The sequence below is a fragment of the Novosphingobium huizhouense genome (assembly GCF_020179475.1).
In the GTDB taxonomy this organism is placed as follows: Bacteria; Pseudomonadota; Alphaproteobacteria; order Sphingomonadales; family Sphingomonadaceae; genus Novosphingobium; species Novosphingobium huizhouense.
Genome location: NZ_JAILXZ010000002.1, coordinates 56,251 through 113,050, shown reverse-complemented (window position 1 = coordinate 113,050; position 56,800 = coordinate 56,251). Strand labels below are relative to the sequence as shown.

At 68.8% G+C, this 56,800-nt stretch carries 49 protein-coding genes (2 of these 49 running past the window's edge); 20 read left to right on the top strand and 29 right to left on the bottom strand.

The window, feature by feature from the left end; all coding sequences use genetic code 11:
• The 3 genes from K3A85_RS08765 to K3A85_RS08755 all read left to right on the top strand — a co-directional run.
• Nucleotides 1-270 carry the 3' portion of a PilZ domain-containing protein gene (locus K3A85_RS08765; protein WP_225206137.1) on the top strand. The gene continues 138 nt to the left of window position 1, outside the view, so only the last 270 of its 408 coding nucleotides appear in the window; its start codon lies off the left edge, out of view; its stop codon occupies nucleotides 268-270.
• A gap of 64 nt (nucleotides 271-334) precedes the next feature.
• Nucleotides 335-1,924, top strand: coding sequence for an alpha-amylase family glycosyl hydrolase (locus tag K3A85_RS08760; RefSeq protein ID WP_225206136.1), 1,590 nt, complete (start codon nucleotides 335-337; stop codon nucleotides 1,922-1,924).
• Between the two features lie 4 nt (nucleotides 1,925-1,928).
• The gene (locus tag K3A85_RS08755; RefSeq protein ID WP_225206135.1) at nucleotides 1,929-2,975 is read left to right on the top strand and encodes a glycosyltransferase family 4 protein; all 1,047 of its coding nucleotides are present in this window, start codon (nucleotides 1,929-1,931) and stop codon (nucleotides 2,973-2,975) included.
• Here K3A85_RS08755 and fghA read toward each other — a convergent pair.
• The 4 genes from fghA to K3A85_RS08735 all read right to left on the bottom strand — a co-directional run bounded on the left by fghA (nucleotide 2,972) and on the right by K3A85_RS08735 (nucleotide 7,513).
• Entirely contained in the window at nucleotides 2,972-3,805 is an 834-nt protein-coding gene (fghA, locus tag K3A85_RS08750; RefSeq protein ID WP_225206134.1) for an S-formylglutathione hydrolase, read from the bottom strand. The genes K3A85_RS08755 and fghA overlap by 4 nt on opposite strands.
• Nucleotides 3,806-3,810: 5 nt before the next feature.
• Nucleotides 3,811-4,923: an S-(hydroxymethyl)glutathione dehydrogenase/class III alcohol dehydrogenase gene (locus K3A85_RS08745; RefSeq protein ID WP_225206133.1), complete on the bottom strand. Its 1,113-nt coding sequence runs from the start codon at nucleotides 4,921-4,923 to the stop codon at nucleotides 3,811-3,813.
• 90 nt (nucleotides 4,924-5,013) lie between these two features.
• Complete coding sequence (locus K3A85_RS08740) at nucleotides 5,014-6,048, bottom strand: hypothetical protein (RefSeq protein WP_225206132.1); 1,035 nt, start codon at nucleotides 6,046-6,048, stop codon at nucleotides 5,014-5,016.
• A gap of 91 nt (nucleotides 6,049-6,139) precedes the next feature.
• The gene (locus K3A85_RS08735) at nucleotides 6,140-7,513 is read right to left on the bottom strand and encodes a hypothetical protein (RefSeq protein WP_225206131.1); all 1,374 of its coding nucleotides are present in this window, start codon (nucleotides 7,511-7,513) and stop codon (nucleotides 6,140-6,142) included.
• Between the two features lie 9 nt (nucleotides 7,514-7,522).
• Here K3A85_RS08735 and K3A85_RS08730 point away from each other — a divergent pair, with 9 nt between their 5' ends.
• From K3A85_RS08730 to K3A85_RS08720, 3 genes are all read left to right on the top strand, one after another.
• Complete coding sequence (locus tag K3A85_RS08730) at nucleotides 7,523-7,945, top strand: hypothetical protein (protein WP_225206130.1); 423 nt, start codon at nucleotides 7,523-7,525, stop codon at nucleotides 7,943-7,945.
• A gap of 91 nt (nucleotides 7,946-8,036) precedes the next feature.
• Nucleotides 8,037-8,372 (top strand): UrcA family protein, encoded by a 336-nt coding sequence (locus tag K3A85_RS08725; protein ID WP_225206129.1) that lies wholly within the window; start codon nucleotides 8,037-8,039, stop codon nucleotides 8,370-8,372.
• Nucleotides 8,373-8,512: 140 nt separating this feature from the next.
• Nucleotides 8,513-10,147, top strand: a complete 1,635-nt coding sequence (locus tag K3A85_RS08720; RefSeq protein ID WP_225206128.1) for a tetratricopeptide repeat-containing protein — start codon at nucleotides 8,513-8,515, stop codon at nucleotides 10,145-10,147.
• Here the strand turns inward: K3A85_RS08720 and K3A85_RS08715 are convergent.
• Entirely contained in the window at nucleotides 10,141-10,821 is a 681-nt protein-coding gene (locus K3A85_RS08715) for a Crp/Fnr family transcriptional regulator (RefSeq protein WP_225206127.1), read from the bottom strand. The two genes, K3A85_RS08720 and K3A85_RS08715, sit on opposite strands and share 7 nt — an antisense overlap.
• A gap of 202 nt (nucleotides 10,822-11,023) precedes the next feature.
• On the opposite strand from K3A85_RS08715, the gene K3A85_RS08710 reads away from it, so the two are divergent.
• Nucleotides 11,024-12,331, top strand: a complete 1,308-nt coding sequence (locus tag K3A85_RS08710; protein ID WP_225206126.1) for an MFS transporter — start codon at nucleotides 11,024-11,026, stop codon at nucleotides 12,329-12,331.
• Nucleotides 12,332-12,347: 16 nt separating this feature from the next.
• Here the strand turns inward: K3A85_RS08710 and K3A85_RS08705 are convergent, their stop codons facing one another.
• Both K3A85_RS08705 and K3A85_RS08700 read right to left on the bottom strand, forming a co-directional pair.
• Nucleotides 12,348-14,546 carry a xanthine dehydrogenase family protein molybdopterin-binding subunit gene (locus tag K3A85_RS08705; protein ID WP_225206125.1) on the bottom strand — a complete coding sequence of 733 codons (2,199 nt, stop codon included), beginning with the start codon at nucleotides 14,544-14,546 and terminating at the stop codon, nucleotides 12,348-12,350.
• Complete coding sequence (locus K3A85_RS08700; protein ID WP_225206124.1) at nucleotides 14,543-15,016, bottom strand: (2Fe-2S)-binding protein; 474 nt, start codon at nucleotides 15,014-15,016, stop codon at nucleotides 14,543-14,545. Before K3A85_RS08700 ends, K3A85_RS08705 begins: the two co-directional genes overlap by 4 nt.
• Before the next feature lie 217 nt (nucleotides 15,017-15,233).
• Here K3A85_RS08700 and K3A85_RS08695 point away from each other — a divergent pair, with 217 nt between their 5' ends.
• Nucleotides 15,234-16,160: an XdhC family protein gene (locus K3A85_RS08695; protein ID WP_225206123.1), complete on the top strand. Its 927-nt coding sequence runs from the start codon at nucleotides 15,234-15,236 to the stop codon at nucleotides 16,158-16,160.
• Nucleotides 16,157-16,732, top strand: a complete 576-nt coding sequence (locus K3A85_RS08690) for a nucleotidyltransferase family protein (protein ID WP_225206122.1) — start codon at nucleotides 16,157-16,159, stop codon at nucleotides 16,730-16,732. Before K3A85_RS08695 ends, K3A85_RS08690 begins: the two co-directional genes overlap by 4 nt.
• Before the next feature lie 25 nt (nucleotides 16,733-16,757).
• Here the strand turns inward: K3A85_RS08690 and K3A85_RS08685 are convergent, their stop codons facing one another.
• Nucleotides 16,758-17,771 (bottom strand): DUF2332 domain-containing protein, encoded by a 1,014-nt coding sequence (locus K3A85_RS08685; RefSeq protein ID WP_225206121.1) that lies wholly within the window; start codon nucleotides 17,769-17,771, stop codon nucleotides 16,758-16,760.
• Between the two features lie 260 nt (nucleotides 17,772-18,031).
• Between K3A85_RS08685 and K3A85_RS08680 the strand changes: the two genes are divergently transcribed.
• Together K3A85_RS08680 and K3A85_RS08675 are read left to right on the top strand one after the other, a co-directional pair.
• Nucleotides 18,032-20,551 (top strand): TonB-dependent receptor domain-containing protein, encoded by a 2,520-nt coding sequence (locus K3A85_RS08680; RefSeq protein WP_225206120.1) that lies wholly within the window; start codon nucleotides 18,032-18,034, stop codon nucleotides 20,549-20,551.
• A 68-nt stretch (nucleotides 20,552-20,619) separates the two neighbouring features.
• The gene (locus tag K3A85_RS08675) at nucleotides 20,620-22,455 is read left to right on the top strand and encodes a HAMP domain-containing methyl-accepting chemotaxis protein (RefSeq protein WP_225206119.1); all 1,836 of its coding nucleotides are present in this window, start codon (nucleotides 20,620-20,622) and stop codon (nucleotides 22,453-22,455) included.
• A 20-nt stretch (nucleotides 22,456-22,475) separates the two neighbouring features.
• Here the strand turns inward: K3A85_RS08675 and K3A85_RS08670 are convergent, their stop codons facing one another.
• On the bottom strand, nucleotides 22,476-23,471 hold the full coding sequence (locus K3A85_RS08670; protein ID WP_225206118.1) for a LacI family DNA-binding transcriptional regulator: 996 nt from the start codon (nucleotides 23,469-23,471) through the stop codon (nucleotides 22,476-22,478).
• Between the two features lie 377 nt (nucleotides 23,472-23,848).
• On the opposite strand from K3A85_RS08670, the gene K3A85_RS08665 reads away from it, so the two are divergent.
• Nucleotides 23,849-26,062, top strand: a complete 2,214-nt coding sequence (locus K3A85_RS08665; protein WP_225206117.1) for a beta-glucosidase family protein — start codon at nucleotides 23,849-23,851, stop codon at nucleotides 26,060-26,062.
• The gene (locus K3A85_RS18010) at nucleotides 26,059-26,184 is read left to right on the top strand and encodes a hypothetical protein (RefSeq protein WP_263624781.1); all 126 of its coding nucleotides are present in this window, start codon (nucleotides 26,059-26,061) and stop codon (nucleotides 26,182-26,184) included. Before K3A85_RS08665 ends, K3A85_RS18010 begins: the two co-directional genes overlap by 4 nt.
• A gap of 257 nt (nucleotides 26,185-26,441) precedes the next feature.
• Here the strand turns inward: K3A85_RS18010 and K3A85_RS08660 are convergent, their stop codons facing one another.
• From K3A85_RS08660 to K3A85_RS08645, 4 genes are read right to left on the bottom strand one after another with little or no spacing between them, the layout of a single operon-like run.
• Nucleotides 26,442-28,592 carry an FAD-dependent oxidoreductase gene (locus tag K3A85_RS08660; protein WP_225206116.1) on the bottom strand — a complete coding sequence of 717 codons (2,151 nt, stop codon included), beginning with the start codon at nucleotides 28,590-28,592 and terminating at the stop codon, nucleotides 26,442-26,444.
• Entirely contained in the window at nucleotides 28,589-28,798 is a 210-nt protein-coding gene (locus K3A85_RS08655) for an anti-sigma factor family protein (RefSeq protein WP_225206115.1), read from the bottom strand. The genes K3A85_RS08660 and K3A85_RS08655 overlap by 4 nt, the downstream gene beginning before the upstream one ends.
• Nucleotides 28,795-29,421: a sigma-70 family RNA polymerase sigma factor gene (locus tag K3A85_RS08650; RefSeq protein ID WP_225206114.1), complete on the bottom strand. Its 627-nt coding sequence runs from the start codon at nucleotides 29,419-29,421 to the stop codon at nucleotides 28,795-28,797. The genes K3A85_RS08655 and K3A85_RS08650 overlap by 4 nt, the downstream gene beginning before the upstream one ends.
• A complete protein-coding gene (locus K3A85_RS08645) occupies nucleotides 29,409-30,557 on the bottom strand; it encodes an FAD-dependent oxidoreductase (protein WP_225206113.1) in 1,149 nt (382 codons plus the stop codon). Before K3A85_RS08645 ends, K3A85_RS08650 begins: the two co-directional genes overlap by 13 nt.
• 282 nt (nucleotides 30,558-30,839) lie before the next feature.
• On the opposite strand from K3A85_RS08645, the gene K3A85_RS08640 reads away from it, so the two are divergent.
• Nucleotides 30,840-31,589 (top strand): DUF1499 domain-containing protein, encoded by a 750-nt coding sequence (locus tag K3A85_RS08640; protein ID WP_225206112.1) that lies wholly within the window; start codon nucleotides 30,840-30,842, stop codon nucleotides 31,587-31,589.
• Here the strand turns inward: K3A85_RS08640 and K3A85_RS08635 are convergent.
• From K3A85_RS08635 to K3A85_RS08615, 5 genes are all read right to left on the bottom strand, one after another.
• Entirely contained in the window at nucleotides 31,577-32,188 is a 612-nt protein-coding gene (locus tag K3A85_RS08635; RefSeq protein ID WP_225206111.1) for a CDP-alcohol phosphatidyltransferase family protein, read from the bottom strand. The genes K3A85_RS08640 and K3A85_RS08635 overlap by 13 nt on opposite strands.
• A 13-nt stretch (nucleotides 32,189-32,201) precedes the next feature.
• Nucleotides 32,202-33,473, bottom strand: coding sequence for a NupC/NupG family nucleoside CNT transporter (locus K3A85_RS08630; RefSeq protein WP_225206110.1), 1,272 nt, complete (start codon nucleotides 33,471-33,473; stop codon nucleotides 32,202-32,204).
• 27 nt (nucleotides 33,474-33,500) lie between these two features.
• A complete protein-coding gene (locus K3A85_RS08625) occupies nucleotides 33,501-36,479 on the bottom strand; it encodes a TonB-dependent receptor domain-containing protein (protein ID WP_225206109.1) in 2,979 nt (992 codons plus the stop codon).
• 216 nt (nucleotides 36,480-36,695) lie between these two features.
• Complete coding sequence (locus tag K3A85_RS08620; protein ID WP_263624779.1) at nucleotides 36,696-37,307, bottom strand: group I truncated hemoglobin; 612 nt, start codon at nucleotides 37,305-37,307, stop codon at nucleotides 36,696-36,698.
• A gap of 11 nt (nucleotides 37,308-37,318) precedes the next feature.
• Nucleotides 37,319-38,233 carry a DUF3034 family protein gene (locus tag K3A85_RS08615; RefSeq protein WP_225206108.1) on the bottom strand — a complete coding sequence of 305 codons (915 nt, stop codon included), beginning with the start codon at nucleotides 38,231-38,233 and terminating at the stop codon, nucleotides 37,319-37,321.
• A gap of 122 nt (nucleotides 38,234-38,355) precedes the next feature.
• Between K3A85_RS08615 and K3A85_RS08610 the strand changes: the two genes are divergently transcribed.
• A complete protein-coding gene (locus K3A85_RS08610; RefSeq protein ID WP_225206107.1) occupies nucleotides 38,356-39,000 on the top strand; it encodes a carboxypeptidase regulatory-like domain-containing protein in 645 nt (214 codons plus the stop codon).
• Complete coding sequence (locus K3A85_RS08605; protein WP_225206106.1) at nucleotides 38,997-41,345, top strand: putative bifunctional diguanylate cyclase/phosphodiesterase; 2,349 nt, start codon at nucleotides 38,997-38,999, stop codon at nucleotides 41,343-41,345. The genes K3A85_RS08610 and K3A85_RS08605 overlap by 4 nt, the downstream gene beginning before the upstream one ends.
• Nucleotides 41,346-41,357: 12 nt before the next feature.
• On the opposite strand, the gene K3A85_RS08600 is transcribed toward K3A85_RS08605, so the two are convergent.
• From K3A85_RS08600 to K3A85_RS08555, 10 genes are all read right to left on the bottom strand, one after another.
• Nucleotides 41,358-42,755 carry an efflux transporter outer membrane subunit gene (locus K3A85_RS08600; RefSeq protein WP_225206105.1) on the bottom strand — a complete coding sequence of 466 codons (1,398 nt, stop codon included), beginning with the start codon at nucleotides 42,753-42,755 and terminating at the stop codon, nucleotides 41,358-41,360.
• The gene (locus K3A85_RS08595; RefSeq protein ID WP_225206104.1) at nucleotides 42,752-43,864 is read right to left on the bottom strand and encodes an HlyD family secretion protein; all 1,113 of its coding nucleotides are present in this window, start codon (nucleotides 43,862-43,864) and stop codon (nucleotides 42,752-42,754) included. Before K3A85_RS08595 ends, K3A85_RS08600 begins: the two co-directional genes overlap by 4 nt.
• On the bottom strand, nucleotides 43,865-45,556 hold the full coding sequence (locus K3A85_RS08590) for an MFS transporter (RefSeq protein ID WP_225206103.1): 1,692 nt from the start codon (nucleotides 45,554-45,556) through the stop codon (nucleotides 43,865-43,867).
• 195 nt (nucleotides 45,557-45,751) lie between these two features.
• On the bottom strand, nucleotides 45,752-46,711 hold the full coding sequence (locus K3A85_RS08585; protein ID WP_225206102.1) for a Gfo/Idh/MocA family oxidoreductase: 960 nt from the start codon (nucleotides 46,709-46,711) through the stop codon (nucleotides 45,752-45,754).
• Nucleotides 46,708-47,550: a class III extradiol dioxygenase subunit beta gene (locus K3A85_RS08580; protein ID WP_225206101.1), complete on the bottom strand. Its 843-nt coding sequence runs from the start codon at nucleotides 47,548-47,550 to the stop codon at nucleotides 46,708-46,710. Before K3A85_RS08580 ends, K3A85_RS08585 begins: the two co-directional genes overlap by 4 nt.
• Nucleotide 47,551: 1 nt before the next feature.
• Nucleotides 47,552-47,962, bottom strand: a complete 411-nt coding sequence (ligA, locus tag K3A85_RS08575) for a protocatechuate 4,5-dioxygenase subunit alpha (protein ID WP_225206100.1) — start codon at nucleotides 47,960-47,962, stop codon at nucleotides 47,552-47,554.
• A complete protein-coding gene (locus K3A85_RS08570; protein ID WP_225206099.1) occupies nucleotides 47,959-48,999 on the bottom strand; it encodes a Rieske 2Fe-2S domain-containing protein in 1,041 nt (346 codons plus the stop codon). The genes ligA and K3A85_RS08570 overlap by 4 nt, the downstream gene beginning before the upstream one ends.
• Nucleotides 48,996-50,021, bottom strand: a complete 1,026-nt coding sequence (locus K3A85_RS08565; protein ID WP_225206098.1) for an amidohydrolase family protein — start codon at nucleotides 50,019-50,021, stop codon at nucleotides 48,996-48,998. Before K3A85_RS08565 ends, K3A85_RS08570 begins: the two co-directional genes overlap by 4 nt.
• A complete protein-coding gene (locus tag K3A85_RS08560) occupies nucleotides 50,018-50,854 on the bottom strand; it encodes an NAD(P)-dependent oxidoreductase (protein WP_225206097.1) in 837 nt (278 codons plus the stop codon). The genes K3A85_RS08565 and K3A85_RS08560 overlap by 4 nt, the downstream gene beginning before the upstream one ends.
• A gap of 63 nt (nucleotides 50,855-50,917) precedes the next feature.
• The gene (locus K3A85_RS08555; RefSeq protein ID WP_225206096.1) at nucleotides 50,918-52,069 is read right to left on the bottom strand and encodes a LysR family transcriptional regulator; all 1,152 of its coding nucleotides are present in this window, start codon (nucleotides 52,067-52,069) and stop codon (nucleotides 50,918-50,920) included.
• A gap of 109 nt (nucleotides 52,070-52,178) precedes the next feature.
• On the opposite strand from K3A85_RS08555, the gene ligK reads away from it, so the two are divergent.
• From ligK to K3A85_RS08540, 3 genes are read left to right on the top strand one after another with little or no spacing between them, the layout of a single operon-like run.
• A complete protein-coding gene (gene ligK / locus K3A85_RS08550; RefSeq protein ID WP_225206095.1) occupies nucleotides 52,179-52,853 on the top strand; it encodes a 4-carboxy-4-hydroxy-2-oxoadipate aldolase/oxaloacetate decarboxylase in 675 nt (224 codons plus the stop codon).
• Nucleotides 52,846-53,910, top strand: a complete 1,065-nt coding sequence (locus tag K3A85_RS08545) for a 4-oxalomesaconate tautomerase (RefSeq protein WP_225206094.1) — start codon at nucleotides 52,846-52,848, stop codon at nucleotides 53,908-53,910. The genes ligK and K3A85_RS08545 overlap by 8 nt, the downstream gene beginning before the upstream one ends.
• Complete coding sequence (locus K3A85_RS08540) at nucleotides 53,903-54,820, top strand: amidohydrolase family protein (RefSeq protein ID WP_225206093.1); 918 nt, start codon at nucleotides 53,903-53,905, stop codon at nucleotides 54,818-54,820. The genes K3A85_RS08545 and K3A85_RS08540 overlap by 8 nt, the downstream gene beginning before the upstream one ends.
• Before the next feature lie 33 nt (nucleotides 54,821-54,853).
• Here K3A85_RS08540 and pobA read toward each other — a convergent pair whose 3' ends face one another.
• Entirely contained in the window at nucleotides 54,854-56,023 is a 1,170-nt protein-coding gene (gene pobA, locus K3A85_RS08535; RefSeq protein ID WP_225206728.1) for a 4-hydroxybenzoate 3-monooxygenase, read from the bottom strand.
• Nucleotides 56,024-56,085: 62 nt separating this feature from the next.
• Here pobA and K3A85_RS08530 point away from each other — a divergent pair, with 62 nt between their 5' ends.
• Nucleotides 56,086-56,800, top strand: partial view of a helix-turn-helix domain-containing protein gene (locus K3A85_RS08530; RefSeq protein WP_225206092.1) — the 5' portion only. Its footprint extends 167 nt past the window's final position; the window shows 715 of its 882 coding nt (coding positions 1-715); its start codon is at nucleotides 56,086-56,088; the stop codon falls past the right edge of the window.

Genomic DNA, 56,800 nt, shown 5'->3' with positions numbered 1-56,800 from the left:
CTCGGCATGACCTGCCGGACGATCGCACCGGAAAAGGGGGAATCGGTCACCGTCCGGCTTCCCGGCGACATCACGGTTCACGGAACGGTGCGCTGGGTGACCGGCCAGGCTTTCGGGGTGGCGCTCGACGACAAGCTCGAAGCAGACGCGATCGAAGCCGCGCTGCAGCGCAAGTCGTCCGAGCCGACCGCCGCGCCCGGATGGCAGATCGAGGATCGCCACCGCGTCTACACTCCTCGGGTCGATCCGACGAAGATGCGCCGCGTCTGAGGATGCGGCGGGGCTGACCCTCGCCGGGGGAACGGCGCGGCGGTGCTGCGCATTGTCTGCTGCGATGCCCTCCCCCGATCACCATCCCCAACCGCGCTGGTGGCAGCGCGGCGTCGTCTATCAGATCTATCCGCGCTCCTTCCTCGATGCCGACGGCGACGGGATCGGCGATCTCGCCGGGATCCGGCGCGGGCTTCGCCACGTCCAGGACCTTGGCGTCGACGCCATCTGGCTGTCGCCGATCTACCCCTCGCCGATGGCCGATTTCGGCTACGACATCGCCGATCATTGCGCGATCGACCCGATGTTCGGCACCCTCGCGGAGTTCGATGCGCTGGTCGGCGAGGTCCACGCGGCAGGGCTGCGGCTGATCCTCGACTTCGTTCCCAACCATACCTCGGATCGCCACCCGTGGTTCCTCGAGAGCCGGCGTTCGCGGACCAGCCCGAAGCGCGACTGGTACATCTGGCGCGATCCGGCCGCCGACGGCGGACCGCCGAACAACTGGACCAGCGACATGGGCGGCTCGGCCTGGGAGTGGGACGAGGCGACCGGGCAGTACTATCTCCATGCGTTCCTGCGCGAACAGCCCGACCTCAACTGGCGCAACCCCGCGGTCCGCGCGGCGATGCTGGGCGTCCTCGAGTTCTGGCTCGCCCGCGGCGTCGACGGCTTCCGCATCGACGTGCTGTGGCACTGCTTCAAGGCGGACGGCCTGCCCGACAATCCGCCGAACCCGGACTATCGCCCGGCGCTGGGCGAGAAGTTCAAGGTTCTCCAGCACCATTCCGCGAACCAGCCCGAGGTGCTCGACCTCGCGGCCGAGATGCGGCGGCTGGCTGAGGCGACCGGCGACACCTTGCTGGTGGGCGAGGTGTGCCTGCCCGTGCCCGAGCTGATGCGCTATTACGGCACCGACCAGGCGCCCGGCGTCCACCTGCCGTTCAATTTCCAGTTGCTCGACACGCCGTGGGAGCCGCGGGCGCTGGGCGAGATGATCGAAGCCTACGAAGCGGCGCTGCCGCCCGGGGCCTGGCCCAACTGGGTGATCGGCAGCCACGATGCGCCGCGCATCGCCGGGCGGCTGGGCGAGGCGCAGGCGCGCGTCGCGATGATGCTGCTGCTGACGCTGCGCGGCACGCCGACGCTTTACCAGGGCGACGAACTGGCGATCGGCAAGGTCGCCATCCCGCCCGACCGCATCCGCGATCCGCAGGACCTGCGCCAGCCCGGGCTCGGCCTCGGGCGCGATGGCGCGCGCACGCCGATGCCGTGGGACGGCTCGGCCAACGCCGGCTTCAGCAGCGTCGAGCCGTGGCTTCCGCTCAACGACGACTGGCGCGTGCGCAACGTGGCGCGGCAGGCGGCCGACCCGACATCGATGCTTGCGCTGACCCGCGCCCTGCTCGCGCTCCGCCGCGCGCGCCCCGCGCTGGCGCTCGGCGACTTCGCGCTGGCGTATGTCGATGCGCAGGTGCTCGCCTTCACCCGCACCCGCGGCGGCGAACGCCTGGGCGTCGCGCTCAACCTGTCGGGGCGCGACGCGCCCTGCCCGCTCGACGGGCGGCTGCTGCTTTCGACCTGCGGCCCCGACCGGCCCGCAGGCCGCCTTCGCGCCGACGAAGGCGTCATCCTCGCCCTCGACGAAAGCTGACCCGATGCGCATCGCCATGCTCGCCCCGATCGCCTGGCGCACCCCGCCGCGCCACTACGGGCCGTGGGAGCTGGTCACGAGCCAGCTGACCGAAGCGCTGGTCGCGCGCGGGATCGACGTCACCTTGTTCGCGACGCTCGACAGCGCGACCGGCGGCACGCTCGACGGGGTGGTCCCAGCGCCTTACGAGGAAGACCCCGCGATCGACGCGAAAGTGTGGGAATACCGGCACTTGTCGCACTGTTTCGCCAAGGCCGGGCAATTCGACCTGATCCACAACCAGCTCGATTTTCCGGCCCATGCCTTCGCGCCGCTGGTCGAGACGCCGATGGTCACGACGATCCACGGCTTCTCCTCCGAACGCATCCTGCCGATGTACAAGCCGTTCGAGGACCGGGTGAACTATGTCGCGATCAGCGCGGCGGATCGCCATCCCGCGTTGCGCTATGCCGCCACCATCCACCACGGCATCCCGGTCGAGACCTTCGCCTTCGACGCGCAAGGCGCGGACAGGCTGCTCTATTTCGGGCGCATCCATCCCGACAAGGGCGCCGCCCACGCGATTGCCGCGGCGCGCGCGGTCGGCCTGCCGCTCGAGATGTACGGCATCGTCCAGGACCGGGGTTACCACGAGCGCGAGGTCCTGCCCGCGCTCGATGACGCGATCCGCTTCCATGGCGCGGTGGGCGGCGCGGCGCGGGTCCGCGCGCTGGGACAGGCGCGCGCGCTGCTCCACCTGATCGACTTCGACGAGCCGTTCGGGCTGTCGGTGGTCGAGGCGATGGCCTGCGGCACCCCGGTGATCGCGACGCGGCGCGGCTCGATGCCCGAGCTGATCGAGCACGGCGTCAACGGCTTCCTCGTCGACCACCCCGACGAAGCGGCAGAAGCGATCGCGCGGATCGGCGAGATCGACCGCGCCGCCTGCCGCGCGGTCGCCGTCGAACGCTTCTCGGTCGCGCGCATGGCGGCCGAGTACGAGGCGCTCTACCGCCGCATCCTCGCGCGCGGGATCGACGAGCAGCAGACGCTGGCGCAAGGGGTGATCTAGGCCTTCAGCCTTTGCGCGTGCCAGGCGACGTGCTCGGCCATGAAGGTCGAGATGAAGTAGTAGGAATGATCGTAGCCCGGCTGCATGCGGATCGTCGCCTCCTGCCCGGCGCGCTCGCAGGCCTCGACCAGCAGATCGGTCTTGAGCTGCTCGGCGAGGAAGCCGTCGGCCTCGCCCTGGTCGACCAGCAGGGCGGGAACGCGCGCGCCGCCTTCGATCAGCGCGCAGGCGTCGTATTCGCGCCACGCCGCCTTGTCGGGGCCGAGGTAGCCGCCCAGCGCCTTCTCGCCCCAGGGGCAGGCGAGCGGGCTGACGATCGGCGCGAAGGCGCTGACCGAGCGGAAGCGGCCGGGATTGCGCAGGGCCACGGTCAGCGCGCCGTGCCCGCCCATCGAATGGCCGGTGATGCCCTGCCGGCCCATGTCGACCGGGAAATGCTCGGCCAGCAGCGCCGGCAGTTCGCGCTCGATGTAGCTGCGCATGCGGAAGTTCGCCGCCCACGGCGCCTGCGTCGCATCGACGTAGAATCCCGCGCCCTTGCCGAAGTCGTAAGCCTCGTCGTCGGGCACGTCCTCGCCGCGCGGGGAGGTGTCGGGCGCCACGAAGATCAGGCCGGCTTGCGCGCAGGCGGCGCGGAATTCGCCCTTTTCGGTGACGTTGGCGTGGGTGCAGGTCAGCCCCGAGAGATACCACAGCACCGGCAACCGCGCGCCCGGCGCATGATCGGGCACGAAGACCGAGAAGGTCATCGGCGTGCCGGTTTCGGCGGACGCGTGCGTGTAGACGCCCTGCGTGCCGCCGTGGCTGCGGTTGGCGCTGACCTGTTCCATTTCGCTCAGAACACCACGACGCTGCGGATCGACTTGCCGGCGTGCATCAGGTCGAAGGCGGTGTTGATCTCCTCGAGCCCCATCACGTGGGTGATCATCGGGTCGATCTCGATCTTGCCGGTCATGTACATGTCGACGATCTTGGGCACGTCGGTGCGGCCCTTGGCCCCGCCGAACGCGGTGCCGCGCCAGTTGCGGCCCGTGACGAGCTGGAACGGACGGGTGCTGATTTCCTTGCCCGCCTCGGCCACGCCGATGATGATGCTGGTGCCCCAGCCGCGGTGGCAGGCTTCGAGCGCGGTGCGCATCACTTCGGTGTTGCCGGTGGCGTCGAAGGTGTAGTCCGCGCCGCCGTCGGTCATCGCCACGATCTTCGCGACGACGTCCTCGCGGCTCATGCCCTTGCTGTCGAGGAAGTCGGTCATGCCGAACTTGCGGCCCCATTCCTCGCGATCGGGGTTGATGTCGACGCCGATGATCTTGTTCGCGCCGGCAAGGCGCGCGCCCTGGATCACGTTGAGGCCGATGCCGCCGAGGCCGAACACCACGACATTGTCACCCACCTGGACCTTGGCGGTGTTGATCACCGCGCCCACGCCGGTCGTCACCCCGCAGCCGATGTAGCAGCTGGTCTTAAACGGCGCGTCCTCGCGGATCTTCGCCACGGCGATCTCGGGCAGCACGGTGAAGTTCGAGAAGGTCGAGCAGCCCATGTAGTGGAAGATCGTCTGGCCCTTGTAGGAAAAGCGCGAGGTGCCGTCGGGCATCAGGCCCTTGCCCTGCGTCGCGCGGATCGCGGTGCACAGGTTGGTCTTGCCCGAAAGGCAGCTTTTGCACTGGCGGCATTCGGGGGTGTAGAGCGGGATCACGTGATCGCCCGGCTTCACCGAAGTGACGCCCGCGCCGACTTCGCGCACGACGCCTGCGCCTTCGTGGCCGAGCACCGAGGGGAAGATGCCTTCGCTGTCGAACCCGTCGAGCGTGTAGGCATCGGTGTGGCACACGCCGGTCGCCATGATCTCGACCAGCACTTCGCCGGCCTTCGGTCCTTCCAGATCGAGCTCGACGATCTCGAGGGGCTGCTTGGGGGCAAAGGCGACGGCGGCGCGTGTCTTCATCGGATCCTCGTTGCTGTTCCGTGTGCTCGGGTGTCGCCGGTTATCACCGATCCTGCGCCCGGGTAAGGCCGGAATTGCAGCCGGGCGGCGCTATCCATCGGGCAGACCCGCCAGCAGGCGGTCGAGCTCGGGCCAGAGCGACTGCGCGCGGGTGCGCGGCACGGCGTCCTCGCGGAAGTACCACCAGAAGTAGCCGCCGACGAAGCGGCTGCCGAGCTGCAGGCGCAAGGCATCGTGCATGCCGTAGTAGGTCCGCGCGACCCGCTGCTTCTCGGCAAGCGAGGGATCGTCGGGCAGGCCGTCGGAGCGGCGCTGCGCGCCGATCTCGCCGATGCCGAGCCGCGCTGACGGAAACAGCCGGCCGAGCCGCTGGAGCGTGCCGGCGAGCTCGGCCGCCGAAGGGCGCTGCGGCGGACTGCACGCCGTTTCGTAGACGCTCAGCAGGACGATCCGCGTTTCCGCCCTGACTTGCGCGGGCATGCCCCGGGCGAAGGGGAGCGTCCGCTCCCACGGATGCTCGATGCAGCCGGGACCCGACCAGTAGTTGAGCGTGATCGCGGTGCGCAGGTGATACTCCCCGGCGATGACGCGGTGGACCGCGAGCACCTTGTCGTTGATCGCCTGTGGGTCGGCGCCGAGCCATGCTCCGTTGAGTTCGTTGCCGATTTCCCAGATGTCGATCTGCCCGGCGAAGGCACCGGCGAACTTGCGCGCACGCGCGACCATCTGCGCGCGCGTCGTCCGCCGGAACGCGGTGGAATCGACCAGCTCGGCCATCAGGTAGGCGTGCGGCCGCAGCGCCCGGATCGCCTCGGCATAATCGGCCGGCTCGGTTCCGGGATCGAACACGATGCGGATCGTCGGCCGCCGGGCGAGATGCTCCACCGCATCGAGCACCTCGGGCAAGGCCGCGACCGAATCGAGCGTTATGCCGCGCAACGGCGCGGGAATCCTCCGCGTCGCAAGCGCCGACGGCTGCGCCACTTGTCCGGTTGCGGACGCTGCCGGCTCCGCCGCAACCGCGTAAATCGGCGCCCGCGCCCGCTCCGCCGCCATGCGCGGCGAAGCGACGCAAGCCACCGCGAGGCCGGCGGCGAGCGCCAGGACGGGAAGGAGCGCGCGCATCGCCCGGGCATAGGCGTTGCCCGGTCGCGGAGCGACGCCCCATCGCGCCGTTTTGGCGGTAGCGGCGCGCGTGGTCGCGCCCCGGCAGCCTTCAGCCCGGAAGAGTAAGCGGCTTGCCGCGATAGGTGTGGGTCCAGGCGTCGAGATCGTCGGTGAGCAGGGCGGTCGCGCGCCGCGCCCGGACCAGCAGCGTATCGAAAGCCACCGGCTCTGCCGCCACGACCTCTTCCAGCGCGCCCAGATCGTGCTCGATCGCGTGGCTCCGATCGGCGGCACCCGCAAAATCGCCCTGCATGCGGATACCCTGCAGCGCCGCGCCGATCGCCGGGAAGGCGGCGGTGGCGATCGTCACCCAGACCGCCGCGGCATGGAGCGCGTCCTCGTCCACCCGTGCAAGCCCCGCGCCATGCGCCAACTTCAGCGCGAGAAAGCCAATGCAGACCAGCGCGGTGCCGCCGAACAGCACGCTGCCCGCCGCGTGAAGCCGGTGATCGAGGCGATGCATCGTCTCCGCCTCGCGCGAGAAATAGCTGCGCTGGCTGCCGATCAGCTCGAGCAATTCGCTGCGCACGCCGGCGAGGAAGCCGGGGTCGACCGAGGCCTGCGGCAGTCCCAGCGCGCGCGCGGCGGCATTCGCGGCTGCCTGGACCGCAGGCGCGGTGCGCGCGCCATGCTGCCGCAACTGCAGGTCGCCCAGCCGCGACGACACGGCGAGGCAGCGCAGGCGCTCGGCAAGCTGGCGCTGCTCGATCCAGCGCCGATGCCACTGGCGCCGCGTGCCGATGCGGGTGATCGCCAGGATCGCCACGATCAGGGCGATTTCGCCGGCGAGCAGCGCCGGCTTCACTGACGAGGGCAGGACGAGCCCCGAGAGGGCGACGAGCACCGCCCCGGCGGCAAGCGCGAAGTTGGCGACATAGGCGCCGCGGTAGGACGCCGCAGCGGCGCTGGCGGCGGCATCGGCCCGGGCGAAGCGCTGCGCCAGAGCGGGCGGCATCGCCTCGCCCGGCCGCTCGCCGTGCCGTGCCTTTCGCGGCCGCGCGCCGGTCGCGGCCAGGAGCAGGCGGAACGGCAGCGCGAGAAGCCGCGCGGCCGCGCCGTCGGTGGGCGGCGCATCGGCGTCGATCGCATCGTCCGTCGGAGCGGGTGGCGCGAGGACATCGCCCAGGCGTTGCAACGGCCCCTGCGCCACGGTGCGCAGAGTCGCGCCGCCGCAGCCCTCGCCGCCCAGCGCATCGGCAAGGACGACGGGCGCCGCGCGGGCGGTGGTCGAAACGACGATCACCGGAATGCCCGCGCCGACCGCTTCGGCCACGATCTGCGCCGTGCCGCCCACGCCGGCGGCCGGGCCACCGTTCCAGACGCCGAGGACGAGGTCCGACTGCGCCAGCATGACCTGCCCGGCGCGCTCGTAGTCCTGCGCGGCCTGGGCAGGCGCGCTTCCCTGCCCGTCGAGCGCGAACACGCTGGCGGCTTGCGCGACGAGCGCGGTGAAGCGCGCCGTTTCGTCGGCGTCGACGAAATCCTCGGCGTAGCGATCGCGGGCGAACGGGAGGACGAGTTCGTGCCGCCAGCCCCGCGCCAGCGCAAGCTCGGCGGCGATCTGGTCGGCGCCGGCGGCGCCGCAGGAGACCAGCGTGATCGTCGTGCCGGGACGCAGCGCCTGCTCGATCGCGGCGAAGGCGAGCCCGATCCGCGCGCGCAGATCGGCGAGGTCGACATCGCCGAGCAGCCCGGGGCGATGGCCGGTGACGCCGACGCGGAAGTGGGAGGAACCGGTGATTGTCGCACCTCGTCTGAGCAGGACCAGCTAGGGTCTCCTAAGGCGAGCGAGCGCCGAGATAAAGCTTGTGCGCGCGCAGCAACAACCGAAATCGACGCCTTTCGCAAAGCGTGACGCCGGTCACGCGCACCGCGAATCGTCCGGGTCTAGACCGCTTTCTGTCGAGGGAAACAACCCCGGCCCGAAGAGACCCAGGAGACAGACGATGACCAAGACCACCATCCTTCCCGCCCTGTTCGCCGCGCTGGCCCTCGCTGCCCCGGCGACCGCCTTCGCCCAGGCGTACGAGACGACCGGTTCGCAGTCGATCGACGTCGGCAACCTGTCGACCGCCGATGCCCGCGCCAAGATCGAGATCGCCGCGCGCAAGGTGTGCCGCCCGAGCAGCCTCGGCATGGAGGACGTCCGCGCGGCGCGCGACTGCTACCGCCGCGCCAAGGCCAGCGCCGAAGCGCAGCTCGCCCAGCTCCAGCAGACCACCACCGCCAACGCGCCGGCGCTCGCCGTGGTCGAACCCCGCAACCTGCGCGGCGGAAACTGATTGCCGGCCTCATCCACCCGGCAACTGGACGGGAAAGCGCCAGCCCCGCTTTCCCGTCCAGCTTCGTTCCGGCACGGCCGGCCGTCGACAGCCCCGAGGCGGTTTGCACAATGATGCCCTTTCCGGCATATCGCGCGCTCATGAAGCTCGCGCAGCAAGCGCCGACCCTGGCGCACGTGGTCACCGCGATCAGAGCCGGCGCGCTCGGTCACGCCGCCGCCCTGCTGGAAGCGGGCGGGTTCGAGACCGACGGCAGCGACGCCGCCGCCCTCGCAGTCGCCGGCCGGCTGGCGCGCGACCGGGCGCTGCGCGCGTCGCCGCACGACCGGCCCCGCCTGCTCGCCGAGGCTGCCTCCGCGTTCGCCGCCGCGTTCCGGCTCGATCCGCGGCCCTACACCCGGATCAACGAAGCGACGCTGACCTGGCTGGCGGGCGACAGGGACGCGGCACGCGCGATCGCCCGGCAGCTGCTCGCATGGCTCGACAGCGACACCTGCCCTGCCGAGACGCCCGCCTGGCTTTGCGCGACCCGGGCGGAGGCGTTGCTGCTCGTCGGCGACGTCGCGGCGGCGAAGGGCGAACTCGCGCGCGCGGCGGCGCTGCCGTGCGTCGACCCCGAGGACCAGGCCGCGACCTTGCGCAACCTCGAGCTGATCCTTGCCGAAGCGGGCGAGGATGCCGGCTGGCTCGATGCATTCCGGCCGCGCGGCGCGCTCCACTTTGCCGGGCACCTCGCGATTGCGGAGGGCGAAGCGGCGCTGCTGACCGAGCGGATCGCGCTGCTGGTCGACGACCACCGCATCGGCGCGGGCTTCGGCGCGCTGGCCGCCGGCGCCGACCTGGTGGTGGCCGATGCCCTGCTCGACCGCGGCGCCGAGCTGCACGTCGTCCTGCCGACACCGGTCGAGGTCTTCGCCGCGCAATCGGTGGTCCCTTACGGCAAGCCATGGGTGCGACGGTTCCGGCGCGCGCTCGACGAAGCGGCGAGCGTCCGCTGCGTGACGACGCTTGGTGGCGGGTATCAGCCGCTGGCGAGCCGTCTTGCGGCCGACGTGGCGATGGGCGCGGCCAAGGCGCAGGCCCGCCGCCTGCGCACCAGCGCGTGCCAGATCGTGCTGGTCGACGACGGACCCGGCCCGTTCGGACAGGGGCAGAACACGCGCTACGTCGCCGAACGCTGGCAGGCGGGCTCGGCCCGGGACGGCGCGGCGCAGGTGCGGCTGGTGGTGCCGCGCTCGAGCCCGGTGACGGCCTCGGGGGCAAAACCGCCCGAAGGTCGCCCCGACCTCGTGCTGTTCGCCGTGCTGCACATCGCCTTCGAAGGTCTGGGCGGCCAGGACGAAGCCGAATTCGCGCAGTTCCTCGACACGGTCGTGCTGCCGTTGCGCGCCGCGTCGGCCGGCATCGAGCCACGCCCCGATATCGTCCTGCCGGCCGGAAATGCGCGGATCCTGGGCTTTGCGGACCCCGAGCGGGCGTGGCGCCACGCAGCCGCGCTGCTGTCGCAGGACGGGGCCGACCGGACCTTGCGGATCGTCGGCCACTACGGCCTGTCGCATCGGCTCCATGCGCCCGACGCGCTGGTCGGCAGCGCGGTCGCCCAGCTCGAGGCGCTGGCGCCGCTGGCCCTGCCCGGCGTGCTGGTCGCGAGCGAAGCGCTGACCGCCGCGATCTGCGTCGACGGCGTCAGCGCCGAGGCCATGCGGATCGAGGAAATCGGCGCGCTGGGCGCCGCGCCGATCTTCGCGCTCTCGCGCGATGCCGCCGCTCAGTAGAGCAGTTCCTCGAGCCGCCTGCGCGAGACGACGGTGAGGGCTTCGGCGTCGCGGCGGATCACGCCCCGCCGTTCGAGTTGCGCGATCGTGCGCGACACCGTCTCGCGGGTGCTGTCGACGACGAGGGCCAGCTGCGCGAGGACCGGCGGCGGCGTGATCGCCATGTCCGGCCGGTCCTGCGCAAGGCGCAGCAGTTCGGCGCAGACGCGCCCGCGCACCGACAGCGTGGTGCCTTCGGCGAGGCGGCGCTGCGCCTGCTCGAGCCTTGCTACGAGCAGCCGCGACACGGCGAGGCCGACCGCGGCGTAGCTGTGCATCAGCGCGAGAAAATCGCCGTTGGCGAAGGCGCCGATCTGCGACTGCCGCACCGCGACCACATCGTGGGGCGTGCTGGCCTGCCCGAACAGGCCGCGCTCGCCGAACAGGTCGCCGTCGACGTAGTCCTCGATCACGCTGCTGCGTCCCTCGAGCGCGACCGCCAGCATCCGCGCATGGCCGTCGATCACCAGGTGCACGTGGTCGGCCTTGCTTTCGCAGGCGACGATGGTGCTGCGCGCCCGGTGCGCCTGCAGTCGCGCGCGCGCCGTGATGACCGCGGCGAGATCATCGTCGCAATCGAAGGTCCGCCGCACGATGGCGCGCGCGATTTCGTCGCCGGCGCTGGACTGCTGCATGGCATCCCCTTACGCCACGAGCATAAACCGAACGGACGGCGGGCTCAAGCAAGCCCGGATCGCGGGCCGGGCCGACCGTTCGCAAACGATTGCCATTTTCCTCCCCTCGTGCCATGGGGCGGGAAACCGGGGTCGCGAGCCCCATAGGGAGAGATCGATGGGGCCTAACCGACCCACCTTGCCGACCTGGCGAATCCTCGAGATGAACCTGGGGTTCCTGGGCCTCCAGTTCAGCTTCGGGCTGCAGCAGGGCAACATGGGCCCGATCTACAGCTACCTCGGCGCCGACGAAGCCTCGTTGCCCATCCTGAGCCTTGCCGGGCCGGTGACGGGTCTTCTGATCCAGCCGCTGGTGGGCGCGCTTTCGGACCGGACGCAGAGCCGTTGGGGGCGTCGCACGCCCTATTTCGTCGCCGGCGCGATCTGCTGCGCGCTGGGGCTGCTGCTGATGCCGTTCTCTTCCTCGCTGCTGATGGCGGTATCGCTGCTGTGGCTGCTCGATGCCGGCAACAACATCACGATGGAGCCGTACCGGGCCTATGTCTCCGACCGCCTCGATCCGGCGCAGCGCCAGTTCGGCTTCCTTTCGCAGAGCGCCTTCACCGGGCTGGCGCAGATGCTCGCCTACCTCACCCCGTCGATCCTCGTCGCGCTCGGGATGAACCAGGACCGGGTCGATGCCCACGGCATCCCCTATACCGTGCACGTCGTGTTCGTGGCCGGCGCGGTCCTTTCGCTGACGACGATCCTGTGGTCGGTCCTGCGCGTGCCCGAACTTGCGCTGAGCGCGCAGGAGCAGCAACGCATCGCCGCCGCGCCGCGCGGCATCGGCGCGACGCTGGCCGAGATCGGATCGGCCATTCGCGAGATGCCGCTCGCCATGCGCAAGCTTGGCGTGATGAGCCTGTTCCAGTGGTTCGGCATGTACGGGTACTGGACCTATGTCACCTACTCGATCGGGCGGACCGTGTTCGCGACCGACGACCCCCGTTCCTCGGCCTTCCACAGCGCGGTCCTGACCAACGGCGAGATCGCGGCGCTCTACAATGCGGTGGCGTTCGTCGTCGCCTTCGCCATGGTGCCGCTGGTCCGCCGGCTGGGCCCGGGCCGGGTCCACGCGGCCTGCCTTGCGTTCGGCGGCCTCGGCATGATCGCGCTGACGCAGATCACCTTCAAGCCGCTGCTGTTTCTCCCGGCCGTCGGCATCGGCCTTGCCTGGGGCAGCATCATGGGGAACCCCTACGCCATCCTTGCCGGGTCGATTCCGCCGGAGCGGACGGGGGTCTACATGGGCATCTTCAACATGATGATCGTCATCCCGATGATGCTGTTCTCGATCGTCATGAGTTCGCTCGACCTCGGCTTCGCGACGCTCGGCTTCGGGCTTTACGACCGGGTGCTCGGCGGTGATCCGCGGCACATGCTGGTGCTGTGCGGAACGGCGCTGCTGGTCGCGGCGATCGCGGTCGCAAGGGTGCGCGAAGGCCGGGCAACGCCGAGCGCGGCCTGACCGGGCGAAGAACCGGTCAGCTCAACCGCAGCGGAAGCGAGCGCAGCCGCTGCCCCGTGGCCTGGCGCACCGCGTTGGCAATCGCCGGGATCACCGGAGGCAGCGCCGGCTCGCCGAGCCCGGTCGGCGGAAAGTCGCTCGGCACCCACGACAGGGCAACCTCGGCGGGCTTGCCGTCGATGCGCAGCAGCGGGAAGTCGCCGAAGTTGTCGGTGGTGACCCGGCCGTCGGCCTGGACCACCGGCTGCATCACCAGCGCCTGGGCCAGCCCTTCGAGCGCGGCGCCCTGTGACTGGTGCTCGGCATTGATCGGGTTGATGACGTGGGCGCCGATGTCGCCGGCGATCCAGATCTTGTCGACCCGGATCTGCCCCCCGGCAACGGTGACGTCCGCGACTTCGGCGAAATAGCCGCGATGGCTGAAGTAGAAACCGAAGCCGCGCCCCTTGCCGGGCGCCGACGCGCGCGCGCCGGTCCAGCCGGCGGACTTGGTCACCGCATCGATCACCGCGCGGGCGCGGCCGGTGTGGAACGCCGGATCGCCTTCGCGGCCGGCCGGCAGTTCGCGCGCGGTCCCCAGCAACTCGCGCATCAGGCCGGGCAGGTCCTTACCCGCGGCTTCGGCGACCTCGTCGAGGAAGCTCTGGAACACGAACGCCATCGCATTGGACGTGGGCGCGCGGAGCCAGCCGGTCGTGAGATTGGTTTCGAGGAACGATTGCCCCAGTTCGACGTGCTCGAGCACGGGAACCGGGAATTCCGCCGCCGACATCTGCGCCGCGCGCAGCGGCTTGCCCGCCGCGCCGAACGTGACGAAATGGTCCTTGAGCGCCAGCAGCCGGTTGTCGGCGCCGATCGCCGCGGTCAGGCGGTGCCATCCGGCCGGGCGGTAGTAATCGTTGCGCAGGTCGTCATTGCGGTCGAAGATCAGCTTGACCGGCCGGCCCGGCAGGCTTTTCGCCGCGCCGCCAGCCAGCACCATGTAATCGCTCATCAGCCGGCGACCGAAGCCTCCGCCGACCCGCGTGAGGTGGATGGTGATGGCCTCGGGCGCGATCCCGAGCACTTTCGCCACCTCGCCGCGCCCTTCTTCCGGGTCCTGCGCCGGCACCCAGAATTCCAGCCTGCCGTCGGCATGCCACAGCGCGGTGCAGTTCTGCGGCTCGAGGGTCGCGTGCGGCAGGAACGGATAGGCATAGTCGGCGCGCACCACCTTCGCCGCTCCGGCGATCGCCTTGTCCGCATCCCCCGTCTTGGCGAAGACCTGCTGCGCGGCGCCGGCAAGCAACGCCGTGGCCTTGCGGTCGTATCCTTCGGTGGAGAACGCCGCCTGCGCCGCGGTGTCCCAGGTCACGTCGAGCGTCTCGCGCGCCTGGCTGGCCGTCCACCACGAACCGGCGATCACCACCAGGGCATCGTTGCGGCGATCGGCAGCCTGACCGCTCGCGATCGGAAACACGCCGAGCACGCCCGGAACCGCCCGCGCCCGGGTATCGTCGAAGTGCGCCAGCGTGCCGCCGATCGCGGGGCACTTGACCAGCGCGGCATGGACCAGGCCGGGCAAGCGCACGTCGATGCCGAACAGCGGTTCGCCGCGCACGATCTTCGGCACGTCGACGCCCTTCTGCGATCGGCCGATGATGCGAAAGTCCCGCGGATCCTTGAGCTTGAGACCGGCCGGATCGGGAACCGCCCCGCGCGAGGCGGCATCGGCCAGTTCGGCATAGCTCGCCCGCCGGCCGCGACCGCCCGGTTCGACGACATGGCCTTGCGCGGTGCGTAGCGTTTCGGCGCCGACACCCCACTGCCGCGCCGCCGCCGCGACCAGCATGGCGCGCGCCGCGGCGCCGGCCTGGCGCATCGGCAGCCAGTTCAGCGGCGTCGACATGCTGCCGCCGGACCATTGATCGGGATAGCGCTTGGGATCGACCGCCGCCTGCTCGATGCGCACTTGGGCCCAGTCGACATCGAGTTCCTCGGCGATCAGCATCGGCAGCATCACCTTGATGCCCTGGCCCATCTCGGGGTTCTTCGAGCCGATCACCACGGTGTTGTCCGCCATGATGCGGATATAGGCGGTCAGCTCCCGGCCCGACGGCGCAACGCCGGCGTCGGATGCGGCGAGCGCGAGCCGGGCCTCGAGCGCGAAGGCGGCGCCCGCCGCCACGGAGACGGTGAGGAACGACCGCCGCGAGAGCGCTGCCGTCTCGCTCATGCCGGCTCTCCCAGCCCGGCGGCCTTGCGGATCGCGCGCTCGATGCGAATGTAGGTGGAGCAGCGGCAGATGTTGCCGACCATCCCGGCGACGATCTCGTCGGCGCTCGGCTTCGGCGTCTCGGTCAGCAGGGCGGTGGCCGACATGATCTGCCCGGCCTGGCAATAGCCGCATTGCGGGACGTCGAGGTCGACCCAGGCATCGACCACGCGCTTTCCGGCGGCAAGCGCGGCGACGCCTTCGATCGTGGTCACGGTCTTGCCCGCGACATCGCCGGCCGGGGTCTGGCACGAGCGCACCGCCACCCCGTCGAGGATCACGGTGCAGGCGCCGCACAGCCCGGCGCCGCATCCGAACTTGGTGCCCGGCATGTCGAGATCCTCGCGCAGGACCCACAGCAGCGGCTTTTCGGCGGGCGCGGTCACGCTGCGGGATTCGCCGTTGACGATGAAGGAAAGCGCGGAGGTCATGGCAGACTCGTGTTGCAGTGCGGCACCCGGGGCGCGATGATCGGGCAAGCGGCAGCGCGCGGTCAACACCGTTTTTGGCCGACCCCGGGCGGCGCAGGCGGCGCGGTGCTTGCGGATCCGGGCGATCTCGGCCAGTTTGCGCGGCGATGCCGACCGCCTTGCGCAGCGCCACCCTCCCCGTGCTGCACCCGCACCCCAGCGTTGCCGCGCCTTGCTGATGCAGATCGCGCCGCGCCCCTTTGACCTGCTGCACTTTGCGCACGAGGCCCTGCGCAATGGCCTGGCCGGCGCGTTCGTCACGCTGGTCGGGTACGAGGGCGCCGCATCACGCGGGGTCGGGTCGCAGATGGTCGTGCTTACCGACGGGCGCCACCTGGGCTCGCTTTCGGCCGGGTGCGTCGAGCGCGCGGTGATCGACGAGGCGCGCGCCGTCGCCCGGTCGGGGGAAACGCGGACGGTGCGCTATGGCGCGGGATCGCCCTATCTGGACCTGCGCCTGCCCTGCGGCGGCGGAATCGACCTGCAGTTCACCCCCCTGCCCGCGCCCGAGCGGATCGAGGCGGCCTTGGCGCAGCTCGAGGCGCGCACGACGGCGACGCTGCTGCTGGGCGAGCGGCCGTGCCGTTATCCCCCGCCGTTGCGGATCGTCGCGCTCGGCCATGGCGAGGACCTGGTCGCGCTCACCCGCACCGCGCGCGGGCTCGATCTCGCGATCGAGGCCTATGCGCCGGCCGACGACCTCCATCGCGACGACACGATCCATCCGCTGCTCCATCGCAACAGCCTTCCGCGCGTCGCGGGCGATCCGTGGACCGCGGTGGTGCTCGCGTTCCACGATCGCGACTGGGAGGAACACCTGCTGGCGCAGGCGCTGGAGATCGAGGCGTTCTACCACGGCGCGGTGGGCAGCCGGCGGACGCAACGCGCCCGCGTCGCAGCATTGCGCGAGGCGGGCGTCGACCGCGACCGCGTCGATCGCCTGCGCGGGCCGATCGGGCTGATCCCCGGGGCGCGGGATGCTGCGACCCTCGCCCTGTCGATCGTCGCCGAAGTGGTGCAGGAGTACCACCTGCGCGCCCGCCCGATCCTCGCGCATCCGTCCGGGACCGGGACTTCGAGCGCGAGCGAGAGCGCGGGCGCGTGATTGAAGCGGGCGATATCGCCCTCGTCCTTCTGGCCGCGGGCCGCGCCGAGCGCTTCGGCGGCGACAAGCTGGGCGCCATGCTCGCGGGCAGGACGGTGCTCGACCACGTTCTTGCAGCGCTCGCCCCGCTGGAGGTCGGCCATCGCTTCGCCGTGGTGCGACCGGGCCGGGCGAGGATCGCGGGCTATGAGATGATCGAAGCGGCCGACCCCGGCGCGCCGCAGTCGCGCTCGCTGGGGCTGGGCGTGGCGGCTGCGCAGGCGGCGGGCGCACGCGCGGTGCTGGTGGCGCTGGCCGACATGCCGCTGGTCCCGACCTCGCACCTGCGCGCGCTGATCGCGGCCTTCGCATCGGACCGGGCGGCCAGTTCCGGTGCGGGAACGACGATGCCGCCGGCGATCTTCGGCGCCCGGCATTTCGCCGCGCTCCGGGCGCTGACCGGCGACCGCGGCGCCGGCACCCTGCTTGCGGGGGCAGAAACCATCGCCCTGCCCGTCGGCGCCGAGATCGACATCGACCGCCCCGAGGACCTCGCCCTCGCCGAACGATACCTCGCCCGGCGCGCGCGCTAGCGCGGGCAGTGCAAGGCATGCCGCTTCAGCGCGTGCCGAGCCAGCGGATCCAGGCTCCGTAGGGATGGCAGTGCGCCAGCACCTGCCGCACGCCGTCGGGCCACACGGTCAGCGCGAGTTCGACGCGGGTTCGACTGGCGTCCCATTCGAACGAGATCCGCGCGAGCGGCGCATCGCTAGTGGCTTTCGCCCCGGTGCTGTCGAGCACGGCAGCGATCCGGGCCTTGTCGGCAGGGCCGAGGTATTGCTCGAACATCGTATGGACGATGCAGCGTGTGACCCCGACGTCCGCAGGCGCTTTCAGCTGATCGCAGAGCCAGGTCACCGCGTCGCCGCGCTGGAGGTCGACCCGGCGGTTGCGCGCAAGGCCGATGGCCTGGCGCAGGATCCACAGCCGGTCCCGCCGGTCCGGCCACACATAGGCGAACAGCCGCTCGCAATCGGCGGCGCTGCGAATGTCGAGCGGGTCCTGGTCGATCCCCTGCGCGCGCACGATCCGGGGTTGCGCCCCGACCGGCGCAGGGCCGTCCCAGGCCGGCTTCAACTCCAGCGGAGAGGCCGGGTCGCCGCCCTGCACCCCGCCCAGATCGAAGGCATAGGCATCGAGCACGAGGTTGAGCCCTGCACTCGCGCCGAGTTCGAACAGGGCGATGGGCCTGTCGAAGCGACCGGCAAGGACCCGCAGCGCCGCCATCGTCGCGGCACTGCGCGCGACTTCGTTGGTCTGGGTCGGGCTGCTCAGCCACCCGGCGAGCATCGCGTCGCAGCGGACCAGGGCTTTCGCCACCGCCGCCTCGCAATCGATGTCGAGCGAAGCGAACGCCGAGGAGAGCTCCGGGACCACCCCGGCGCGCGCGACGTGATGCAGCCCGGCGAGCAGGCGCAGCGGCAGCGCGGCGGCGCGGCGGTCGCCCGGCCATGTCGCGAAGATCGCTGCGCACTGCGTCGCGAGCCCGATGTGGGTGGCGACGGCTTCCATCACCATCGCGGAAAAGGGCGCATGATGGCTGCGCAGGAAACTCGCTTGCGCTTCGATCACGTCGGTGAACGGATCGCAGGGTGAAAACTGGGAAAAAGAAGGACTTGGTTCCATCACGCTTCGCATCGTTGGCGTTGTGGACGCCCTATAGACAGTGCGCCGTGAAGGCCGGTAAACGACCGCGATACGTACAAGACCTTATCAATTGTCGATGGACCGGCCTCGATAAGATGGACCTACGACCAAATACATACATTCCATAAAAAACAACGTTCAAGGAAGCGCGGTAGCTTGTCCCGAATTTTCAGTGAGGGCAACAAATGCGCGTATTGTACATTCTCCTTTCGGGTGCGGCTCTCGTCGGCCTGTCCGATGCAGCGGCAGCTTCGACGGCCGCCCCATCGCAGACCTCGAAGAGCGCCGACGCCCGGGAGCAGGCGCAGCCTGCCGGTGCGCCGACCAAGGCCTTCAGCACTGGCGTCGCCAAGGGCCGCGACCTTCTCGACACGGCGATTTCGGCCAGCACGCTCGACGAGACCGATCTTCCCAAGCTGGGCACGCCGGCCGTGGCAGGCATTCTTGCGAACCTTCCCGGTGTCCGGGCCGAAACCCAGGGCGTCGACGGTTTCTCCGCGCTGACGGTGCGCGGGCTGCCACTGTCGGCCGACGGCAGCCGATACGTCCAGATCCAGGAAGACGGCCTGCCCGTGCTCGAGTTCGGGGACATCCACCTCGCCGGGGCCGACACGTTCGTCCGCGCGGACATCGGTCTTTCGCAGGTCCAGTCGATCCGCGGCGGCTCGGCCTCGACCTTTGCGTCCAATTCCCCGGGCGGGGTGATCAACCTGATTTCGAAGACCGGCGAGACCGAAGGGGGCGCTCTGCTCCTCTCGTCCGGGCTCGGATACGACCTCCATCGGCTCGACTTCGATTACGGGGCTCCGCTCGGGGGTGACTGGCGCTTCCACGTAGGAGGCTTCTTCCATGAGGGCGAAGGCCCGCGCGAGGTCGGTTATCGCGGCACCCGGGGCGGTCAGGTCAAGGTCAACGTGACCCGCACCTTCTCGGGCGGCTACATCCGCTTCTACGGAAAGTACCTCGACGACCGGCAAGCGCTCTATACGCAGTTCCCGCTCCGGATTGCCGGCACCAATGAGTCGCCGCAGTTCAGCGACCTGCCCGGCCTCGACGCACGGCGCGATGCGCTCAACTCGAAGTACATTGCCGACCTTGCCGGCGTCGACGACAGGAACAACCCGACGCAGTTCGACTTGCACGAAGGCATCCACGGGGTGTCGAAGGCGGTCGGGCTGGAAGCCCAGTTCGAGATCGGCGACTGGACGATAACCGACAAGTTCCGGTTCGCGGCCAATAGCGGGGCGTACAACGAGAACACCACGCTTCTGACCCTCCCGGCCGCAACGATGGCGGCGACCTTCGGGGGCCCCGGCGCGGTGCTGAGCTACGCTGGCGGACCGAACAACGGCAAGATCGTGACCGATCCGGCTGGTCTCAACGGCAACGGGCTCCTTGCCACCTCGATCTACGTGCACGGCGATCTCAACAACCTGGACAATCTGACCAACGACCTGCGCGCCAGCCGCACCTTCACCCTGGGCGAAGGCAAGCTGACCACCACAGCGGGTGTCTACTATGCGTCGCAGAACGTGGACATGTACTGGTCGCTGGCGAGCGCGCTCGAAGGATATGCGGCGCATGGACAGGGCACGCGCTTCGACCTGACCGCCGCCAACGGCACGCGAGTCACCGATGCGGGAATCCTTGGCTACGGAATTATCGCGGGCGCCCCACTCGCCACGTATCATCGGCGCTATGACGTGAATTATCGCGTGCTGGCGCCTTACGCATCCGCGAACTATCAGATCGGGAAGCTTTCGGTCGGCGGAAGCATCCGCATCGATACCGGCAAGGTCTCCGGCAACACCTACAGCCCGCCCGCCGGCACCGGGACCGCGCCGATCGATCTCAACCGCGACGGCAGCCTGTCGCTGCCCGAAACGCGGGTCGCGATCCTGGCGACTTCGCAGCCGGGGCTTGTCGACTACGACTACAACTACCTGTCCTATTCGGCCGGGGTGAACTATCGCATCGCCGAACCCTTGTCCGTCTTCGCCCGCTACAGCCGCGGCGGACGCGCAGGCGCAGAACGCCTTCTGTTCACGCCGCAGCAGGATCCCGCAACGGGCAAGCTCGCCGACGGCGTTGCGGCTTACGGCGCGGTCAAGCAGGCGGAGGCCGGCCTGAAGATGCGCCAGAACGGCATCAGCCTGTTCCTGACCGGGTTCTGGGCCTCGACGGGCGAATCCGGGTTCCAGATCGGGGCGGACGCGACCGGCGCGCCCAAGGTCGTGTCGTTCAGCCGCTCGTACAGCGCCAAGGGCATCGAGCTCGAGGGCGAAGTGCGACGCGGGCCGTTCAGCCTTGCCGTTGGCGCGACGTACGCCAAGTCGAAGATCGACAAGGACTCGACCAACCCTGCGATCGAGGGCAACCGGCCGCGCCACCAGCCCTCGCTGTTCTTCTCGGCCCGCCCGCAGTTCGAGCAGGGCATCGTGACGGTCGGCGCGACGATCAACGGCACCACCAGCAGCTTCGCCCAGGACACCAACATCCTCAAGCAGCCGGGTTATGTCGTGGTCAGCCCGTTCCTGTTCGTGCGCCCGATGCCGCGCATCGAACTGGGCATCAACGCCTTCAACGTCTTCGACAAGTTGGCGTTCGTGAACATCTCCGCAGCAGCGATCCCGGCGAGCGGCGTGGTCAGCGCGCAGACGCTCAACGGGCGCACGGTGACCGCGATGCTGCGGTTCTCGTTCTGAAGAAATCCGGCGTCAGGCCGTCTTGATCCATGCGTCGTGACTGAAGGGACCGAAAGTTGCTCGACCGAATGAACATTCCCCGGCGCCTGGGCGTTGCCTTCGTCACGGTGATCGTGTCCGCAATCGCGATGATGCTGGTTTTCGGGGTCAGCCTGGCGATCATCTCGCGCATCGCCGTCCGCAACACGGAAAGCCAGTCGATCCTTGCCGACTCGCTGACCCTGGAGACGGCGCTGCTTCGGCAGAACAGCCAGATGCGCGGCTACCTCGTGACCGGGGACGAGAGCTACCTCAAGTCCTACTACGAAGGGCGCGACGACTACGACAAGACCTCGCGCGAGCTCGAGAACCGGCTGGTCGATCCGGAGCGCCAGGCGCTGGTCCGCAAGTCGCGCGAGGAAACCCAGAAGTGGCGCCGCGAGTGGGGCGACAAGTCGATCGAGACCGTCAAGTCGGGCCAGCTCGACGCAGCGGTCGCGGCGATCCGCGCCGGCGGCAAGGCCGTGCTGGTGACCGACGCGGTGCTGCCGTTGCGCGACCTGCGCAAGGCGCAGCAGGCCGAAGTCGACTCCGACACCGCGATGCAGGCGAAGGCCGTGTTCTATGCCTGGATCGCGCTGGTCCTGGGCGGCGCCACGATGATCGGGCTTTCGGTACTGCTCTCGCGCAAGCTCGCGCAATCGCTGGCGACCCCGATCGGCGAACTGACCGTGACGATGACCGCGCTGGCCGATGGCGACAACTCGGTCTTCGTTTCGGGGACGGAGCGCACCGACGAACTGGGCGACATGGCGCGCGCGGTGGAACACTTCCGCAATGCCGCGCTCGATCGCCAGCGCGCGGTGGCCGATCGCGAAGCGGCGATGTCCAAGATCGGCGACAATCTCCACGCGGTGGCGATGGCCGACCTCTCGGTCCGCGTGGTCGACGTGCCGCCGGCGTTCCAGGCTGTCGCGCAGGATTTCAACGACGCCATGTCGCGCCTGTGCGAGGCGATGGGCCAGGTCCAGGACAGCATCGTCAACATCGACCTGACCTCGAACGAGATCCGCCAGGCGACCACGGATCTTGCCAACCGCAGCGAGATGCAGGCGGCCAGCCTCCAGGCTTCGTCGAGCGAAATGGACATGCTGACCCGGCAGATCGAGGACTATGCGAAGATCGCCGCCGACGTCAGCCACTCGATGGTCGAGGCCCGCGGCCAGGCCGAAAACGGCGGCGCGGTCGTGAGCAAGGCGATCGATGCGATGGACCGGGTGAACCGCGCCAGCGCCGAAATCTCGGAGATCACCGCGATGATCGACGGGATCGCGTTCCAGACCAACCTCCTCGCGCTCAACGCCGGGGTCGAGGCCGCGCGGGCGGGCGAGGCCGGCAAGGGCTTCGCGGTCGTCGCCTCGGAGGTCCGCGCGCTTGCGCTGCGCGCCACCGAAGCGGCCAGCGCGATCAAGCAGCGGGTCGAGGCGGTCACCGAACACGTGCGCAAGGGTGTGGACCTGGTCAACGAGACCGGATCGGCGCTCGAGACCATCATCGGCCGCGTCGGCACGGTGACGGCCTCGATCTCGACGATCGCCGACACCGCGGGCGAACAGTCCGTCGCGCTGCGCAAGATCAGCGAATCGATCAGCGCCATGGACCAGATGACCCAGCAGAACGCAGCGATGGTCGAACAGACCAATGCGGCGACGAAGAACCTGACGCAGGAGGCTTCGCACCTTTCGGCGACCTTTGCCGGGTTCAAGATCGGCAAGGAGCGGACCTCGTCGCTGCCGGGCATGCGGGGCGGCGCGGTCGTCGCGCCCTTCCCCGCACCCGCACCCGCCCTGCCCCCGGCGACGCGCCCTGTCGCGGCTCTTCCCGCCAGCAACCTTGCCGTGGCGGAAGACTGGTCGGACTTCTAGCGCGTGGGACCGCGGCGGGTTCAGCCTGCCGCGGCGGCCACCGAGTCCCGCTCGACCAGCCTGAACTCGAGCGAGACGAGGCGCGGCTCCTGCTCCTGCCGGTCGAGCAGCATGGTTGCGGCGGCGTAGCCCATTTCCTCGATCGGCTGGTATATCGTGGTGAGGTAGGGCCAGACCGACTTGGCGATCCAGCTGTCGTCGAACCCGCAGACCGACACCTCGTGCGGGACCGCGATCCGCGCGCTCGAACAGGCGACCATGACCCCGGCCGCGGAGTCGTCGTTGGTGGCAAAGATGGCCGTCGGGCGGGGATCGGCCGCGAGCAGTTCCGCGCCGGCGGACATCCCGCCTTCGAAGCTGAAACCGCCATTGCGCTCGGGCACCGGGAAGCGGTTCCCGAGCTCGCCCAACGCGTCGAGGAAGCCGGTCCTGCGCCGTTCGGCAGCGCCGTGCTCGCGCGGGCCGGTCACGATGCCGAAACGGCGGTGCCCCAGGTCCCACAAGTACCGCGCCAGACTGGCTGCCGCTGCCGCATCGTCGATCGCGACGCCCGGCGAGCGCGCCGGGTCGAGGTTGGGCGCGATGCACACGTAGCGGATCGAACGGGCATCGAAGAAGTCGAGGATCTGGGCATTGTCGGTCAGCGGCGGGGTCAGGATGAACCCGTCGGACCGACCGTTGCGAACGACCGCATCGAGGCGCTGCTCGAGATCCTCGGCGCTGCAGTTCGAGTTGATGTTATCGATCCGCAGGTGATAGCCGTGCTCGGTGCAGGCGCGGTAGACCCCGGCCTGCACCTTCATCGTGTAGTTCGGGCTAGGATTGTCGAACAGCAGGCCGATGATGAAGGTTCGCGACCCCGCCAGCGAACGCGCCGCGACATCGGGCACGTAGGCGAGCGCAGCGATCGCATCCTCCACCTTGGCCCGCAACTTGGCCGAGACGTGCGGTTCGCGGTTGACGACGCGGCTGACGCTCTTGAGCGAAACGCCCGCGTACCGTGCGACATCCTGCATGGTCGCGTGACTCGAATTCGCCTGCCGTGATCGCATGGTTTGCGCGGACATCCTCTTCATGCGCCGACTTATGGACGCTTCCCTGCATATCGTCATCCCCCCTGCGAAAAGGAACAGGGATTGACAGCGCAGTCTTGACAGCGCTGCCATACTGGGTCAACACCATGCTCGAGCGGAGGATACAGACCGCCGTCGGAGAGGAACGCTGACTGCCGGTATCGGCGCCGGCGTGTTCATCGAAGCGCCGCGCACTTACGGCGTCCGCGCCGGCGTCAAGTTCTGATCCTCTCCACCCTGAACTGGGTTGCGGTCTTCGGACCGCAACCCAATTTTTTCAGGCACCCGGTTCTTCATTCCTTTTCTAAGCAGGAGCTTGCATGTCCACATCGCGCATCCTCTTGGCCGGCGCGGCCATGGTCGCCACGACGCAGCATTTCGCCCTGGCGCAAGAGGCGCCCAAGGCGGATCTGGCGGCAGCCGAGGCCCGCGCAGCCGCCACGGCCAAGCAGATGACCCCGGACGAGAAGCTTCTGCTCACGCACGGCCCGATGGCCCTGCCCTTCTTCCCCGGCACCGTGATCCCCCCCGAAGCGGTGCCGGGCGCGGGCTACATCCCCGGAATTCCGCGGCTTGGCATTCCGGCCCTCACCGAGACCGACGCGTCGCTCGGCGTCGCCTGGGTCGGCGGCTTGCGCAAGGACGGAGCGACCGCGCTGCCATCGGGCCTTGCCCAGGCCGCGACGTGGAATCCCGACCTGCTCTATCGGGGCGGCGCGATGATCGGCGCGGAGGCGCGCGCCAAGGGGTTCAACGTGCTGCTGGCGGGCGGCGTCAACCTGATGCGCGATCCCCGCAACGGCCGCACGTTCGAGTATCTTGCGGAAGATCCGCTGCTCTCGGGCGAACTCGTCGGGGCGGCCATCCGCGGCATCCAGTCGAACCACATCATCAGCACGATCAAGCACTTCGCCCTGAACGGGCAGGAAACCGGGCGCAAGTACGTCGACGTCAAGATCTCGGAAGCTGCCGCACGCGAAAGCGATCTGCTCGCGTTCCAGATCGGCATCGAGCGAGGCCAGCCCGGCTCGGTCATGTGCGCCTACAACCGAGTCCATGGCGAGCAGGCCTGCGCCAGCGACTGGTTGCTCAACAAGGTTCTCAAGCAGTCGTGGGGCTGGAAGGGCTTCGTGATGTCCGACTGGGGCGCGGTCCCCGGGGTCGACGCCGCGATCAAGGGGCTCGACCAGCAATCGGGCGAACAGCTCGACAAGCAGGTGTTCTTCGGAGACCAGCTCAAGGCGAAGGCGTCAGGCGATCCCGCCTGGGCGGCGCGGCTCGACGACATGAACAAGCGCATCCTGACAGCCATCTACGCCGCAGGACTGGACAAGAACCCGGCGAAGCCCGGCGGCGCGATCGACTTCGCCGCGAACGCAAGGATCGCGCAGGAAACCGCGACGCAGGGCATCGTCCTGCTGAAGAATTCGGGCGCCCTGCCCCTCGCCAAGACGATCAAGTCGATCGCCGTCATCGGCGGTTATGCCGACACGGGCGTGGTGGCCGGGTCCGGTTCCAGCCTGGTGCACGACGCCAAGGGCCCTGCCGCCACCCGCTCGCTGGGCGACGACGGCCCGTTCGCGGCGCTGATGCAGCAGAGCTATCATGGCTCTGCCCCGCTGAAGGCGATCAAGGCCGCTGCACCGCAGGCGGCGATCACGTTCCGCGACGGGCGCTACATCGCCGACGCGGTGGAAAAGGCGAAGCAGGCCGAAGTCGCCATCGTGTTTGCCACCGAATGGCGGACGGAGGGCCTCGACCAGCCCGACCTGTCGCTTCCCGACGGCCAGGATGCGCTGATTGCCGCCGTGGCCGCGGCCAATCCCAGGACGATCGTCGTGCTCGAGACCGGCGGGCCGATCGCCATGCCGTGGCTGGGCAGCGTCGCGGGCGTGGTCGAAGCGTGGTATCCCGGCGCGCGAGGCGGCGATGCGATCGCCTCGGTCCTGTTCGGCGACGCCAATCCCGGCGGGCGCCTGCCGGTCACCTTCCCTGCCAGCGTCGCCCAGCTTCCGCGGCCAAAGCTCGACGGGAGCGACTGGGTCGAACCCAACTTCGCCGGTGATGCGGAGCCGGGCAAGGACAAGCTCGCGACCGACTACGACATCGAAGGTTCCGACGTCGGCTACCGGTGGTTCGCGCGAAAGGGAGCCACGCCGCTGTTCCCGTTCGGCTACGGGCTGAGCTACACCACGTTCGCGCGGAGCGGCCTCAAGGTCTCCGGCCTTTCGGCGAGCTTCACGCTCACCAACACGGGCAAGATCGCCGGGGACGATGTCGGGCAGGTCTACCTGGTGTCGCGCGGGGCCGAGGCAAAGCGCCGGCTGGTGGGCTTCCAGAGGGTCTCGATCGCGCCGGGCGCGTCGCGGACGGTGACCGTCAAGATCGATCCGCGCCTTCTTGCCGACTGGGAGGACGGCGGCTGGGACATGCCCGGCGGGGAATACGGCTTTGCCCTCGGCGCCAACGCGATGGAGCTTGGCCCGGTCGTCAAGGTACGGTTTGCCGCCCGCAGCTGGAAGGACGGACAATGACCGGCGAAGGCGTCAACCGTCGCGAAGCCCTCGGCCTTGTCGCGACCGGCGCGCTGGCGACGGCAGCGCCACCGGGCACGCGTGCGCCGCAATGGTACGCGTCGCGCGCGGAGATGCCGTAGCAGCGCATGACCTGACCGTGCCCGAACTGCAGCCGGCGACCGGAAACCTGTTCCCGATCAGTGCGCAGATCCGGGTGGACACCCCGCGCCAGACCATCGCTGGGTTCGGCGGCGCATTCGGCGAGAAAGGGTGGGAAGCGCTGTCCGCGCTGCCGGCGGCGAAGCGCGATGCGGCCATCGCGCTTCTGTTCGGCGATGACGGGTGCGCCTTCACGCAATGCCGTACGCCGATCGCGGTCGACGGGGACCTGCTCCGCTCAGCCGCGCCGCCAGGCGTGGTAGCGCTCGACGAAGCGGAGCAGTCCCTGCGGCGCATGGGCCCGGCGCCATTCGCCGGCAGCGAACTTGTTGGCTTCGATCATCGTCGGATAGGCGTGGATCGTGCTCATGATCTTCTTGAGACCGAGCTCGTGCTTCATCGCGAGGACGTATTCGCCGATCAGTTCGCCCGCGTGTTCGCCGACGATGGTGACGCCGAGAATGCGGTCCTTGCCCGGCACGCTCAACACCTTGACGAAGCCGGTCGTGGCGCCCTCCATGATCGCGCGTTCGAAGTGGTCGAGGTGATAGGTGGTGACTTCGTAAGGAATGCCCTGCGCCTTGGCCTCCCGCTCGTTGAGCCCCACCCGCGCGACTTCGGGATCGATGTAGGTCGTGCGCGGGATCACGCGGTAGTCGGCCTTGAACTTGCGGAATTGGCCAAACAGCGCGTTGACGGCGGCGTACCATGCCTGGTGCGAGGCGGTGTGCGTGAACTGGAAAGGCCCTGCTACGTCACCGGCCGCGAAGATGTTCGGAAACTCGGTGGCGAGATACTCGTCGGTAACGACCGTGCGTTCGGTCGCGATGCCGAGCTCCTCGAGACCATAGCCGGTCAGGCGAGCCTTGCGGCCGACCGCGACGATCAGCGCGTCGAACGCGATTGCACGCTCTCCCTGCGGTCCTTCGACGACGATCCGCCGCCCTTGCGCTGCACCATCGATGCGCAGCGCCTTGTGCCCGGTCAGGACCTCGATCCCGCTGCCTTCGAGCGCCGCCTTCGCGAGGTCCGAAACTTCGTCGTCTTCGCTCGCCAGCACCCGGTCGGTCATCTCGACCTGCGTGACCTTGCCGCCGAGCCGCGCCAGCGCCTGCGCCAGCTCGCAGCCGATCGCGCCACCACCCAGCACCACGATGCGCTCGGGCACGCGGTCCAGGTTCGCGAACGCGTCCCAGAGCGTATCGCTGGTAAGGTAGCCCGACTGCTCGATGCCGGGGAGCGGCGGCACCACCGGCTCGCCGCCCGCGGCGATGACGATCGAGCGGGTGGTGAGAATTTGCGTCGTGCCGTCGTTCCGCGCGATCTCCACCCGCCAGGGGTCCACGATCCGCGCATAGCCCTGGACCACGTCGACGCCGAGACCGGTGTAGCGCTCGACGCTGTCGTGCGGCTCGATTGCGGTGATCACGTCGCGGACCCGCGCCATCACCGCACGGAAATCGACCTCGGGCTCGCCGCCCGCGATGCCGAAGGCGCCGGCGTGACGGATCTGGTCGGCCACCCGCGCGCTCTTGATCAGCGCCTTGCTCGGCACGCAGCCATAGTTGAGGCAATCGCCGCCCATCTTGTGCGCCTCGACCAGCGTGACCTTGGCTTTGACGGTCGCGCCGATGATCGAGGTAACGAGGCCGGCCGCGCCGGCGCCGATCACCACCATGTTGCGGTCGTAGCGGCGCGGGCGGGTGAACCGCGCATAGATCCGCCGCCGCCTGATCGCCCCCATGATCGCCTTGCCCGCCCAGGGCAGCAATCCGAGCGCCGCGAACGACGCCAGCAGCGCAGGCGAGGCGACGTCCCGCAGGCTCGAAATCTCCGCCAACCGGGTTCCGGCGTTCACGTAGACGGCGGTGCCGAGCAGCATTCCCAGCTGGCTGACCCAGAAGAAGGTCCAGACCCGGATCGGAGTGAGGCCCATCGCCAGGTTGATCATGAAGAACGGGAAGATCGGCACCAGCCGCAGCGAAAACAGGTAGAACGCACCGTCTCGCTCGACCCCAGCGTTGAGCGCCTTCAACCGGTCCCCGAACCGCTTCTGCACGGCGTCGCGGAACAGGTAGCGCGACGACAGGAACGACAGCGTGGCGCCGATGGTCGATGCGAACGAGGAGAGCACGAGGCCCATGCCCAACCCGAAGATCGCGCCTGCCGCGAGCGTCAGGATCGCAGCGCCCGGAAACGATATCGCGGTCAACACTACGTAGAGCAGCACGAACAGCCCGGCGACCTGCACCGGCGATGCGTGGTAGGCCGCATCGATCGAACCTTGTTGCGCCTTGAGATTGGCGAGCGTGAGCATGTGCGCCACGTCGAAGTGGACGAACGCGGCGAGCGCCGCGGCCAGCGCGACGAGGATGGCCAAACGCTTCATTCTGCTGCTCCCCTGCTTTCGTTCGAAGGTTCGTCGCCCGAACGCGCGTAGTTGCGCGCCGCCTCGCCCAAGGCGTCGACGTGCTCGCCGAAGCGGGCGCAGGCGGGACAAACGACCGCGTGGATCCTGACCCGCAGCCGCTCCAGCCGCGTGAGCTCGCGCTCTCGTTGCTGCGAGAGCAGGAAGGTCGCGTCGTGGCAGTTCATGGGGTTTGCGCCTTTCGCGAGAACCAGCTCTTTTCCATGCAGTCGCGCAGCGCGAGCCGCGCGCGGTGCAGGATCACGTAGACATTCGCGGTCGTCAGCCCGAGCTCACTGCAGATGTCCTCCACCGCCAGTTCGACGACTTCGCGCATCAGGAAGACGCGGCCCTGCTGCGGCGGCAGGCAATTGAGGCAGGCGTCGAACACCTTGAGGAACTGGCGGCTGTGAATGGCCGCCTCGGGGTCTTCCCAGGCCGCGGGGCGCGCGGCGTTGCGCCAGACCCCGAAGCGGTTGAACAGGTCGGGCACCGGCTCGTCGTCGGCCAGCGGGGAAAGCTGGCTTTCGTTGACGGGTGCGCGCCGCCTTTGCCGCAGGATGTCGGCAACCTTGTTCTTGAGAATGGCGATGAGCCAGGTCTTGAGCGCGGCTTCGGCGCGGAACGCGCGCGCGTTGCGCAGCGCGCCAGCGATCGCTTCCTGCACCGCGTCCTCGGCTTCGTCGTCGTTGCCGAGCTGCATCCTGGCAAACCGCAGAAGGTCCGGACGCACCGCGCGCAGGAACTCGTCGCCGATGACGATGACCGTCGGCTGGCTCGCGGGCAGGGTGCGGGGGCTTACCTTGTCCATGCCGCCCCCGCCACGCCAAGGCCGAGCCGCGCATGGCGCTGGACGAACCTGCGGTCGATGCGCGACTTGAGACAGTTCGCCCAACGCCCCTCCATCACCGCCCGGCCCCACGACAGGATCGCCGAGCCATCGGCGGTCGCGATCAGGTAGAGGCTGTGGCGGCGCGGACGATAATGGCGCAGCGGAGCTTCGTCCCGTCGCGCCGCACGCCGGAGGTTCTCCGCGAGAACGGGTCCCGCCCGGACGGCATGGACACCCGATCGCGAAAGGTTGTGCGACAGGCGGTTGTCGACGCGGCCCGCGATGTCGCCCGCCGCGAATACGCAAGGCTGCGACACGCTGCGGAAGTCCGGCCCGACCGCGATGAAGCCGCCATCGTCGAGAGCGAGGCCCGATCCACGCAGCCAGCGCGGCGATCGGGGCCCTGTCGCCGCAATCACGCATGCCGCAGGGATCAGCCGTCCGTCTGCGAGAAGGACGCCGTCGGGCGTTCCGACGCCATAGCCGGTGACGATCTCGACCCGTGCGCGCTCGAGCCGCGTGCGCGCGAAATCTCCGGCGCGCGAAGCATGGCCCGGCAGCAAGCGGGGTTCGTCGGTCAACAGCACGACCGGCGCCGCGGTGCTTCCCGCCAGCGCCCGCTGCGCCGCCAGCGCCAGTTCGACGCCGGCCGCTCCGCCACCGACGACGACGATCCGCTGCCCGCGGCCGGCGCGCACGGCCGAGCGGACGGCAGGCCAGCGCGCGACGAAATCGTGCATCGGGCGGACCGGCAGCAGCCGTTCACCGAGCTCGGCCAGGCTCGACGTGTCGACGTCGCCGCCGGTCGCGACCGACAGCAGGTCGAAGGGCAGCGTCTCGCCGTCCTCGAGGACGACCGTGCGGTTTGCCGCATCCACTGCGCCCAGCGATGCGCGGATGAAACGGGCGCCGGCACGCGCCGCTAGCGGGGCGAGGTCGATGCGCATTCTCTCGAGCGGAACCGCGCCGGCGACCCAGCCCGGAATCATTCCCGAATAGAGCGCATGGCGTTCGCTGGAGACGAGGCAGGTTTCCATTCCCTGCGGAGGCCTCGCGATCCATTCGCGCAGCACGCCAAGGTGCGCGTGGCCACCCCCTGCAAGAAGCAGCTGCACGGGGCGCGTCGGCCTGTCCGGCGCCCGTTGCCACTGGCTGTATGTCGCTTGCCTGTGAGGCTGCATCGCCCTGGTGTCCCCCGATCCGTGCTAGCTTGGTCGCACCATCGGCGAAAACCTTACAGCGTTTTCGACATCGCGAACTTTTGTGGAGATCGGCTGCGTACGTGTAAGATTGCGCCGCGACGGCCGACCAAACGGACGCGAAGCCCGGGCCGATCGGTGGACCGGGGACAAGTCCGACGATGGAAGCACGATCGACGGCAAGCAGGAGGGGCATCAATGACCAGCAATACGACCGAAGCGAAATGGACCCGGCGGTTCAGCACCTGGGCGCGCGCGCTCGCCATCTCCGGTCTCGTCGTCGCCGGGGTCGGTCTGACCCTGGGGCGCTACGACATCATTCCCAAGATCGTCGGTTTCGGCGGCCTTGCGCTGGGCGCTTTGCTTGCGCTGCTGGCCTTCGTGCTCGGCCTGATCGGCCTCGTGCTCAACCTGCGGCGCCCGACGCCGACCCGCGGCCGCGCCATTCTCGCGCTGGTCCTGTCGGCGCCGTTCGTGGCGTTCATCGTGACGCGTCCGGCGATGTCGGGTTCGGTGCCGGCAATCCACGACATCACCACCGACCTTGCCAATCCGCCGCAGTTCACCAAGCTGCCGCTGCGGGCCGACAACCTGACCGGCGTCGGCACGGTCGACAACTGGCGCAAGCTCCACGCCGCCGCCTACGGCGATCTCAAGCCGGTTCGGATCGCCAAGGCGCCCGCGCAGGTGATCGCCGATGCGGCGCGGATCGCCAGGGAACAGGGCTGGGAGATCGCGCTCGAGGATTCGGCCGCGGGCAAGCTCGAGGCGACGGCGTCTGTTTCGTACATCCGCTTCCACGACGACATCGCGGTCCGCGCGGCGCCGGTCGATGGCGGGGCGGCCAGCCTTGTCGACGTGCGTTCGGTGAGCCGCATCGGCGTGTCCGACATGGGCGTCAACGCCAAGCGGATCCGCGCCTTCCTGGCCGAACTTCAGGGTTCCTGAGCGAACGTCGCGCGGGCGACGAGGGTGCGCTGCACCACCGTCGCCACGCACAGGGCGGCGTAGGCACAGGCGATCTGCGGAAAGCGGTCCGGCAGAAGGCACATCGCGACGAAGGCGGCGATCGTTTCGCTGCCTTCGGCAAGCCCCGTGTTGTAGAAGAAGCTCTTGCGCCCGTGCGCGCTGGTCTCGAGCCCGCGCTTGGCCGCGATCGTCGCGAAGGCAAGGAAGCTCGTCCCGGTCAGCGTGAAGCTGGCGATCAGCAGGACGGCGGGCAGCAGGTTCGCCGGCGATTGCACGGCAAATCCCACCGGAACGGCGACGTAGAACGCAAAGTCCACCACGATGTCGAGATAGCCGCCCCAGTCGGTGAGCCTCGTCGCCCGCGCGATCGCGCCGTCGAGGCCGTCGAGCAGGCGATTGGCGCAGACCAGCGCCAGCGCCAGCCCGGTGTGTCCGAGAGCGACGGCGACACCCGCGGCGAGCCCCACCGCCAGTCCGGCGAACGTCACCGCGTTGGCGGAAAGCCCGAGCGCAGCGAGCCACGCTCCCAAGCGGTTGAGCGGTGGGTCGATCAGCGGGCGCAGGCGGGCATCGAACATCTTCGCAGGCTTCCTATCCCGGCAGCGTGACCAGCCCGATCACCGCGCCGCACATGCCCGATGCGAGGTTGCCGGCCAGCCAGCTCTTCATGCCCAGCTGCGCCGCCTCGCGCCGCCGCTGCGGAGCGAGCGTGCCGATCGTCGTCACCAGCAGGCCAACGCTGGCAAGGTTGGCGACGCTGCACAAGGCGTAGGTCACGATCAGGGCGGTGCGTGACGAGAACGTCCCTGCAGGAACTTGTGCGAATTGCAGGTAGGCGACGTATTCGTTGAGGATGGTCTTCGTGCCCATCAGCGCGCCTGCCGCCCCCGCCTCGCGCCAGGGCACGCCGATCGCCCACATGAACGGGGCGAACAGCCATCCGAACAGCCGCCGCAGCGTGAGCGGCGCGCCCTCGACCAGCGGCAGGTTGGCGAGGATCTGGTCCGCGAGGTTGACCAGCGCGAAGATCACGATGATCGTCCCGATCACCGCCAGCACCAGTTGCACCCCTTCGGTGGTGCCGCGCAGGATGGCGTCCATCGTGTCGTCGTAGTGGACCTCGGGCTCGGCCGTGCTGCTGTCGCGTTCGCCCTCGGTTTCGGGGACCATCATGCGCGCGATGAGGATCGCCGCGGGCAGCGAGAGGAACGAGGCAACGATCATGTGCCCCACGGCATCGGGAAGGATCGGCGCGAGCGTCGTCGCGTAGAGCACCAGCAGGGCGCCAGAGATGTTGGCCATCGACAGCACCATGACCGCGAACAGCTCCGCGCGCGACATCGTCGCGCACCACGAGCGCACGATCAGCGGCGCCTCTACCACGCCGAGGAAGATGTTGGCGCCGGCGTTCAATCCGACCACGCCGGTCACGCCGAGCGTGCGACGCAGCACCCACGACAGCCCGTTGACCAGCCAGCGCAACACGCCCCAGTGCCAGAACAGCGCGGTGAGCGCCGAGAACACGATGATCAGCGGCAGCACCTGGAAGGCGATGACCATGGGCGGAGAAACGCCCGGCTTCAGGACGAAGGGAAGCTCCGCTCCGCCGAGGTAGCCGAACATGTAGGACGAGCCGGCCAGCGTCGCCTTCTCGATCGCGCTGACCCCGAGGTTGATCGCCTCCACCGCGCGCCAGACCAGCGGCACGCGGATGAACGCGAGGGCGATGACGATCTGCATCGCCAGCGCGCCGGCGATCCAGCGCCAACCGGGCATCGCCTGCCGGTTCTCGGACAGCCCCCAGGCAACGGCCAGGATCAGCGCAATGCCGACCAGCCCTTGTAGCTGCTGCACGATCGCCATCTCCTCGCTTCCCCCTTCACACCGCCGTCAGAACTTCCACGCCAGACCGAACTGGAACTGGCGCGGCGGCCCGGCATTGCGCTGAACGAAGGGCGCGCCCCCGCCAAACTGGATCTGGTTGGAGGTCGTTGCCGCATTGGCAAAGCCCGACTGGTTGTTCGTGTCGAGCACGTTGAACACATCCGCGCTCAATTCAAGCCGCCCGTCCAACACCGGAAGCGCATAGCGCAGACCGAGATCGATGGTCGCCGACCACGGCAGCCGCGCCGAATTGCGCTTCGCACCGGGGTAGCGATCCGAATTGCCGACGTAGTTCTCGCCGAACGAGGCACCGTCGCCATTGAGATCCTGCGTCCCGAAGATCCGGGCGTCGGGCACCAGGTTGACCGGCTGCCCCGACTGGAACAGCCCGGCGACACTGATGCTGAGACCTTCGAGCGGATAGAGATAGGCCACCGCCGAGATCACGTGCCGCCGATCATTCGCCGATGGCCCCCATTCGGTGCTGTAGTCGTTGGAATTGGCCGCGCGGAAGTTGATGTCGTCGGTGTCGTTGGTGAGCTTCGACAGGGTGTAGCTGATGCGGAAGGCGTAGGCGTCGTCGCCCTTCGCCTTGTCCAGTTGAAGGATCAGCGCCTTGTATTCGGATTCGCCCTTCGTCTCCGAGACGGTGATCTGCCGCGCTCCCCCGGCGACCAACGCGACCGGACGGGTGGCGTCGGCGTCGGCCTGGCTGCGCACCAGCCCGAGCGAGCGCGCGAGCGCGAACCGGCTCGCATTGTCGGGCTGCGCCTTGAGCAAGGCGATGTTGGCGTCGGTCAGTGCGGCAAGGTTCGGCGTGAACGGCGCGGGCGCGTTGAGATCGCGCAACCGCACCAGATTGTGCGAACGGCTGTAGATCACGTCGGCGCTCAGCGTCAGCGTGTCGCTCGCCTGCACCTGATAGCCGGCGCTCAGCTGCAGGCTCCACGGGCTGCGGTAGCCTTCGGGGTTGAGGATGCGCGCCTCGCCCAGCGTGGCGCTGTCACGCAGGGCCTGGACCCGCTCGGGACCGGGGCAGTCCGAGACGGTCGCGCAGGCGGGCGAGACCGCGAGGTTGCCGTCGAACGTCACCTTGCGAAGGTCGACCCCCGCCGGGACCAGCCCCTTGCCCTGCAACGCCCGCAGCTGCGACAGGAAACCGGGCGCCGTCGTGTTGCGCTGGAGCGCGTCGGATTTGACCGAGTATTGCAGCTTGCCGGTAAACAGCCCTGCCCCGAACCGCAGGGAGGATCGTGCGTCGGGCCGGTAGTTGAGCGCGAGCCGCGGCGCGAAGTTGTCGAGATCGGCCCCCTTCCCGCCCTTGCCCGTCAGGCTGTCGTAGTCCCAGCGCAGCCCGAGGGTGGCGGTGAGCCGCGGGGTGACCTGCCATTCGTCCTCGACATAGAGCCCGAGCAGGGTCTGCCCCGTGCCGAAGGCGCGCGGACGCAGCTCGACCGAATAGTTCGCGACCGCCGGATCGAGCGCGAGCACGTCCTGCGCGCTCAGGGCAAGGCCCTTGCCGCTGCCGGCGAGCGCGGCCACCTGCGCATCGGTCAGGTCGAGCGTGTAATTGCCCTGCGGATTGCCTCCGCCGAGCAGCGCGAAGTCCGAATGGATCAAGTCCGCGCCAAGGCTCAGCTTGTGCGCGTCGAGCTTGCGCTGAAGGCGGTGCGTGGTCTGCCAGGTCCTTTCCAGATCGTTGAACACGTAGCCCGGGTTGCCGAGTACGCCGATGGTCAGCCCGGAAGCGTCGCGGACGGTAACCTGGGGCCCCGCCTCACCCTTGGGCCGGGCATAGTCCCAGCGAAAGCGGCTGAACTGGACCGCGCCATCGTAGCTCCACGCCTCGCCCGCATAGCTTGCCGTTGCCGCAACAAGGGTCGAGAAGCGCCGCTGGTCGGATCCGGCCGAAGGGAACGTCACGTTGCCGCCGCCAAGGCTTCCGCCCGGCCTGTCCACGGTGACGCGACCGATATTGGCCCGCAGCCCCAGGGTCCAGTCGTCGGTCAGGCGATGGTCGATCCGCAGCGACCCGAGGATCGCCTCGTTGCGCCCCGTGACGTTGCCCACCGCGCCGAGCGCCGGCGCATCGACCACCTGGACGTTGCGGTCGCGGGTATATTCAAGATTGGCGTAGAAGAACGTGCGGTCGCGCGCGATTGGCCCCCCGATGCTGCCGCCTGCCTGGTAGCGCTCGAAGCTCTCGCCCACGGCGTTGCCGGTCAGGTCGCGGCGCGGATAGGGCGAGGCCGAATCCAGCGGCCGGCCCGGGCGGACCAGCGCATAAGCTTCGCCGTGGAAGTCGTTGCTGCCCGACGGCGAGGTGTAGTTGACCACCCCGTTCGCGGTGCGGCCGTAGGCCACCGAATAGGAGTTGGCGAGAACGCTGACGGTCCGCACGAAGCCCAGCGGAACCGGAAACTTGATGCCGCCGAGGAAATTCTCGTTGTTGTCGAGCCCGTCGAGCAGGTAGTTCGCATCGAGCCCGTTCGCCCCGTTGATCGAGATCGCAGGCGATTCCGCAAAGAACCCCGTCGAGGGCACGACATTGGGAAGGCGCACCAACGCGCCGAGGACGTCGCGCCCTTCGATCGGCAGCGCGACCAGTTCGCCATGATCCAGCGAGGCCGAGACTTCGGCGTCGACCGCATTGAGCCTGGTCACTGCGCGCTGCCCCTTGACCGTGATCGCGGCATCCCGGGTGGCGCTTGCGGGCGACAATCGCAGCGTCACGCTGCTGGTGGTGTTGGCGCGCAGCAGGATCTCGGCCGCGCCGTCGTCAGACCCGCCCGCCACGCGAACGCGATAACGCCCGGCGGTCGGGACGCCCTCCAGCCGCACCAGCCCTCGCGCATCGCTCCGCAGGATTCGGGAAAACCCGATGTCGGTGTTTTCGACGAGGACTTCGGTCCCTGCGAGCGGCGCGCCGGAGACCTCGTCGACCAGCGCGATCTGCACGCCGGCTTGCTGCGCCAAGGCCGGCACGGCGCCGCCGACTGCCAGTGCGCTGCACGCGATCGCGCGCAAAACCGGCGAACTGTTCCGCATTGCTTCCCCCCGAGACCGTATCGCGCATGCGCCGCACCATCCGCGGCCGTCATGCACTTGGTCGTAGCCGAACTCCGCTTCTTACACGGAAAAAGCGGATCGTCGCCTGCAACCGGCAGGCGATCGGCTGCGGCGCCAAGCCGACGAGCGGCGTCAGCGTTCGGTCACGTCGCGGTCCATCGGCGCCAGTTTCGCGAGAAAGCGGTTCTGCGCGGCGAACGGGACCTTGGCCTCGCGCATCGCCCGCTGGAGATTCTCGACCAGCGCGTTGAGATCGGCACGGGTGGTCCCGAGCCCCTTGTGCGAGGACTTCATGTCCCTGCCGGTGTAGGCGCAACCCGCGCCGAGCAGGAAGCAGAACTGCTCGAAAAGCGTGCGGCGCAGGCGGACCATGTCGTGGCTGCGGAAGATCGCCTCGATGCGCGGATCGCTGGTATTGAGATCGACGAACCGGTCGACGATCCGACGGATGCCGTCCTTGCCGCCGAACGCCCGGGCCATGGCGTCCCCGGAGAACGCGGAGCCTCCGGCATTGGCGGGCGACGATACATAGGGATCGACGGGAAATTCGCCGGTAACCGGATCGCGCACCTTCTTGGGCACGCCGAACTCCTTTTCCCAGTCGACCTTCGCCGGATCCTCGGGGGCGACCTGCGCGACCCCGGTTTCCGCTTCGGCAGCAGGCGCTGCGGCGGCAGGTTCGGGGGCTGCGGCAGCGGGGGCATCGCCGGCGGCGGCGAGGGCCAGGGCAAGGATGAAGGGCATCGCCATCTCCGTCAGATCGCCAGCTGGAGCGACAGCAACGCGCCGCGCTGGCCCTTGACGGTCGCCACCGATCCAACGTCGGCAAAGGCGGCAGTGACGGTCACGTTGCGCTTCACCGCCCACGCGACGAAGCCGTCGTAGGCATCGTTTTCCCGCGCGAACCGCAAGTTGTCGGGCCGGGTCCGGTATTCCGCGCCGACGACCAGCCGCGGCGTCAGCATGTAGGCGACCGAGCCTTCGAACTGCACCGAGCGCGCCGAGCGGCGCGGCCCTCCGAACCCGAGAAGGCCGAACTGGTTCGCCTTGGTCAGTCGCACGGTTGCGTCGGCGAGCACGCTTTTCGAAAGGAACAGCTTTGTCGCGCTGACGGTGAAGTCGGTTCCGCTGGCCGAGCCCGCTCCGACCGCCTTGACGATCGCCGGGTCGAGGCTGCGCTTGTGCTGCACGCCGATGCTGATCTGCGGGAGCAGCGCGGGGCCGTAGACGAGGTCGCCCGCGAGTTTCAGCTTGGCGGCGTAAATGTCCTGGTTGAAGCGGAAGCCTCTGCCGAGCCCGAGCGCGGCGCCGACCCTACGGGTGTCGAAGTTCTGCCGGGCGTAGGACAATTCGAGCCGGTCCTTGATCCCGATCGCCACGCCATGGCTCTGCCAGCCATAGTCGGGCAGCGCGATCCCGGTCACGTGGCCCGACAGGCCGATCCCCCGGTTCGTCTCCATCCCGGCGATCGTAGCCCAACTGGCGAGCCCCCCGCCGCTCGCGCCTTCGATGGACGAGATGCCTTGCGTCAGGACCAGCTTTCCACCGTCGACCAGGGCGTCGGCCCGTACCGGGGTGGCCGAGAGCAAGGCCAGCGCGATCGCGCCCCATTGGAGTACCAGGTGGACGACCGCGCCTACGCGAGCCCGCGCCTGAAGAAAGTCGCGCATCGAAAAGAGTACCGTGTTCGCCTGGACCCGGCGTGCGTTAACCGCGAAGCGTTAGAGACTCCTAAACAGGCGCAACGCGGCAGTTTCGAATATCTTAGCGATTTTGCCCCAATGCAGCGCTCATGCCTGCCACCTCCAAGCACCGAGTCCCGACGCTCGCCCTGCGGATTGCCGGTCTGGGCCTCGTCCCGCTTACCCTGTCGGCCGCGCCGCCCGCGGTGCTGCCGCTGCAGGTGGTGGATGCGGCCGGCCTGCCGGTGCGGGACGCGGTGATCGAGATCGCGCCGCCGCCCGGCGACACGCGCCGCCCCGCATTCCGCTGGCGCAATGCGATGGCGCAACGCGATCAGGCCTTCGTCCCCGGAACCTTGATCGTTCCGCGCGGCGCGGTCGTCGCATTCCCCAATCTCGATACCGTCCGCCACTCGATCTACAGCTTCTCCAAGCCGGGCCCGTTCAAGATCGATCTCTACGGCCACGACCAGACGAGAACCCAGCAATTCAAGGTCGCCGGATCGATCGCGCTGGGCTGCAACATCCACGACCAGATGCGCGGCTACATCCGCGTGACCGACACGCCCTATGCGGCGCTGACCGACCTCAACGGCCTTGCCCGGATCGAGGGCCTGGCCCCGGGCACCTATTCGGTCGTCGTGTGGCATCCGGCCATCCGCGGCGCGAACAACGAGTGGCGCGGCAGGCTGCAGCTCGATGCCGACAAGCGGGCGCGGATCGCCCTTGCACTGCGCGCGACGGGGGCGCGGTGACACGGCGGCAAGCCCGCAAGCGCAGCAGGGCGCGCAGCTGGCCGGTCGAGTTCGTCGGGCGCCGGTTCGACACGCTGGGCGGGCGCATCGCGTTGCTCTACGCCGCCCTGCTCGCCGGAGTCATGGCGGTCACCATCCTGGTCGCGGGATCGGGGATCAGCATCTTCGCACAGGAGGCTGCGCAGCGCGATCTCGCTGCGAGCGCGCGCGTGTTCGACCAGATCATCGCCACCCGACAGCGGCAGATGGCGCAAGCAGGCGAAGTCGTCGCGCGGGATTTCGGGTTCCGCGAAGCCCTTGCCACCGACGATGCCGCAACGCTCGCGTCCGCCCTGCAAAGCTTGCGCGACCGGGCCTCGGTCAGCGAAGTGGCGGTCGTGCGGCTGGACGGGAGCGTGATTGCTTCCGGCGCCGGACAGACCATCCGCGGAACCGCTTTGCTGCCACGCCTCGAAGACGGCGCGGACCGCGGCGTCGTCACCTTTGCCGGCACGCAGGCGCTGGCCGCCGCGGTTCCGATCCGCATGCCCGACCTCGCCGGCTGGCTGGTGCTGGTGAACACGCTCGGCCCACGCGACATGGAGCAGCTCGCGCGGCTCTCGGCCGTCCCCGTCGGAGCCCGGGTGGCCGACAAATCGTCGCTGCCGAAAGATCTCGCCACCGCTCCGCTTGGCGCGATTGCCCGGGTCGGGACTGCCAACGGCGACGCCCTCGTGCGGGTCTCTCCGATCGCGAGCCTCGAGGCCGGGCACAACCCGCGACTTGTCCTCACCCACTCGCTGGCCGCTTCGCTGGCGCGCTACAACGGCCTGCGGGCCGTCCTGCTACTGATCTGCCTCGTCGGCGTGCTTGCCGGTGCATGGGCGGCGATCCGGCTATCGCACGGGATCGCGAAACCGCTCAAGTCGCTCGCCGAGGCCGCCAAGGCCTACGGAGGCGGGGCCGTCGCCAAGGTCCGGGTAGAGGGCGCGATCGAGGTGCGCTCGCTCGCCGACAGCTTCAACGCGATGGTCGACGCGGTCGACGAACGCGAACAGCAGGTTCTCCACGCCTCGCTCCACGATCCACTGACCGACCTGCCAAACCGCCGCTTCTTCATCGAGAAGCTCGAGCGGGCGGTTTCGAGGCAAAACGAAGGCCACCGCACCTTCGTGGCGTTCATCGATGTCGACGATTTCAAGGCGATCAACGACACGATGGGCCACCCGGTCGGCGACCAGTTGCTCCGGCACGTCGCGCAATCGCTGCAGGAACGCTTTCCCGATGCCATGGTCGCCCGCTTCGGCGGGGACGAATTCGGCCTGCTCCTCGCAGGGCTCGATCCGGCCGAGGACTGCACCGTGCTCGCCCGTCGCCTCGAACTCACGCTAAACAGCGAGACCATGGTCGACGGGCGCACCGTGCTCATGTCCGCGAGCGTCGGCATCGCGATCGGCCCGCAGGACGGACACGGCGCCGATGCGCTGCTCAAGAGCGCCGACCTTGCGCTCTATCGCGCCAAGAGCGACGGCAAGGGCGCCTACCATTTCTTCGAGCCTGCGCTGGACGCTGCGGCGAGCAACCGCCGCCGCATGGAGATCGACCTGCGCCACGCGATCCGCGACGGCGAGTTCGAGCTTCATTTCCAGCCGTTGTTCTCGATTTCGCAGAACCGGGTGAAAGGGTTCGAGGCGCTGATGCGCTGGCCCCACCGCGAATTCGGGACGGTCAGCCCGGCGACCTTCATCCCCATCGCCGAGGAATCGGGCCTGATCGTGCAGATGGGCGAGTGGGCGGTGCGCGAAGCCTGCCGGCAAGCGGCGCTGTGGCCGGACGACATCTCGGTCGCAGTGAACATCTCTCCGCGCCAGCTCGCCTCGGAGGGACTGACGGCGTGCATTGCCCAGGCCCTGGTGCAGAGCGGCCTGCCCGCCTCGCGCCTCGAACTGGAGATTACCGAAAGCGTCTTCATCGGCAATGTCGAGAAGACGCTCAAAATCCTCCATTCGCTCCAGGCGCTCGGCGTCCGCGTCGCGCTCGACGACTTCGGCACGGGCTACTCCTCGCTCAGCTACTTGCGCTCGTTCCCGTTCGACAAGATCAAGATTGACCAGAGCTTCGTGCGCGCGCTCGAGGATGGCGGCAATGCGCACGCCATCGTCCGCGCCATCACCACGCTCGCCGACGCGCTGGGCATGGAGACCCTGGCCGAAGGGGTCGAGACGCAGGAACTGCTCGAAGCTTTGCGCAGCGAAGGCTGCGACATGATCCAGGGCTACCTGATCAGCCGCCCCATCCATGGGCGCGAGGTTGCTGATCTTCTCGCCACGCTCCACCCGCCTGCCGCGCGCGCGGCGAACGGCTGACAGCGCGCGCGGTCAGTCCGCAGCCGGCATCGTCGCCGCGCCGTCCATCGACCATCCGCCGCCCAGCGCCTGGTAAAGGCTGATGCGGGCGGCGAGCGCGTCGGCGCGCGTTTGGATCAGGGCCAACTCCGCGCTCAACAGGCCGCGCTGCGTATCGAGTTGCTCGAGCAGCGGCGAGTAGCCTTCTCGATAGCGGTTCGTCGCGAGGCGGTCGGCCTCGGCAAGCGCATCGCGCTGGCGCGTCTGGATCTGCACCTGGCGGTCGAGCGCTTCGACGGCAGCGAGGGCGTCGTTCACGTCGCGGAAGGCAGCGAGCGCCGCCTTGCGGTAGGCGAACGCGGCGGCATCGCGCTGCGCAGCGGCGGTTTCGGCGCCAGCGCGAAGCCGTCCGCCTTCGAACAACGGCGCAAGCACGCTGCCGCCCACCGACCACAGGCCGATCGGGCCATCGAGCAGCGAGGAAAAGGCGGCGCCGGCCGAGGCCGACAGCCGCACTTGCGGCAGGAAGCGCTTGCGCGCCGCCGCCAGATTGCTGTCGCTTGCAGCGAGCTGCCATTCGGCCTGGGCAACGTCGGGTCGCCGGCGCAGCAATTCGGACGGCATCGTGTCGGGCAAGGCAGGACTGGTCAGCGCCGCAAGCCCGGCCCCGCGCTCGATCGGCCCGGGCTGGGTCCCGACGAGCACACTCAATGCGTTTTCCTGCCGCGCGCGCGCCTGTTCGAGGGCCGGCACCAGCAGCAACGCCGACTGGTAGTCGACCTCGGCCTGCTGAAGTTCGAGCTTGGGCGAATAGCCGAACTGCACCCGCCGGGCGATCAGGTCGCGCGACCCCTTGCGGATCGCCGCCGTCCGCCGCGCGACCGCGAGCCGATCGTCGAGCGCCAGCAGCGTGACGTAAGCGCTGGCCGTGGCCGAGGCGACCGACAGGCGCGCTGCATCGCGCGCCGCCTGGCTGGCGAGCCAGGCCGAGCGCGCCGCGCTGACCTGATCGGACAGCCGGCCGAACAGGTCGAGCTCCCATGCCGCCTGAAGCTGGGGCTGCGCGGCCTGCTGCTCGACCGCCTGGCCGAACGGATTGATGCTGCGCGAATCCGCGCCGCTCGCCGCAGCGTCGAGCGTCGGCAGCAACGCCGACCGCGCGAGCGCCTGTTGCGCGCGCGCTTCGCGCACCCGTGCCGCCGCGATGGCGATGTCGGCATTGCGCGCGAGCGCCGCCTCGACCAGCGCCGTGAGCCGCGGATCGCCGAAGCTGCGCCACCATTGCGCGTCGATCGGCGCGCCCTGCCCGGGATCGACCCGCCAAGCCGCCGGCGGGACCACCGGCGCCACGGCAGCGGTCCGCACCGACGGTCCGGCACAGGCCGTGGCAAGCAGCGAAAGGACCAGCGCTCCGCCGATCGTGCTCCTCATCGCACGGTATCCACGCGCGCCTCGACCGACATGCCCGGTCGCAGCCGCCGCGCGAGCGGCTGGCCCGGGTCGAGCCGGATCCGCACCGCGATCCGCTGCGCCACCTTGACGAAATTGCCGGTCGCGTTGTCGGCCTTGAGCACCGCGAACTCCGACCCCGCCGCCGGCGCGATGTTCTCGACCCGCCCGGTCAGTTCCGCGCTGTCGAGCGCGTCGACGGTAAAGCGCGCCCGCTGCCCGACCGCCATCCGGCCCGTCTGCGCTTCCTTGAAGTTGGCGATGACCCAGACCTCGTCGGGAACCAGGAACAGCAATTGGGTGCCCGCCGTCACGAAGGCGCCGAGCCGCACGCCCACTTCCGACAGCTGGCCGTCCTCGGGGGCGCGGATCACCGTATTCTCGAGATCGACTTGCGCGGCGTGGAGTTGTGCGCGCGCGGCTTCGACGCTCGCGGCGAGTCCGCCACGGCCGACGAGCACGCTGCGAACGTCCTGCTCGCCCACACCGCGCGCAGCCTGCGCCTGGCGCACGGCCGCCTCGGCCGCCAGCAGCGCAGCGCGGGTCTGGTCGCGCTCGCGCTCGGAGATCGAACCGTCGCGGACCAGCGCGCTCGCGCGCTGCATGTCGGCCTGCGCCTTGGCGAGTTGCGCCTGCGCGCTCGCGACCGCCGCATCCTGTCCGCCGAGCGCGGCCTTGCGCGAGCGTTCGGACTGCTGCGAATTGGCGAGCGCGGCCTCCTGCGCCGCGAGGTTCGCGCGCGCCTGCTCGACCCTCGCGCGGTACTGGCGGTCGTCGATCCTTGCGATGACCTCGCCCTTGCGCACGCGGGCGAAGTCCTTGACGAGGACTTGCGTGACATAGCCGCTGACCTGCGGGCTGATCACGGTGACCTTGCCGCGGACATAGGCATTGTCGGTCGATTCCGACGCTCCGCCGAAGGGTGGCAGGTGCCAGGCATAGAGAACGGCGGCGACCGCACCGATCAGCGCCACCACGACCAGCGCAAGCCTCGCCCCGCTCGGGCGGGCCGGGCGCCAGCTGTCCGAAGGCGCCCCGCTCGTCACATCGGGCGGCGGTGCCGGTTGTGGGTTGCTGTTCGCGTCTGCCATTCAGGATGTCCTCGCAGGGGTGGAGGCCGCGCCATCGGCGGCAGCCTGTTGCTGCATGCGCTGCAGCGTGATGAGCGGCGATTCCTCGCCCGAGCGGCGGATGCGCCAGCGGACGAGGATCGACCAGATCACGGCAATGACCGCCAGCACGCCGATCAGCAGGAACACGTCGTTGAATGCCAGGATGTTGGCTTCGCGGCTCGCCTGCTGCGACAGCAACGCCGCGCCCTGGGCGTTGCGCAGGACCGGGTCGCCGACGGTCCGCGCGACCAGGCGCCCGCCTGCGGCGATCCGTGCCGGGACCTGGGGGTCGGTCATCACGATCGACTGGACGATTTCGGCCGAATGCGCCTTTTCCCGCACCACCTGGAACGTGCCGAGCAGGGCTCCGCCGACCAGCCCGCCGAGCGCCTGGCTCATGCTGAACAGGACGATGAAGCTGACGAAGTTGCGCGGCCCTGCCAGCAGTGTCCGGGCAAGACCGATGACCATCGCCTGGGCCAGGAACAGCACGCTGGCGAACCCGATCAGCGCCTGGCTCAGGTAGAAGTTCTCCGGCCGCGTGAGGTTCGTGGCGCTGGCGTCGAGAAACGCCCCCAGCGCGATCATCGCCAGCGAGACGGTGATCGGGCGCGCGACATTCGCGGGGTTGAGCGTGAGCAGCGCCGTCACGAGCCCCGCTATCGATGCGGCGATGATCACCAGGTTCAACCCGACCATCTGTTCGTTGGTCATGCCCACGACCGTGAGCAACCCGACGGACCCGACCGCCTGCTCGGACAGCAGCACGCGCACCGCCGCGGCAATCGCCATCAGCCGCACGATCTCGCGCGTGCCCAGCCAGCGGGTATTGATCAGCGGGTTGCGCCGGTAGTGCTCGAAAACGAAGGCACAGACCACCATCACCATGCCGGCGGCGAGCGCGTAACCCATCCACGCCCGCGCGGTCCACCACTCGATGCGGCCCTGGCTCAGCACCGCGATCAGCAGCGACATTCCCGGCACCAGCAGCATGATGCTGACGGCATCGCCGCGTTCGAACACTTTGGCCCGCTCGCTCGGCGGAAGCGGCAGCGCGACGATGGCGGCAAGGCAGGCAAGCGCAAGGCCGAGCTCGAACCAGTAGAGCATGTGCCAGTCGCCTGAAATCAGCAACGTCGGCGAGATCACCCGCGCCAAGGGCGTCGCGATCTGGGGAACGGTGATGCCGATCATCAGCCCCGCGAGGCGCTTGGCCGCCGGCATGGCCTGCATCAGGTAAAGCACGGTCAGCGACGACAGACCGCTGCCCGCAAGACCGCCCGCCGCCCGCACCGCGATCGCCGACCAGAAGCCGTGGACGAACAGGTGGAACACGGTCGCAACGACATAGATCGCCAGCATCCAGCGGATGAAGGGCTGGAGTCCGAACTGCTGCCGGTACTTGACCAGCACCAGGTTGGCCATGGTGTTGGTCATCAGGTAGGCCGCGGTCAGCCAGCTCGCTTCGTCCGGCCCGAGGCCCAGTGTCCCTTGCGCGAAAGGCAGGTTGACCGCGACGAGCGCATTGCCGAGCCCGCCCGCAAGGCCGATCAGGACGCCGATCGAGAAGTAGGCGAGGCGCCGGGCTTGCGGGTGGTCGGGATTGGCCGGGGACCCGGGCAGGGTCGGCCGCTCGTGAGGCTTGAATTGATAGTCCGCCGCCTGCGCCATGTCGTCCCGCGTCTTCCGCTTCCGCCCGACGCGCCATGGCATAGCAGCCACGCGACGGTCGCGCGCACTACTCTGAAGCCCGGTCAAGGTTCCCGCAAGCCGGGCGCCGCCAAGGGCGCGCGCGTGAGCGCAAGACCGCCGACGAGCCGGCAGCCGGGGGCCCGACCGCCGGCCGCGCGCCGCGTCGACGGGATGTCAGGCGAGCGCGTTCAACTGCGCCTCGAGCTCACCCAGGACCCGGTAGCAATCGAGCACCTTGAGCACCGAGGCATTGGGCTCGCGCTTTTCCCGGATCGCGGCGACAAATTCGCGGTCCTGCAGCTCGATGCCGTTCATCGAGAGATCGACCTTGCTGACGTCGATCGGCTCTTCCTTGCCGTTCACGAGATCGTCGTAGCGCGCGATGTAAGTGCCGGTATCGCCGATGTAGCGGAAGAACGAGCCCAGCGGGCCATCGTTGTTGAACGACAGCGACAGCGTACAGATCGCTCCGCTTTCGCTCAGCAACTGGATCGACATGTCCATCGCGATGCCCAGCTCGGGATGCATCGGTCCCTGGAGAACGTTGGCCTTGACGATCCTTCCAGCCTGGTACGCGAACAGGTCGACCGTGTGCGCAGCATGGTGCCACAGCAGGTGGTCCGTCCACGAACGCGGCTCGCCCTTCGCGTTGATGTTCTTGCGGCGGAAGAAATAGGTCTGGACGTCCATCTGCTGGAGCGCCAGCTCGCCGGCGACGATCTTGTTGTGGACGTACTGGTGGCTCGGGTTGAAGCGGCGGGTGTGCCCGACCATGCAGGTAAGGCCGGTCTCCCGCGCCTTGGCAGCGACCGCCTCGGCATCCGCCCAGCTGTCGGCCAGCGGGATCTCCACCTGCACGTGCTTGCCCGCCTCCATGCAGGCGATCGCCTGCGCGGCGTGCATCTGCGTCGGGGTGCACAGGATGACCGCATCGACGTCGTCGCGCGCCAGCGCATCGGCCAGCTCGGTCGACGAATGCTTCGCGCCGTACTTGGCGGCGACAGCGGCGGCCTGCTCGCCGGTGCGGCTGATGATCGAGACGATCTCGACCCCGTCGATCTTGGCGAGGCCGTCGAGGTGCTTCTCGCCGAAGGCGCCAGCCCCGGCGAGGGCGATGCGGACAGGTTGGGTCATTCTACTGGCTCCAGAACGAGGTGGCCGATGGCCGTGTTGCTGCAAGGGATGTGGTAGTGACGGTGCAGGCAGCGGGTTTCGCGCCCGAGCGCACCGCGCATGATCAGCCACATCACCATTTCGATGCCTTCGCTGCCGGTTTCGCGCAGGTATTCGATGTGCGGGATCGCCCGCGCCTCCTGGCTGTCACCCACCAGCAGGTCCATGAAGCGGTTGTCCCATTCGCGGTTGAGCAGCCCGGCGCGCGGTCCCTGGAGCTGGTGGCTCATGCCGCCCGTGCCCCAGACCTGTACATTGAGGTCGTCCGGAAAGCTTGCGACCGCGCGTCGGATCGCTTCGCCCAGCGCCCAGCAGCGGTTGCCCGACGGGACCGGATAGGTCACCACGTTGACGGCAAGTGGAATGACCTTGACCGGCCACTTGTCCGGCTGGCCGAACATCATCGACAGCGGTACGGTCAGGCCATGATCGACGTCCATCTCGTTGATGATCGTCATGTCGAAATCATCGAGGATCAGGCTTTGCGCGATATGCCAGGCAAGGTCGGCGTGGCCTTCTACGTCTGGCACGGGCCGCGGCCCCCAGCCCTCGTCGGCCGGCTTGTAGCGCTCGCCGCAGCCGATCGCGAATGTCGGGATAATGTTGGCGTCGAAGGCCGAGGCGTGATCGTTGTAGACCAGCACCACCACGTCCGGCTTCTGCTCGGCCTCCCAAGCCCTGGTCCATTCATACCCGGCGAAGATCGGTCCGAAGTAGGCGTCGCCGCTCTTGCCCTGGTCGACTGCGACGCCCAGCAGCGGCACATGGCTCGATCCCACGCCGGCCGTAATGCGCGCCATGTCAGTAGCCCCCCTTGATCGAGCGATTGCCTTCGGGCGACCGCCCCCCGTTCATCATCATCTCGCGATACTCCGGGAAGGTCATGTCGGTCATCGTCGAGCATGCCTCGGCGAAGGGGATGCCGTCGGTCGAGAATATCTTGGAGAGGAAGTAGATGTTGCCGCCCAGATCGAGCATGCGGTTGTAGTCGCGCGCCAGCACGGCCTGCTTCTGCTCCTCGGTCAGCGGCCACTGGTCGAGGTACGCGCGCTCGTCGGCCTTCCAGCGCTCGCGGTTTTCGGCCTTCATCAGGCTCATGGCGAACTGGTTGAGATGGTAGCCCTTGCGCGCGCGCGCTGCGGTGTAGACCCGCGTGCCGGGAATGTCGTCGAACTCGGCGAGGTATTCGTGGATGTCGCGATGGCCGCTCATGGCTGCACTCCTTCTCGCGCTGCGCCGGCAATGGCGCGCGCGATGATCTGCCGGGCGCGCACGCCGCCCTCGTCGATGCGATAGGCCGAAAGCTTCAGGTCCGGGTTGGCCGCAATCGCGCGCTGCTGGGCCTCGAGAATCTCCTTGTCCTCGCTGAATACCCCGCCCTGCTGGCGCTTGAAGCGCGCGGTGAAGCCGGGATCGTCGATGTCGAAGTTGCGCGCCATGCCCCAGAAGTAATGGTGCGTCGTCTCGCACTCCGGGGTCATGAAGTCCACAACCATGCCGCGCACGCCCTGGTCGTGGCTTTCGATCGTCGCGCCCGCGCCGACCGGCGCCACCCCGACATCGATCATCACCGAGGCCGGCTTCAGGAAACGGCAGACCTGCCATCGGTCGACCGGGCCCGGCTGCTTGAGCGCACCGCGCCAGAACGGCGGGGCATCGATCCCCGGCATCCACCGCTCGACCACCACCTCCTCGCCCTCGACGCGCGTCGCGATCGGCGCTTCGAGGATCTCGGGCTGGCCGATCGAGCCTGCATGGACATGCGTCTCGTGCGTCAGGTCCATCAGGTTGTCGATCATCAGGCGATAGTCGCACGCCACGTGATAGTAGCCCCCGTCGAAAGTCCAGCCTTCGGCCGAGCACGGCCAGAGATCGGGGATCAGCGCCGGATCGGCCTTGGCCCGGTCGCCGATCCACACCCAGACGAAGCGGTGCCGCTCGTGCGTGACATAGGCTTCGGCGCAGATGCGGCGGTTTACCGCGTCGCTCTTTAGCGGCATTTCCTCGGCGACGCCGTCGGACCCCAGCTTCAGGCCATGGTACTTGCAGCGCAGCGAATCGCCCTCGCGCAGACCCATCGACAGCGGCAACAACCGGTGCGGACAGGCATCGCGCAAGGCGACGACGCTGCGGTCGAGCTTGCGGTAGAACACCATCGGCACCCCGCAGATCGTCCGGGCGAGCGGCGCAGAATCGATCTCCGCATCCCAGCCGGCGACGTACCAGGCGTCGGTAATCCAGGTCGTCACAGCCCGCGCGCCTTGAGCCTGGCGTCGAGGCGGGGGAACACCCGCCGCGCATTGCCCTCGAAGATCGCATGACGCTCCGCATCGGTAATGTCGAGCGCGTCGATGTACCGCTTCGTGTCGTCGAAGTAGAAGCCGGTGGTCGGATCGATGCCGCGCACCGCGCCGACCATTTCACTGCCGAACAGGATATTCCTGGTATCGATCACGTCGGCCAGCAGGTCGATCCCCGGCTGATGGTAGACGCAGGTATCGAAGTAAATGTTGTTCATCAGGTGCGTGTCGAGCGACGGCTTCTTAAGCATGTCCGCCAGCCCGCGATAACGGCCCCAATGATAGGGCACCGCGCCGCCGCCGTGCGGGATGATGAACCGCAACGTGGGGAAACGGCTGAACAGGTCGCCTTCGAGCAGTTGCATGAAGGCGATCGTGTCGGCCGCGATGTAGTATCCGCCGGTCGCGTGCATCGCCGGGTTGCAAGATCCCGAAACGTGGATCATCGCCGGAACGTCCAGCTCGACCATCTTCTCGTAGAACGGGAACCAGAATTCGTCGGTCAGCGGCGGATGCCTGAAGTGCCCGCCGCCTGGATCGGGGTTCAGGTTGCAGCCGACGAATCCGAGCTCGTTGACGCAGCGCTCCAGCTCGGCGATCGAGCTCGCCATGTCCGCTTCGGGCGACTGCGGCAGCATGCACACGCCCGCGAACGTCTCGGGAAAGAGACCCACGACGCGGGCGATCAGATCGTTGCACACTTGCGCCCATTTCACCGCCACCGACTGGTCGCCCACGTGCGGCGCCATCGCCGATGCACGCGGAGAGAAGATCGTCATGTCGGCGCCGCGCTCCTTGAGCAGGCGCAGCTGGTTCCCCTCGATCGTCTCGCGAATCTCGTCGTCGGGGATTTCGGGGTATGGCGGACAATCGGTGCCTGCCTTGAAGGCGGCCTTCTGCGCCTCGCGCCAGGCATCGTGCGCCTTGGGCAGGACGGTGTAGTGGCCATGGCAGTCGATGATCATGGTCATTCGGCCGTTTCCTCGGATCTTGCGATGGGCTTTGGCGGAGTGGGTATCGCGTGTCCGGCCTGGTTCCGCTGGCGCTCGACCGTGCCCCCGGTCATGACGGGCGAGACCCCGAGGCCGGCGAGCGTCTTGGCGCTCTCCTCCATCTCCGCCGCGCGGCGACGACCGTGCGTCGCCATGCGCTCGATATTGTAGGCGGCCCGCACGAACCACGATTGCGGCTTCTCGCTGGCGTCGAGCGACACGAGCACCTCCTCGGCAACGCCGGCGGCGTTGGCCGCGAGCATCATCTCGGCAGTGAGCGCTTCGATGCCCTTGACCATTACCGACCGGATCATCTTGATCGCACTCGCGCGGCCGACCTCGCCGCCGACGGTGCGCACGTTGGCGAAACCTGCGTTGCGCAGGTCGTCCGCCGCGTTCCCGGCCGCAGCGCCGGCCACCAGCAACGGAACGTTCATCCGCGCCGGTTCGACCGGCGCCAGCACCGCGACGTCGACATAGCATCCACCGGCGGCCTCGATCGCGGCTGCCGCCGCACGCTTGGTATCGGGCGCCACCGAATTCATGTCGCACCAGATTGCACCATGCTCGAGCAAGGCGGCGTAATCCTGCGCTGCTTTCAAGGCCGCGTCCGCCGTCACGAGGCACAGGACGAGGCGGGCGCCACGCAGCGCCTCCTTCTCCGTTGCCGAGGCCACAACGCCTGCACGCTCCATATCGGCGCGGCGCGCGGGTTCGATGTCGAACGCGCGGGCTCGCGCGCCCCAGCCTGCGGCTTGCGCAAACGTGCGGCCGGCCTCGCCGAAACCGATCAGGGCAATCGCTGCGTCCATGGCGCGCAGTCCTGCGACCCGCGCCCCATGCGGACAAATGCAATTTGCGCGCCGTCCATAAGTTTATGCAAAGCCTTCGCGCGCCACCTCGCGCAGCAGCGCAACGAACGCGGCCTGCGGCGCGGTCGGCCGCCATCCGGCGCGGGTGGTGATGCCGATCCGGCGCACGACCGGCGCTGGCGTGGGCAGCGATGCCAGCACGCCCGCCTGCAATTCGACAGCCAGCTGCGCCGGCGAAAGCAGCGTCAGTGCATCGGACCCGAGCAGCAACTGGCGAACGGTCAGCACCGACCCGCATTCGACGCCCACCGGCGGCGGGTCCATTCCCGCCGCGCGCATCATCGACTCCCAGTACAACCGCAGCGGCGTCTCGCGCGCGGGCAGGATCCACGGAAACTCCGTCAGCCTGCCCGTCGGGTCCGACGCTGCAAGGATCGGGTGCCCGGTCCGCATCACCAGCTGCGGCCGATCTTCGAACACCGCTTCCTGCGCCAGGTCATCGGCGAGCCCCTGCTCGCGCAGGGCCCCCAGCATCAGGTCCACTTCGCCGTCGCGCAAGGGCCCCGCCAGTTCGGCGTGGCTGCCCTCCACCACCACGACTCCGACCCCCGGATACCCCGCGCGAAACCGAAGGATCGTCTCCGGCAACCACCGGGCCCGGCTCAGCGGCATGGCGCCGACGACGATGCGTCCCGCAGCCTTGCCCTGCCACGCCGCCACTTCCGCCAGCCCGCTGCGTAATTCGGCCATGGCAAGACCGAACGCGCGGGCGCGGCGAGCGCCAGCGGCGGTCAGCATCACCGATCGCCCGCGCCTGTCGACGAGCCGCTGCCCCAACGCCACCGACAGGTCGGCGACCGCGCGATGCAGCGACGCGGCGGAAAGCCCGGTCGCCTCCCCGGCCGCCGCATAGGAACCGGCGCGCGCGACGGCGAGGAAGGCCCGCAACTGCGTGCCGGTCACGCGCGGACTGCCGACGTGCACCGTCGCGGCCTCGGCGCGGGGCGCGAGCAGACAGGCAGGCTCGGTCGGCGTCATGCCCGAGGCCCGGCGTTCGAACAGGGTGACGCCGAGTTCTGCCTCGAGACGGGCGATCGCCTGCGTCAGCGCTGGCTGGGTCAGGTTCACCGCGCGAGCTGCCTTGGTCACGCTGCCGTGGCGCACCGTGGCGGCAAAGGCGGCGAAGTGGCGCATGTTGACGACGGGATCGACCATGAGGGACGACTTAGCATTTCCTTATGGTTCGCGGCAAACATTGGATTGGCTGGCATCCCCCTGCCCCCGCATGGACGGGCAGCTACACCTTGCCAGCGGGAGCGTCTGCATGTCCGGTATCGTCGTCCAGAACATCGAACGGGCCGATCGAGAGGTGATCGACGGGCTCGCCGCCTGCGGCGTCGCCACAGTCCACGAAGCCCAGGGCCGGACCGGCCTGCTCGCCAGCTACATGCGGCCGATCTATCGCGGGGCGCGGATTGCCGGCAGCGCGGTCACGATCAGCGCCCCTCCCGGCGACAACTGGATGGTCCACGTCGCGATCGAACAACTCCAGCCGGGCGACATTCTCCTCCTCGCCCCGACTTCCCCCTGCGAGGACGGCTATTTCGGCGATCTGCTCGCGACGAGCGCACAGGCGCGCGGTTGCCGCGGCCTGGTGATCGACGCCGGTGTCCGCGACGTGCGCGACCTGACCGAGATGCAGTTCCCGGTCTGGTCGAAGGCGATCTGCGCGCAAGGCACCGTCAAGAACACGCTCGGCAGTGTCAATGTCCCCGTCGTCTGCGCCAATGCGCTGGTCAATCCGGGCGACGTGGTCGTGGCCGACGACGACGGCGTCTGCATCGTACCGCGCGCCAGTGCCCAAGCGGTGCTCGAGATCGCCCGGGGGCGCGAAGCCAACGAAGGCGAAAAGCGTGCAAAGCTCGCCGCGGGGGTTCTCGGGCTCGACATGTACAAGATGCGCGAGCGGCTCGAGAAGGAAGGCCTCAAGTATGTCTGATGGAGCCGAAGGCATCCGCTGCATGTGGATGCGCGGCGGGACTTCCAAGGGCGGCTACTTCCTCAAATCCGATCTTCCTGCCGAAACGGCCGCCCGCGACGCTTTCCTGCTGGGAGTCATGGGCAGTCCCGATCCGCGCCAGATCGACGGGATGGGCGGGGCCGACCCGCTGACCAGCAAGGTCGCGCTCGTATCCAGGTCGGAGCGCGAGGGCATCGACGTCGACTACCTGTTCCTGCAGGTCTTCGTCGACCAGGCGATCGTTACCGACGCGCAGAACTGCGGCAACATCCTGGCCGGGGTCGGCCCCTTCGCGATCGAGCGCGGCCTTGTCGCCGCGACCGGCGACGAGACCCGCGTGGCGATCTACATGGAGAACACCGGGCAAGTCGCCGTCGCCACGGTGCAGACGCCGGGCGGCACGGTCACCTACGCCGGCGATGCCGCCATCGACGGAGTCCCCGGCACCCATGCTCCCGTCCCGATCGAGTTCCGCGACACTGCCGGCTCGTCGTGCGGCGCGCTCCTGCCGACCGGCCATGCGGTCGACCTCGTAGACGGCGTGCCCGTCACGCTGATCGACAATGGCATGCCCTGCGTCGTGATGAAGGCCGAGGACGTCGGGATCACCGGCTACGAGGACCGCGACTGGCTCGACAATGCGACCGACCTCAAGGCGCGGATCGAAGCCATTCGCCTCGCTGTCGGCGAACGGATGAACCTCGGGGACGTGAGCGGGAAGTCCGTGCCCAAAATGATGCTGGTCGCCCCGCCCAGGCACGGCGGAGCGGTTACGGTGCGCAGCTTCATTCCCCATCGCGCCCACGCCACCATCGGCGTGCTCGGCGCGGTGAGCGTGGCCACCGCCTGCCTGATCCCCGGCTCGCCCGCCGCGGAGGTGGCCGAAGTTCCACAAGGATCGCGCAAGACCCTGTCGGTCGAGCACCCCACCGGCGAGATGAGCTGCGTGCTCGAGACCGACGAAGGCGGTGCGGTCCGCACGGCCGCCCTTCTGCGCACCGCGCGCAAGCTGATGGATGGAATCGTTTATGGCTGACCGTATCACCAGTTGGCACCAAGCCCCCAGCAAGCCGCGCTACACCCCGCCGCCGGGCGCGGTCGACGCCCACTGCCATGTGTTCGGGCCGATGGCCAAGTTCCCCTTCAGCCCCAAGGCGAAGTACCTGCCCGAAGACGCCGGGCCCGAGATGCTGTTCGGCTTGCGCGATCATCTGGGATTTGCCCGCAACGTGATCGTGCAGGCGAGCTGCCACGGCACCGACAATGCGGCGACGCTCGATGCGATCGCCCGGTCGAACGGACTTGCGCGCGGCGTCGCCGTCGTCGATCCGGCGATCTGCGAGGCCGACCTCCACGCATTGCACGACGGCGGCATCCGCGGCATCCGCTTCAACTTCCTCAAGCGCCTCGTCGACGATGCGCCCAAGGACAAGTTCCTCGAAGTCGCGAAGCGTCTTCCTGCCGGTTGGCACGTGGTGATCTACTTCGAGGCCGATATTCTGGAAGAGCTGCGGCCGTTCATGGACGCCATCCCGGTCCCCCTCGTCATCGACCACATGGGCCGCCCCGATGTGCGCCAGGGCCCGGACGGCGCCGACATGAAGGCCTTCCGCGCGCTGCTCGATGGCCGTCACGACATCTGGTTCAAGGCCACCTGCCCCGATCGGCTCGACGCGATCAAGGAAGGCGGCGCCGGCGATCCCTGGGACGCCTTCGCCAAGGCCGTCGCACCGCTCGTTGCCGACTATCCGGACCGCTGCCTGTGGGGGACCGATTGGCCCCACCCCAACATGGAAACCGAAATCCCGGACGACGGGCACCTCGTCGACATGATCCCCCGCATCGCCGCGACGACCGCGCTTCAGCACAAGCTGCTAGTCGACAACCCGATGCGGCTCTATTGGCCGGAAGAGATCGAGCCGGTGCTCACGCCCCGATCGGCATGACCGATCGGGACCGATGCCGGCCGCCGCTGCGGGCTAGACCGGCAGTCCGACGTAGTTTTCCGCGATGGATTGCTGCGCCGCCCGGCTCTCGGCCACATAGGCGAGTTCGGCAACCTGCATTCGCCGCTCGAACGGCCCGTCTTCGGGGAAGCGATGCATCAGCCTGGTCAAGGTCCAGCTGAACCGCTCGCTCTTCCAGACCCGCGCCAGCGCCTTGTCGGAATAGCCGGCGATCGCGTCCGCATCGTTTCGCCGGAAATAGGCAACGAGCGCCTCGGCGGCATAGTGCACATCACTGGCCGCCAAGTTCAGCCCCTTGGCGCCGGTGGGCGGCACGATGTGCGCGGCATCGCCGCACAGCAGCAGGCTGCCGTAGCGCATCGGTTCGAACACGAACGATCGCAACGGCGCAATCGACTTTTCGAGCGCCGGGCCGCGCACGATGCGCGCCCCCGCCTCCGGGCCGAGGCGAACGGCCAGCTCGTCCCAGAGCCGATCGTCACTCCAGTCCTCGATCCGTTCGCTCAACGCCACGTCGATGTAGTACCGGCTGCGGGTGTGGCTGCGCATCGAAGCCAGTGCGAAGCCCCTCTCATGGTTAGCGTAGATGAGTTCGTCATGGCACGGCGGAACGTCCGCCAGGATGCCCAACCACCCGAACGGATAGACCCGCTCGAAGCTGCGACCGGCTGTGGCGGGAACAGCCTTGCGGCAAGGCCCGTGGAAGCCGTCGCACCCGACAATGAACCGGGCGTCCACCCGATGTTCGGCGCCGTCCTTGCGATAGGTCAGGAACGGGGCGTCGCTGTCGATCGCGTGAAGCGCAACCTCGTCGGCTTCCCAGACGACCTCGAGCCCGCGCGAGGGCGCCGCTTCCATCAGGTCGCGCTGGATCTCGGTTTGCCCGTAGACCACGACCGTCTTGCCGGTAAGCTCCGCGACGTCGATGCGGATCAGCCGTTCTCCATCGGCAAGATTGAAGCCCTCCTCGACAAGGCCCTCCTTGCGCAGGCGGGCATCGAGGCCGAGACGTTCCATCAAGCCCACTGTCACCTGTTCCAGCACGCCGGCCCGGATGCGCGAGAGCACGTATTCGGGTGACTGGCGCTCGACCACCATGCAGTCTGTGCCTTCGCTGCGCAGCAAATGGCCCAGCATCAACCCTGCCGGCCCTGCCCCGACGATCGCGACCTGTGTGCGCACCGTTTCTCTCCCCTCATCGTGCTTGCTTCTTGCCGCCCAAGTTGACTCCGCAACGCACTTGGATGAAGGCACCGAGCGGACAAAATCATGGTACTTTTCGGACAATGGATCACACCCTGGCGACCATTCCGACGTTCACCCTCTACGGCGAACAAGGGGCGCAGCATCCTGCAGCTTTCGGTCATATCGAAACGATCGCGGAGCGCAGTTCGCTGCACGCCTGGGAGATCTCGGCGCACCGTCATCGCCACAGCATGCAGGTACTAATCATCAACGAAGGCTGCGTTGTCGCGGTGCTGGACGGACACCGGGTGGACCTGGCCGGCCCCTGTCACATCGTCGTGCCGGCTGGCACCGTCCACGGTTTCCGGTTCTCGCTGGAGACGCGGGGCTGGGTTCTGACGCTCGGGCAGGAGTTCGCGTCTCGCGCGGGTCGCGACGACCCCCTGGCGCGGGTGATCAGTCGTGGCGCGCATGGCACGCTCGATCCCGCAAGCGCGCGCCGCATTTCTGCCTTTGCCGAAGAATTGCTGATGCTCGGCCCCGAGTGGAATCCCGCCGGCCCGTTCCACGCGCTTGCCGAGGCGCTGCTGCGCTCGCTTCCGCGCGACGGCGGCAGCGCCGGGGACGCTGCCGACCGCCGTCTCGCGATCTTCCGGCACCTCGTCGAAACGCATCTCACCGAACATCGCCCGGTCAGCTTCTATGCAGCCTCGATCGGCACCACCGAGCGCACGCTGTCGCGCCTGGTGCAGCGAAGGCTGGGCTGCACCCCGC

Bases quoted from the DNA above. Each gene is read 5' to 3' on its own strand.
- K3A85_RS08565 (WP_225206098.1), bottom strand. From the start codon at position 50,021: ATGACCATGATCATCGACTGCCATGGCCACTACACCGTCCTGCCCAAG.
- K3A85_RS08580 (WP_225206101.1), bottom strand. From the start codon at position 47,550: ATGGCGCGCATTACGGCCGGCGTGGGATCGAGCCATGTGCCGCTGCTG.
- K3A85_RS08705 (WP_225206125.1), bottom strand. From the start codon at position 14,546: ATGAGCGAGACGGCAGCGCTCTCGCGGCGGTCGTTCCTCACCGTCTCC.
- ligK (WP_225206095.1), top strand. From the start codon at position 52,179: ATGTCCGGTATCGTCGTCCAGAACATCGAACGGGCCGATCGAGAGGTG.
- K3A85_RS08600 (WP_225206105.1), bottom strand. From the start codon at position 42,755: ATGAGGAGCACGATCGGCGGAGCGCTGGTCCTTTCGCTGCTTGCCACG.
- K3A85_RS08755 (WP_225206135.1), top strand. From the start codon at position 1,929: ATGCGCATCGCCATGCTCGCCCCGATCGCCTGGCGCACCCCGCCGCGC.
- K3A85_RS08710 (WP_225206126.1), top strand. From the start codon at position 11,024: ATGAACCTGGGGTTCCTGGGCCTCCAGTTCAGCTTCGGGCTGCAGCAG.
- K3A85_RS08640 (WP_225206112.1), top strand. From the start codon at position 30,840: ATGACCAGCAATACGACCGAAGCGAAATGGACCCGGCGGTTCAGCACC.
- K3A85_RS08620 (WP_263624779.1), bottom strand. From the start codon at position 37,307: ATGCCCTTCATCCTTGCCCTGGCCCTCGCCGCCGCCGGCGATGCCCCC.
- K3A85_RS08660 (WP_225206116.1), bottom strand. From the start codon at position 28,592: ATGAAGCGTTTGGCCATCCTCGTCGCGCTGGCCGCGGCGCTCGCCGCG.
- K3A85_RS08745 (WP_225206133.1), bottom strand. From the start codon at position 4,923: ATGAAGACACGCGCCGCCGTCGCCTTTGCCCCCAAGCAGCCCCTCGAG.
- K3A85_RS08630 (WP_225206110.1), bottom strand. From the start codon at position 33,473: ATGGCGATCGTGCAGCAGCTACAAGGGCTGGTCGGCATTGCGCTGATC.
- K3A85_RS08560 (WP_225206097.1), bottom strand. From the start codon at position 50,854: ATGGACGCAGCGATTGCCCTGATCGGTTTCGGCGAGGCCGGCCGCACG.
- K3A85_RS08665 (WP_225206117.1), top strand. From the start codon at position 23,849: ATGTCCACATCGCGCATCCTCTTGGCCGGCGCGGCCATGGTCGCCACG.
- fghA (WP_225206134.1), bottom strand. From the start codon at position 3,805: ATGGAACAGGTCAGCGCCAACCGCAGCCACGGCGGCACGCAGGGCGTC.
- ligA (WP_225206100.1), bottom strand. From the start codon at position 47,962: ATGAGCGGCCATCGCGACATCCACGAATACCTCGCCGAGTTCGACGAC.
- K3A85_RS08610 (WP_225206107.1), top strand. From the start codon at position 38,356: ATGCCTGCCACCTCCAAGCACCGAGTCCCGACGCTCGCCCTGCGGATT.
- K3A85_RS08670 (WP_225206118.1), bottom strand. From the start codon at position 23,471: ATGCAGGATGTCGCACGGTACGCGGGCGTTTCGCTCAAGAGCGTCAGC.
- K3A85_RS08680 (WP_225206120.1), top strand. From the start codon at position 18,032: ATGCGCGTATTGTACATTCTCCTTTCGGGTGCGGCTCTCGTCGGCCTG.
- K3A85_RS08545 (WP_225206094.1), top strand. From the start codon at position 52,846: ATGTCTGATGGAGCCGAAGGCATCCGCTGCATGTGGATGCGCGGCGGG.
- K3A85_RS08740 (WP_225206132.1), bottom strand. From the start codon at position 6,048: ATGCGCGCGCTCCTTCCCGTCCTGGCGCTCGCCGCCGGCCTCGCGGTG.
- K3A85_RS08595 (WP_225206104.1), bottom strand. From the start codon at position 43,864: ATGGCAGACGCGAACAGCAACCCACAACCGGCACCGCCGCCCGATGTG.
- K3A85_RS08655 (WP_225206115.1), bottom strand. From the start codon at position 28,798: ATGAACTGCCACGACGCGACCTTCCTGCTCTCGCAGCAACGAGAGCGC.
- K3A85_RS08700 (WP_225206124.1), bottom strand. From the start codon at position 15,016: ATGACCTCCGCGCTTTCCTTCATCGTCAACGGCGAATCCCGCAGCGTG.
- K3A85_RS08695 (WP_225206123.1), top strand. From the start codon at position 15,234: ATGCAGATCGCGCCGCGCCCCTTTGACCTGCTGCACTTTGCGCACGAG.
- K3A85_RS08615 (WP_225206108.1), bottom strand. From the start codon at position 38,233: ATGCGCGACTTTCTTCAGGCGCGGGCTCGCGTAGGCGCGGTCGTCCAC.
- K3A85_RS08635 (WP_225206111.1), bottom strand. From the start codon at position 32,188: ATGTTCGATGCCCGCCTGCGCCCGCTGATCGACCCACCGCTCAACCGC.
- K3A85_RS08675 (WP_225206119.1), top strand. From the start codon at position 20,620: ATGAACATTCCCCGGCGCCTGGGCGTTGCCTTCGTCACGGTGATCGTG.
- K3A85_RS08540 (WP_225206093.1), top strand. From the start codon at position 53,903: ATGGCTGACCGTATCACCAGTTGGCACCAAGCCCCCAGCAAGCCGCGC.
- K3A85_RS08555 (WP_225206096.1), bottom strand. From the start codon at position 52,069: ATGGTCGATCCCGTCGTCAACATGCGCCACTTCGCCGCCTTTGCCGCC.
- K3A85_RS08720 (WP_225206128.1), top strand. From the start codon at position 8,513: ATGAAGCTCGCGCAGCAAGCGCCGACCCTGGCGCACGTGGTCACCGCG.
- K3A85_RS08715 (WP_225206127.1), bottom strand. From the start codon at position 10,821: ATGCAGCAGTCCAGCGCCGGCGACGAAATCGCGCGCGCCATCGTGCGG.
- K3A85_RS08760 (WP_225206136.1), top strand. From the start codon at position 335: ATGCCCTCCCCCGATCACCATCCCCAACCGCGCTGGTGGCAGCGCGGC.
- K3A85_RS08650 (WP_225206114.1), bottom strand. From the start codon at position 29,421: ATGGACAAGGTAAGCCCCCGCACCCTGCCCGCGAGCCAGCCGACGGTC.
- K3A85_RS08590 (WP_225206103.1), bottom strand. From the start codon at position 45,556: ATGGCGCAGGCGGCGGACTATCAATTCAAGCCTCACGAGCGGCCGACC.
- K3A85_RS08725 (WP_225206129.1), top strand. From the start codon at position 8,037: ATGACCAAGACCACCATCCTTCCCGCCCTGTTCGCCGCGCTGGCCCTC.
- K3A85_RS18010 (WP_263624781.1), top strand. From the start codon at position 26,059: ATGACCGGCGAAGGCGTCAACCGTCGCGAAGCCCTCGGCCTTGTCGCG.
- K3A85_RS08585 (WP_225206102.1), bottom strand. From the start codon at position 46,711: ATGACCCAACCTGTCCGCATCGCCCTCGCCGGGGCTGGCGCCTTCGGC.